General features: G+C 44.4%; 55 protein-coding genes and 1 riboswitch. Of the genes, 38 read left to right on the top strand and 17 right to left on the bottom strand.

The window, feature by feature from the left end; genetic code table 11:
* Positions 1–835: 835 nt before the first annotated feature.
* Genes L3V36_RS22220 through hemC form a run of 4 tightly spaced genes read right to left on the bottom strand, consistent with a single transcriptional unit; the run spans position 836 to position 4,932 of the window.
* Positions 836–2,017 carry a heme biosynthesis HemY N-terminal domain-containing protein gene (locus tag L3V36_RS22220; protein WP_102575112.1) on the bottom strand — a complete coding sequence of 394 codons (1,182 nt, stop codon included), beginning with the start codon at positions 2,015–2,017 and terminating at the stop codon, positions 836–838.
* A complete protein-coding gene (locus tag L3V36_RS22215; protein WP_102575113.1) occupies positions 2,017–3,243 on the bottom strand; it encodes a uroporphyrinogen-III C-methyltransferase in 1,227 nt (408 codons plus the stop codon). Before L3V36_RS22215 ends, L3V36_RS22220 begins: the two co-directional genes overlap by 1 nt.
* A 19-nt stretch (positions 3,244–3,262) precedes the next feature.
* The gene (locus L3V36_RS22210; protein WP_054548359.1) at positions 3,263–3,991 is read right to left on the bottom strand and encodes a uroporphyrinogen-III synthase; all 729 of its coding nucleotides are present in this window, start codon (positions 3,989–3,991) and stop codon (positions 3,263–3,265) included.
* A 2-nt stretch (positions 3,992–3,993) separates the two neighbouring features.
* Positions 3,994–4,932, bottom strand: a complete 939-nt coding sequence (gene hemC / locus L3V36_RS22205; protein ID WP_009848205.1) for a hydroxymethylbilane synthase — start codon at positions 4,930–4,932, stop codon at positions 3,994–3,996.
* Positions 4,933–5,276: 344 nt separating this feature from the next.
* Here hemC and L3V36_RS22200 point away from each other — a divergent pair, with 344 nt between their 5' ends.
* Positions 5,277–7,805 carry a class I adenylate cyclase gene (locus L3V36_RS22200; RefSeq protein WP_017084846.1) on the top strand — a complete coding sequence of 843 codons (2,529 nt, stop codon included), beginning with the start codon at positions 5,277–5,279 and terminating at the stop codon, positions 7,803–7,805.
* Between the two features lie 69 nt (positions 7,806–7,874).
* Here L3V36_RS22200 and cyaY read toward each other — a convergent pair whose 3' ends face one another.
* Positions 7,875–8,189 (bottom strand): iron donor protein CyaY, encoded by a 315-nt coding sequence (cyaY, locus tag L3V36_RS22195; protein WP_010438796.1) that lies wholly within the window; start codon positions 8,187–8,189, stop codon positions 7,875–7,877.
* Here cyaY and L3V36_RS22190 point away from each other — a divergent pair.
* From L3V36_RS22190 to L3V36_RS22155, 8 genes are all read left to right on the top strand, one after another.
* Positions 8,169–8,381 carry a lipoprotein gene (locus L3V36_RS22190; RefSeq protein WP_017084848.1) on the top strand — a complete coding sequence of 71 codons (213 nt, stop codon included), beginning with the start codon at positions 8,169–8,171 and terminating at the stop codon, positions 8,379–8,381. The genes cyaY and L3V36_RS22190 overlap by 21 nt on opposite strands.
* Before the next feature lie 41 nt (positions 8,382–8,422).
* On the top strand, positions 8,423–9,676 hold the full coding sequence (gene lysA / locus L3V36_RS22185; RefSeq protein ID WP_004736616.1) for a diaminopimelate decarboxylase: 1,254 nt from the start codon (positions 8,423–8,425) through the stop codon (positions 9,674–9,676).
* Positions 9,677–9,687: 11 nt separating this feature from the next.
* Positions 9,688–10,518: a diaminopimelate epimerase gene (gene dapF, locus L3V36_RS22180; RefSeq protein WP_004736615.1), complete on the top strand. Its 831-nt coding sequence runs from the start codon at positions 9,688–9,690 to the stop codon at positions 10,516–10,518.
* 44 nt (positions 10,519–10,562) lie between these two features.
* Positions 10,563–11,261 carry a DUF484 family protein gene (locus tag L3V36_RS22175; protein ID WP_108188262.1) on the top strand — a complete coding sequence of 233 codons (699 nt, stop codon included), beginning with the start codon at positions 10,563–10,565 and terminating at the stop codon, positions 11,259–11,261.
* Positions 11,230–12,162: a tyrosine recombinase XerC gene (gene xerC / locus L3V36_RS22170; RefSeq protein WP_017079841.1), complete on the top strand. Its 933-nt coding sequence runs from the start codon at positions 11,230–11,232 to the stop codon at positions 12,160–12,162. Before L3V36_RS22175 ends, xerC begins: the two co-directional genes overlap by 32 nt.
* Positions 12,163–12,177: 15 nt before the next feature.
* Positions 12,178–12,894 (top strand): 5-amino-6-(5-phospho-D-ribitylamino)uracil phosphatase YigB, encoded by a 717-nt coding sequence (gene yigB / locus L3V36_RS22165; protein WP_208775671.1) that lies wholly within the window; start codon positions 12,178–12,180, stop codon positions 12,892–12,894.
* Between the two features lie 170 nt (positions 12,895–13,064).
* Positions 13,065–15,563 carry an EAL domain-containing protein gene (locus L3V36_RS22160; RefSeq protein ID WP_017096075.1) on the top strand — a complete coding sequence of 833 codons (2,499 nt, stop codon included), beginning with the start codon at positions 13,065–13,067 and terminating at the stop codon, positions 15,561–15,563.
* Positions 15,564–15,755: 192 nt separating this feature from the next.
* The gene (locus tag L3V36_RS22155; RefSeq protein WP_102502515.1) at positions 15,756–18,236 is read left to right on the top strand and encodes an EAL domain-containing protein; all 2,481 of its coding nucleotides are present in this window, start codon (positions 15,756–15,758) and stop codon (positions 18,234–18,236) included.
* Positions 18,237–18,382: 146 nt separating this feature from the next.
* On the opposite strand, the gene L3V36_RS22150 is transcribed toward L3V36_RS22155, so the two are convergent.
* Positions 18,383–18,979, bottom strand: a complete 597-nt coding sequence (locus L3V36_RS22150; RefSeq protein WP_102502514.1) for a DTW domain-containing protein — start codon at positions 18,977–18,979, stop codon at positions 18,383–18,385.
* A 2-nt stretch (positions 18,980–18,981) separates the two neighbouring features.
* Positions 18,982–20,526: a hypothetical protein gene (locus tag L3V36_RS22145; RefSeq protein WP_102502513.1), complete on the bottom strand. Its 1,545-nt coding sequence runs from the start codon at positions 20,524–20,526 to the stop codon at positions 18,982–18,984.
* 39 nt (positions 20,527–20,565) lie between these two features.
* On the opposite strand from L3V36_RS22145, the gene L3V36_RS22140 reads away from it, so the two are divergent.
* A complete protein-coding gene (locus tag L3V36_RS22140) occupies positions 20,566–21,033 on the top strand; it encodes an EVE domain-containing protein (RefSeq protein WP_017096078.1) in 468 nt (155 codons plus the stop codon).
* An 82-nt stretch (positions 21,034–21,115) separates the two neighbouring features.
* On the opposite strand, the gene L3V36_RS22135 is transcribed toward L3V36_RS22140, so the two are convergent.
* Together L3V36_RS22135 and L3V36_RS22130 are read right to left on the bottom strand one after the other, a co-directional pair.
* On the bottom strand, positions 21,116–21,943 hold the full coding sequence (locus L3V36_RS22135; RefSeq protein ID WP_004736606.1) for a Cof-type HAD-IIB family hydrolase: 828 nt from the start codon (positions 21,941–21,943) through the stop codon (positions 21,116–21,118).
* Positions 21,944–22,182: 239 nt separating this feature from the next.
* Entirely contained in the window at positions 22,183–23,163 is a 981-nt protein-coding gene (locus tag L3V36_RS22130; protein ID WP_102502510.1) for an alpha/beta fold hydrolase, read from the bottom strand.
* 81 nt (positions 23,164–23,244) lie between these two features.
* On the opposite strand from L3V36_RS22130, the gene rhtB reads away from it, so the two are divergent.
* The 7 genes from rhtB to L3V36_RS22095 all read left to right on the top strand — a co-directional run bounded on the left by rhtB (position 23,245) and on the right by L3V36_RS22095 (position 29,776).
* Positions 23,245–23,862 carry a homoserine/homoserine lactone efflux protein gene (gene rhtB, locus L3V36_RS22125; RefSeq protein WP_004736604.1) on the top strand — a complete coding sequence of 206 codons (618 nt, stop codon included), beginning with the start codon at positions 23,245–23,247 and terminating at the stop codon, positions 23,860–23,862.
* A 43-nt stretch (positions 23,863–23,905) separates the two neighbouring features.
* Complete coding sequence (locus L3V36_RS22120) at positions 23,906–25,126, top strand: EAL and HDOD domain-containing protein (RefSeq protein ID WP_054548349.1); 1,221 nt, start codon at positions 23,906–23,908, stop codon at positions 25,124–25,126.
* A gap of 99 nt (positions 25,127–25,225) precedes the next feature.
* Positions 25,226–25,567 (top strand): metalloregulator ArsR/SmtB family transcription factor, encoded by a 342-nt coding sequence (locus tag L3V36_RS22115; protein WP_004736602.1) that lies wholly within the window; start codon positions 25,226–25,228, stop codon positions 25,565–25,567.
* Positions 25,568–25,740: 173 nt separating this feature from the next.
* On the top strand, positions 25,741–26,742 hold the full coding sequence (locus L3V36_RS22110) for an ArsJ-associated glyceraldehyde-3-phosphate dehydrogenase (protein WP_004736601.1): 1,002 nt from the start codon (positions 25,741–25,743) through the stop codon (positions 26,740–26,742).
* A 41-nt stretch (positions 26,743–26,783) separates the two neighbouring features.
* A complete protein-coding gene (locus tag L3V36_RS22105; protein ID WP_017079829.1) occupies positions 26,784–27,275 on the top strand; it encodes a cyclin-dependent kinase inhibitor 3 family protein in 492 nt (163 codons plus the stop codon).
* Positions 27,276–27,372: 97 nt separating this feature from the next.
* A complete protein-coding gene (arsJ, locus tag L3V36_RS22100; RefSeq protein ID WP_102447794.1) occupies positions 27,373–28,593 on the top strand; it encodes an organoarsenical effux MFS transporter ArsJ in 1,221 nt (406 codons plus the stop codon).
* A gap of 169 nt (positions 28,594–28,762) precedes the next feature.
* Complete coding sequence (locus L3V36_RS22095; RefSeq protein WP_017089608.1) at positions 28,763–29,776, top strand: acyltransferase; 1,014 nt, start codon at positions 28,763–28,765, stop codon at positions 29,774–29,776.
* Between the two features lie 59 nt (positions 29,777–29,835).
* Here the strand turns inward: L3V36_RS22095 and L3V36_RS22090 are convergent, their stop codons facing one another.
* Positions 29,836–30,165 carry a DUF2500 domain-containing protein gene (locus L3V36_RS22090; RefSeq protein ID WP_004736596.1) on the bottom strand — a complete coding sequence of 110 codons (330 nt, stop codon included), beginning with the start codon at positions 30,163–30,165 and terminating at the stop codon, positions 29,836–29,838.
* A gap of 244 nt (positions 30,166–30,409) precedes the next feature.
* On the opposite strand from L3V36_RS22090, the gene L3V36_RS22085 reads away from it, so the two are divergent.
* The 4 genes from L3V36_RS22085 to L3V36_RS22070 all read left to right on the top strand — a co-directional run bounded on the left by L3V36_RS22085 (position 30,410) and on the right by L3V36_RS22070 (position 33,468).
* The gene (locus L3V36_RS22085; RefSeq protein ID WP_004736595.1) at positions 30,410–30,784 is read left to right on the top strand and encodes a hypothetical protein; all 375 of its coding nucleotides are present in this window, start codon (positions 30,410–30,412) and stop codon (positions 30,782–30,784) included.
* Between the two features lie 927 nt (positions 30,785–31,711).
* Positions 31,712–32,332, top strand: coding sequence for a lysoplasmalogenase (locus L3V36_RS22080; RefSeq protein WP_029222716.1), 621 nt, complete (start codon positions 31,712–31,714; stop codon positions 32,330–32,332).
* A gap of 90 nt (positions 32,333–32,422) precedes the next feature.
* Positions 32,423–32,659 carry a YecH family metal-binding protein gene (locus tag L3V36_RS22075; RefSeq protein WP_017061034.1) on the top strand — a complete coding sequence of 79 codons (237 nt, stop codon included), beginning with the start codon at positions 32,423–32,425 and terminating at the stop codon, positions 32,657–32,659.
* Between the two features lie 224 nt (positions 32,660–32,883).
* Positions 32,884–33,468 carry a YhgN family NAAT transporter gene (locus L3V36_RS22070; protein ID WP_009848232.1) on the top strand — a complete coding sequence of 195 codons (585 nt, stop codon included), beginning with the start codon at positions 32,884–32,886 and terminating at the stop codon, positions 33,466–33,468.
* Between the two features lie 118 nt (positions 33,469–33,586).
* Here the strand turns inward: L3V36_RS22070 and L3V36_RS22065 are convergent, their stop codons facing one another.
* Entirely contained in the window at positions 33,587–33,853 is a 267-nt protein-coding gene (locus tag L3V36_RS22065) for a DUF1145 domain-containing protein (RefSeq protein ID WP_004736590.1), read from the bottom strand.
* 10 nt (positions 33,854–33,863) lie between these two features.
* On the bottom strand, positions 33,864–34,466 hold the full coding sequence (gene rsmD, locus L3V36_RS22060; RefSeq protein ID WP_102447793.1) for a 16S rRNA (guanine(966)-N(2))-methyltransferase RsmD: 603 nt from the start codon (positions 34,464–34,466) through the stop codon (positions 33,864–33,866).
* A 230-nt stretch (positions 34,467–34,696) separates the two neighbouring features.
* Between rsmD and ftsY the strand changes: the two genes are divergently transcribed.
* From ftsY to glpG, 6 genes are all read left to right on the top strand, one after another.
* Positions 34,697–35,944, top strand: coding sequence for a signal recognition particle-docking protein FtsY (gene ftsY, locus L3V36_RS22055; protein ID WP_208775672.1), 1,248 nt, complete (start codon positions 34,697–34,699; stop codon positions 35,942–35,944).
* Between the two features lie 77 nt (positions 35,945–36,021).
* Positions 36,022–36,699, top strand: coding sequence for a cell division ATP-binding protein FtsE (gene ftsE / locus L3V36_RS22050; RefSeq protein WP_004736585.1), 678 nt, complete (start codon positions 36,022–36,024; stop codon positions 36,697–36,699).
* Positions 36,686–37,654, top strand: a complete 969-nt coding sequence (gene ftsX / locus L3V36_RS22045; RefSeq protein WP_004736584.1) for a permease-like cell division protein FtsX — start codon at positions 36,686–36,688, stop codon at positions 37,652–37,654. Before ftsE ends, ftsX begins: the two co-directional genes overlap by 14 nt.
* 177 nt (positions 37,655–37,831) lie before the next feature.
* On the top strand, positions 37,832–38,689 hold the full coding sequence (rpoH, locus tag L3V36_RS22040) for an RNA polymerase sigma factor RpoH (protein WP_026012297.1): 858 nt from the start codon (positions 37,832–37,834) through the stop codon (positions 38,687–38,689).
* 443 nt (positions 38,690–39,132) lie between these two features.
* Positions 39,133–39,453: a thiosulfate sulfurtransferase GlpE gene (gene glpE, locus L3V36_RS22035; protein WP_004736711.1), complete on the top strand. Its 321-nt coding sequence runs from the start codon at positions 39,133–39,135 to the stop codon at positions 39,451–39,453.
* 58 nt (positions 39,454–39,511) lie between these two features.
* Positions 39,512–40,357, top strand: a complete 846-nt coding sequence (gene glpG, locus L3V36_RS22030; RefSeq protein WP_004736710.1) for a rhomboid family intramembrane serine protease GlpG — start codon at positions 39,512–39,514, stop codon at positions 40,355–40,357.
* Positions 40,358–40,443: 86 nt separating this feature from the next.
* Here glpG and L3V36_RS22025 read toward each other — a convergent pair whose 3' ends face one another.
* Complete coding sequence (locus tag L3V36_RS22025; protein ID WP_004736708.1) at positions 40,444–40,851, bottom strand: flagellar basal body-associated protein FliL; 408 nt, start codon at positions 40,849–40,851, stop codon at positions 40,444–40,446.
* Between the two features lie 162 nt (positions 40,852–41,013).
* Here L3V36_RS22025 and L3V36_RS22020 point away from each other — a divergent pair, with 162 nt between their 5' ends.
* Together L3V36_RS22020 and ubiA are read left to right on the top strand one after the other, a co-directional pair.
* Positions 41,014–41,556 (top strand): chorismate lyase, encoded by a 543-nt coding sequence (locus tag L3V36_RS22020; RefSeq protein WP_004736706.1) that lies wholly within the window; start codon positions 41,014–41,016, stop codon positions 41,554–41,556.
* Positions 41,557–42,411, top strand: coding sequence for a 4-hydroxybenzoate octaprenyltransferase (gene ubiA, locus L3V36_RS22015; RefSeq protein ID WP_017079819.1), 855 nt, complete (start codon positions 41,557–41,559; stop codon positions 42,409–42,411). It begins immediately after the preceding gene.
* Positions 42,412–42,514: 103 nt separating this feature from the next.
* Here the strand turns inward: ubiA and plsB are convergent, their stop codons facing one another.
* Positions 42,515–44,938 carry a glycerol-3-phosphate 1-O-acyltransferase PlsB gene (gene plsB, locus L3V36_RS22010; RefSeq protein WP_102447791.1) on the bottom strand — a complete coding sequence of 808 codons (2,424 nt, stop codon included), beginning with the start codon at positions 44,936–44,938 and terminating at the stop codon, positions 42,515–42,517.
* A 220-nt stretch (positions 44,939–45,158) separates the two neighbouring features.
* Here plsB and L3V36_RS22005 point away from each other — a divergent pair, with 220 nt between their 5' ends.
* The 4 genes from L3V36_RS22005 to dinF all read left to right on the top strand — a co-directional run bounded on the left by L3V36_RS22005 (position 45,159) and on the right by dinF (position 48,685).
* On the top strand, positions 45,159–45,521 hold the full coding sequence (locus tag L3V36_RS22005) for a diacylglycerol kinase (RefSeq protein WP_065682864.1): 363 nt from the start codon (positions 45,159–45,161) through the stop codon (positions 45,519–45,521).
* Positions 45,522–45,615: 94 nt separating this feature from the next.
* Positions 45,616–46,236, top strand: coding sequence for a transcriptional repressor LexA (gene lexA / locus L3V36_RS22000; protein WP_004736702.1), 621 nt, complete (start codon positions 45,616–45,618; stop codon positions 46,234–46,236).
* A gap of 97 nt (positions 46,237–46,333) precedes the next feature.
* Complete coding sequence (locus L3V36_RS21995) at positions 46,334–47,212, top strand: class I SAM-dependent methyltransferase (RefSeq protein ID WP_029221908.1); 879 nt, start codon at positions 46,334–46,336, stop codon at positions 47,210–47,212.
* A 117-nt stretch (positions 47,213–47,329) separates the two neighbouring features.
* Complete coding sequence (dinF, locus tag L3V36_RS21990) at positions 47,330–48,685, top strand: MATE family efflux transporter DinF (protein ID WP_208775673.1); 1,356 nt, start codon at positions 47,330–47,332, stop codon at positions 48,683–48,685.
* 194 nt (positions 48,686–48,879) lie between these two features.
* Here the strand turns inward: dinF and sthA are convergent, their stop codons facing one another.
* A complete protein-coding gene (gene sthA / locus L3V36_RS21985) occupies positions 48,880–50,280 on the bottom strand; it encodes a Si-specific NAD(P)(+) transhydrogenase (RefSeq protein ID WP_004736699.1) in 1,401 nt (466 codons plus the stop codon).
* A gap of 327 nt (positions 50,281–50,607) precedes the next feature.
* Here sthA and fabR point away from each other — a divergent pair, with 327 nt between their 5' ends.
* Positions 50,608–51,249, top strand: a complete 642-nt coding sequence (fabR, locus tag L3V36_RS21980; RefSeq protein WP_004736697.1) for an HTH-type transcriptional repressor FabR — start codon at positions 50,608–50,610, stop codon at positions 51,247–51,249.
* Positions 51,249–51,620: a YijD family membrane protein gene (locus tag L3V36_RS21975; RefSeq protein WP_004736696.1), complete on the top strand. Its 372-nt coding sequence runs from the start codon at positions 51,249–51,251 to the stop codon at positions 51,618–51,620. The genes fabR and L3V36_RS21975 overlap by 1 nt, the downstream gene beginning before the upstream one ends.
* Before the next feature lie 91 nt (positions 51,621–51,711).
* Here the strand turns inward: L3V36_RS21975 and trmA are convergent, their stop codons facing one another.
* Positions 51,712–52,821, bottom strand: coding sequence for a tRNA (uridine(54)-C5)-methyltransferase TrmA (trmA, locus tag L3V36_RS21970; RefSeq protein ID WP_017104715.1), 1,110 nt, complete (start codon positions 52,819–52,821; stop codon positions 51,712–51,714).
* Between the two features lie 155 nt (positions 52,822–52,976).
* A riboswitch (cobalamin riboswitch) is annotated at positions 52,977–53,180 on the top strand.
* Positions 53,181–53,219: 39 nt separating this feature from the next.
* Here trmA and L3V36_RS21965 point away from each other — a divergent pair.
* From L3V36_RS21965 to murI, 3 genes are read left to right on the top strand one after another with little or no spacing between them, the layout of a single operon-like run.
* Positions 53,220–55,040, top strand: a complete 1,821-nt coding sequence (locus L3V36_RS21965; RefSeq protein WP_102447790.1) for a TonB-dependent receptor — start codon at positions 53,220–53,222, stop codon at positions 55,038–55,040.
* Between the two features lie 48 nt (positions 55,041–55,088).
* Positions 55,089–55,754: an ATPase gene (locus tag L3V36_RS21960; RefSeq protein WP_102447789.1), complete on the top strand. Its 666-nt coding sequence runs from the start codon at positions 55,089–55,091 to the stop codon at positions 55,752–55,754.
* 60 nt (positions 55,755–55,814) lie between these two features.
* Positions 55,815–56,621, top strand: a complete 807-nt coding sequence (murI, locus tag L3V36_RS21955) for a glutamate racemase (protein WP_065614805.1) — start codon at positions 55,815–55,817, stop codon at positions 56,619–56,621.
* On the opposite strand, the gene L3V36_RS21950 is transcribed toward murI, so the two are convergent.
* A complete protein-coding gene (locus L3V36_RS21950; RefSeq protein WP_004736687.1) occupies positions 56,584–57,036 on the bottom strand; it encodes an RNA-binding protein in 453 nt (150 codons plus the stop codon). The two genes, murI and L3V36_RS21950, sit on opposite strands and share 38 nt — an antisense overlap.
* Positions 57,037–57,671 lie beyond the last annotated feature (635 nt).

The following is a 57,671-nucleotide window of genomic DNA, read 5'->3' as shown; positions in this document are numbered from 1 at the left end:
TACAAAGGGTTTGCCAGAAGTCCACAATCCCGTCCATTCCGCTACTTATTAGAAAGCCTAGTCTGACGACTAGGCTTTCGTCGTTTCTGGGGTATGTGTTTTAACTCTTGGCTTTGGCTTCCGTAAAAGGTTGTTTTGGCTAGTAATCGTTGAATCGACGATTGATTAGAAAGCTATGCTAAGCAATAGCAGGGCTTTGCGCTCTAACATGACAAATTGATATTAATTAATAAGTTAGCAGGAGTTCTCTAAGTGGCTGTGGCTTCTTAATTACTTCTGTTGAGTAATTAAGCCGCGCTTTAAACTTCGGAGTTTTGTTGTGTCTCAGCATTGATTTCGTCTAGAGTCTGAAACTCCGCTACTATACATTCACTTCTTCAATCTTAAACTAAGCTATCTGATCGTTATTCCTTCAAAAATCTATATAAAGGTTGTCAGTCAGCTCAAATGGATTCTAAACAACTTGTTTTATAATTGGCAAAAACTACATACGGATAGATCTAAAGTATCCCTCAGTGTTTTTTAGGAAACCTTGCGGGGGATTCCATGAAGATTTAACCTCATGACTTAAAATCAGTACTTATAAAGCATTAATAGCATTTCAAAACCCATGATCAAGATGATGACTTATGGATTGTTACGAACTAGGTAGGTCTTATTAAAAATGGACGGTGCTTCGGTCAGCAATAAGCTGGGTGTGAAGAAGGGATTTGGATGGAAGACTTTTACTATCATCTCTAGTGTTTGCTTATTAGTACTTAGCAAGTTATCTAAGGTAAACAGTAGATACAAAAAAGCCGATGCTTGGCATCGGCTTCATGATAGTTGTAACAGTTTAAGCTGGTTGAACGAGAGCGAGTGCCTTACGAGAAACTTCGTGAGCTGCCTTCGTTAAGTTTTGCTTTTCTAGTGCATCAGATAGGTATCCGTAATCTGATACGTTTGAGCGAAGTGCTAGTGCTTTCTCGAAGTGGGTTTGTGCTTCTGACCACTTCTGTTCTCTTAGGTAGAACTGAGCCAATGCGCTGTGTGCTTCGGCATTGTCACCATCTTTACTGATGGCGCGCTCTAGCATCACAACGACTGGGTGGTGATCGGCAAGGTTAAGCTCTGGAAGCAACATGTAGAGCTCATTTGAACCACTCTTCGCAATGTTCTCTTTGATCACAGTGAAGGCTTCTGAGTCAGCTTTACGAGCGATCAGTTGCTTCACAAAGCAGGAAACAAGGTGAGAGCTTTGTTTCTGCTTTCTTGAAAGCTTGTTCCAATGGCTGATTAAACCTTCGCTACCTTGCTGCTGTGCCACATCGTGAAGCAAGCCGCATTGTGCTTTTTGTTCTAACTCAACTTGCTCATCAGCCGTAAGAAGCTTGTTTTTAGCTAGCTTAGGCGTTAACTCTAGTAATGGTTGCCAGAGTTTAAGTTGCATGTAGGTGGCTTTTAATAGGCCAAGTACAGCGGTGTTATTAGGGTACGTACCTTTTAAGGTCGAAAGTGTATCGAATGCGGCTTCGTAGTTCGACTCACTGATCTGTTGTTTTGCTTTAGTTAGCTCAACGGCCAGTAGAGAGTCCTCTTGTTGGCTAGCAAGTTCGATGTACTTATCACGCTCACTCGTATTGCCTTGTTCATGAGCAGCTTGAGAAGCGACTAAATAGCAAAGTAGAGGCATGTCGTGATGATTAGCCCAACGAGTTACTTTCCTCTCTGCGCCTTTCCAATCACCTTCAAGAAGCTTGATGATGCCTTCATTGGTATAACGACGAGAGCGTTTTAGTTTACGAACACTGAACCAGTTCCAAGTCGTTGAGCTTGCGTACATAAGCTTTTTGAATAGGTACTCCAAGCCGAATAGAGCAGCTAGAAGAGCAATGACAAAAATAACCAGTGTTGTCACGCTCATCTCAATGGTCTTATTTGCTATCGAGATCAGGACATAACCTTGTTGACCTGAGAACTGGGTACCGACAACTAATCCGGCACCTAGAACGAGAAAAAGAAAAATCCAGCGAATCATTATTTCTCCTCCGTGGTCATAACGGTTACTTCACGACGTAGGCGCTCACGTATAACATCTGACAACTCATTTTGAGACTCAAGTTTTACAGGGTATTTCACAGAGATATTCTGCTCACTTAACTGTTTAATCGCCTTCTCAAATTCAATCACTGAGTTGTTATCTTGGTTTAGGTACGCTTTCGACCACTCGCTAGCGGTATTAAGTGCTGCACTGTAGACATCACCTTGCTCTTTATAGACAGCGCGAATTGCAGTCTCTAATTTGCCCTTGATATTCTCACGTAGGTAGAAGTGTTGCTCAGGAGATAGTAAAGGGATGACCTCACCATCACGGCTACGGAAGGTGATGAAGTTTTCTGAGAAGTCTTTCATCGACGTCATCAGGTTGTTCTGCCAATCATTAATATCTTTTGATACCGCTTTTTTCTCAACAACTGCAGCTTCTGGAAGAATTGCATTGGCAAGCGGTAGCGTATCGACTTGCTGTTGTAGGCTTGTGATGCGTAAAACTAAGCCATCGCGGTCGACAAGAGGGATAGTGCGAAGCTTAGTAATGTCATTGGCCATTGATTGGCGCAGTGATACTAAGCTTGGGTCATTTAGTGCGGCGATACGTTGATCGGCGCTTTCCATTAGTTTGGTTGCGCTAACGGCATCATGCTCAAGGAACAATTTACGACCTGCTAGTTTTACTAGGTAATCGGCTTCAGCAAGCAACCAGTCATTTGGTCGACGGCCTTTAACGTCAGCTACTGCTAACTGCAGGCTTTGAATACTCTTTTGTTGCTGGGATTGTACGACCTGAGTTTTCTCCACTGCGTGAGAAGCTTCTTGGATAGTCTCTTGCTTGATGGTTTGCAGGTCTTTATTTACTGCAGATTGGGTATTTTGCAGTTGTGTTTGAAGAGCAGCGATTTGAGTTGAGTACTCAGCGCTCTTTTGCTGCATTTGAAATGCGATGCCGCCACTGAAAATAATAGAAATAGCGATCGCAATAGCGCCTAGTTTGACACCGCGCTTACCTTGTTTTTCTGCTTTCTCGATTTGCTCTTTATGCTCAGCTTGAGGCTGTTCACTTTTAACCATATTTGACGCAGAGGCATCAAGTTTTTTTTCAGGCTGTTTTGTCTCTGTAGATTCAGCTTTTTCGTTTTCAACAACTACTGGCTGAGTGTCTGGTTTCTTTTCAGGTTCAATATGCTCATTATTTTTTTTGCTTGTCATGCTTATTTCCTGTTTCTAGCTAGGGCCGGAGAGCAGCCAGTAATATTTGGTTCGTAGCACTGTGAGTATTGGTCACGTTCGAGAAACCGAGTTGTTGTGCTCGTTCTACTATGCGCTGGCTTGGGACAAATAGTTGTCTCGTTGAAAGCCAAGCCAAATACTCATCAGGGGTAATTGAGCAGAGATACTCCAATTGTTCCTGACTAGTGATGACAACTTTGGACGTTTTTTTGTTTATCCATGTTTGATAGATATTGTGATCGTTAATGGGAATATATTCTCTACGGTAGGTCTCACAATAAGAGACTTGTGCACCTCGATTGAGTAAAGAATCTCTAATGAGCTCACGCCCACCATTTCCACGCAGTATCAAAATGGATTTATTATCTACGCCATTAAGTTCAGTAAGTTTGAGAAGATGTTCACTATCACTCACTTGAGGATAGTTTACTTTTTGTTTACTAACTTTGCTTAAAACGTGCGCAGTTTTTTGACCAACGCCAAGATAAAGCGGCGAAGTTGGCCAAATAGATGAAGTTTTCGAAAGGATGCTTTGGGCAGCGGTCACAGCGTGGTGACTGACTGCAATAATGATATCGCTGTTATTAAGCTGGGTGCTTAAATCCGATGAGTGTGGATTATCAACGATACGAATAAGCGGATGATGGATTGCTTGAATCCCTTCATCCGCTAGTTGTTGGCAAAGCGATTGTCCCTCTGAGCCGGGACGTGTCACCAACACTGTCATGATTATTCTTGGTCAGCGTAGAGCTTGGTTAAGATTTCTCTCGCGCCATCATCCAGCAATTGATTTGCCAGAGTAACGCCAAGCGCTTCTGCATCTTTGCGAAGGCCAGAGATCTCACCACGAACCATTTTAGAACCATCTGGTTCGCCTACTAATGCACGTAGCCAGATATTATCGCCATCTAATAATGAATAGCTGCCGATAGGAACCTGACAACCACCTTCTAAGGTAAGGTTCATTGCACGTTCGCACAGGACACGATCAGCCGTGTCTTTATGATTCAGTGGTTCAAGGAGTTTAATCAGACGCTCGTCATCAAGGCGACACTCAATACCAACAGCGCCTTGGCCAACAGCAGGGAGAGACTGCTCTGGTTCGATGAAGCTACGAATACGCTCTTCTAGCTCTAGACGTTTAAGACCTGCAGCAGCCAGTACGATCGCATCGTATTGACCATCATCGAGTTTACCTAGACGAGTACCAACATTGCCGCGCAGTTCTTTGATGATCAGATCTGGGCGGTATTCTAGCAACTGACATTGACGACGCAGGCTACACGTACCCACGACAGCACCTTGTGGTAGCTCGTCGATGTTGTTGTAAGTGTTTGAAACGAAAGCATCACGAGGGTCTTCGCGTTCACAGATAGTTACTAGACCTAGACCTTCAGGGAAGTCGACCGGTACATCTTTCATTGAGTGAACGGCTAGGTCAGCACGGCCTTCTAGCATGGCTACTTCGAGTTCTTTAACGAACAGCCCTTTACCACCCACTTTAGCCAGCGGTGTATCTAGGATGATGTCACCTTTGGTCACCATAGTTACCAACTCAACCTCTAAACCAGGGTGAGCAGCTTGCAGTGCATCCCTTACAAAGTATGCCTGCCAAAGGGCAAGAGGGCTTTTTCTGGTCGCGATACGGATTGGTGCTGAATTTGTCATGGTGTTTCCGATATAGGTTCTGTAATAGGCTAATCCTACCATTGTGAGGCGAAAATTCTTACTGTTTGATCATTCCATGCTTTGATAGCTGAGGGATTTTCATGAGTTCACCAAAATAGTGTGATTGGCATCTCATTTGAAACATGGGCTATTATTAGAAATAGGTAATAAAGAGGACACTACGGCGCCGTGAGTTTAACTTTTTGTCATCAAGGTATTGGCCAGTATGACAGGTTCCTTTGCTTTACCATTAAGGGTAAAAGTGTTAAATTGATCACGTTTTGTTGCTCCTTTCGTTCAGTAACTAAACAGAAGTGCATTTAATCTCAAACCAAGGACTTACCTTGCAGGCTTACACTCAGACTTTGATTCAACGATTAGACAATCTTAATCAGCAGCGCATTGATCGTGCGTTGGCGTTGATGAATGTCCAAGGCCAGCGAGTTTTCAATCTTATTCCTGCACTACTTCACTTCAATCATCCCATGATGCCTGGTTATTATGACCAACAAGTTCCTTTTGGAATTCGTAGCTTCACGCCTAATGAATTCCAAAAACAATTTGTCTCTGATACCGAATTAACGCTGGGTGGCAAACTCACTGAGGCTGCTGAACCGGCGATCCTGGGCTTGTACACCATGGGCAGTACTTCTTCTATTGGCCAAAGCACTTCAAGTGATCTCGATATCTGGGTGTGTGTTTCTCCAGATATGGATGGCGCATCTCGCGACAGCCTGACCAACAAATGTTTGTTGATTACCGACTGGGCTGAAACCTTAGGGGTTGAAGCTAACTTCTTCTTGATGGATGAACAGCGTTTCCGCTCAAACCATTCTGAAGAGATGACCGGTGATAACTGTGGTTCTTCACAGCACTTATTACTGCTTGATGAGTTCTATCGCTCTGCCGTTCGTTTGGCTGGCCAGCGTTTGTTGTGGCAAATAATTCCGCCAGAAATGGAAGAGTGTTACGACGAGTATGTCCAAGGCCTGTGTCAGGATGGTTATCTTGATTGCTCGCAGTGGATCGATTTCGGCAAGCTGAACCGCATCCCTGCTGAAGAGTACTTTGGTTCAAACCTATGGCAGCTCTATAAGAGTATCGACTCACCGTATAAATCGGTTTTGAAGGCGATCCTGTTAGAAGCTTATTCATGGGAATACCCAAACACCCAACTGCTTAGTATTGATACCAAGCGTCGCTTCTTCGCGGATGAACCGGATCTGTATGGCATGGATAGCTACTATCTGATGCTTGAGAAGGTAACGCGCTATCTAGAACGTATTAACGACCACACTCGATTGGACTTGGTGAGACGCTGTTTCTACCTTAAGACCCACGAGAAGTTGTCACGAGATGCGGGCATTGGTTCTGTTGCGTGGCGTCGTGAAGCCTTAACTGAGATGACTAAGTCTTGGAATTGGGGACATGAAACCATTGCTGAGCTCGATAACCGCCGTAACTGGAAGGTAGAGCAGGTTAAAGTGGTACACCATGCATTACTTGATGCCTTGATGCTGAGCTACCGCAATCTGATTCAATTTGCGCGTCGTAACGACATCACTTCGGCAATCAGCCCACAAGATATCAGTATCTTGGCTCGTAAGCTTTACGCTGCGTTTGAGGTGTTGCCGGGTAAAGTGACACTACTGAACCCACAAATCTCTCCTGATCTGCACGAACCAGACTTGAGCTTCATCGAAGTTCGTCAGGGTCAGTCGAATAAAGCCGGTTGGTACTTGTATAAGCAGCCACTGGTAGCGCATCGTATTCTTGGTCAGCCTTCTCTGGAACACCATGAGTACTTGAGTAAGTTGGTTGCTTGGTCGTTTTTTAATGGCTTGATTACCGAGTCGACGCGTTTGCACTCTGTGGTACGTGACGCTCAGATTGATATCGATAAGTTCTACCAAATGGTGAGCGACCTGCGTAATACCTTCTCTTTACGTAAGCGCCGCCCGAGTATGCAAGCTCTGGCGAGCCCGTGTGAAATAAGCCAACTGGCGATGTTCATCAACTTTGAAAGTGACCCAACTTCTGAATTAAGTGGTCGTGCGTTGAAGGTTGATCTTAAGAACGCCGATATCTTCAGTTTTGGTGAAGAGGGTAAGAGTTTAGTCGGCAGTGTTGATCTGGTTTATCGTAACTCTTGGCATGAAGTACGTACGCTTCATTTCCAAGGTGATACTGCAATGCTCGACGCGTTGAAGACGGTACTTGGTAAAATGCACCAAGATGCTTTACCACCAGAATCGGTCGATGTGTTTTGTTACAGCAAAAACCTGCGTGGTGTGATGCGTAATATGGTGTATCAACTGCTTGCTGAATGTATCGACTTACGTTTGAAACCGATTGAGCCGGAGAAGCGCCGCCGCTTCAAGGCTATTCGTCTGGCAAACAAGATGTTTGGCCTGTTCTTTGAACGTCGTGGCGTTTCGGTGCAGATGCTGGAAAACTCGGTCGATTTCTATCGTAGTATCTCGACGAATAAGCTGAAGGGCTCACCTTTACTGATGCTCGATAAAGAGCAAGAGTATCAGTTACCAGAAGTGGTTGATGGTTTTGCGAGTGAAGGTTTAATTCAGTTTTTCTTTGAGGATACCGACAAAGGTTTCAATATTTATGTATTGGACGAGTCGAATCAAGTTGAGGTGTATCACCAATACAGCGGTGAAAAAGATGAGATGATCGCGAGCGTGAATTCTTTCTACACTTCAGTAAAAGATGAGTCGAAGGTGTCATCTAAGTTGATTAATTTCAATCTACCTCAGTACTACCAAATTGTTCATCCTGAAGAAGGTAACTCTTACGTGGTGCCTTACCGTAATGATGCGACTTTAGCTTCTCGGAGCTCAAAGATAGTCAACATCTAGGCTTATTCTCGATAATTGATATTAAGAAAGGAGTGATTGATTCACTCCTTTTTGTTTTTTTACCAATAATTAGACCCAATTGATCTCTTCACCTGCGTGCTTTACGCATTCTTCTTTTACCATCTCAAACAATTCCATGCCCGTCTTTGAGCATGTCCACTTGTCATCAATTAGCTTGAAGTGAAAGCCACCAGATTTAGACGCTAGCCAGATCTCACGCATTGGTTCTTGGCGGTTGATGATAATTTGGCTGCGGTTTTCAAACTCCAGCGTCATCACGTTACCAGTCACTTCGTAATCAACATCTGCCTCTGATTCATCGATAGCTTCTTCGATGTTTTGCATCTGTATATCGACTAGCTGATGAAATTCAGTATCGTTCATCCTTTCTATCCTATTGCTTTTCTTGAGTGTGGTGCGATTATAGGGGGCATTGAGTTAATAATCACGATATGCAAAATGAAAAAATTAATTACCGCTCTGTTTATGGTGTCCGTTATTGGACTTTCTGGTTGTGGTCAAACGGGTCCGTTGTACGATCCTGATGAAGTTCAGCAGACTGAACAATCACAATAAGTGAAACACGCAGAAATCGTTATTTATAAGGGATAAGAACTTTGGATTACTTCAACTATCAGGAAGATGGCCAGCTTTGGGCTGAGGACGTCGCACTTTCACAACTAGCAGAGCAATATGGTACTCCGTTGTACGTATATTCTCGTGCAACATTAGAACGCCACTGGAATGCGTTTGATTCATCGGTTGGTGAGCATCCACACTTGGTGTGTTATGCCGTTAAAGCTAACTCGAACCTTGGCGTGTTGAATACTTTGGCTCGCATGGGCTCAGGTTTCGACATCGTTTCTGGCGGTGAGCTAGAGCGTGTGGTTGCTGCAGGTGGCGATCCGGCTAAAGTTGTGTTTTCTGGTGTCGGCAAAACAGCCGCTGAAATGAAGCGTGCGCTTGAGTTGAACATAAAATGCTTCAACGTAGAGTCTGAGCCAGAACTGGAGCGACTGAATAAAGTGGCTGGTGAGCTTGGTGTTAAAGCGCCGATTTCACTGCGTATCAACCCAGATGTTGATGCGAACACTCACCCTTACATTTCTACGGGTCTGCGTGATAACAAGTTCGGCATTGCCTTCGACCGTGCTCCTGCAGTTTATGCGTTTGCAAAAACACTCGATAACTTGTCTATCCACGGTATTGATTGCCACATCGGTTCCCAATTAACGGATATCGAACCTTTTATCGATGCCACTGATCGTCTGCTTGCACTGATCGACCAACTACGTGCCAATGATATCAACATCAAGCATCTTGATGTTGGTGGCGGTTTGGGCGTGGTTTACCGAGATGAATTACCACCACAACCTTCAGATTACGCGAAGGCTTTGTTGGCTCGTTTAGACAATCATTCTGATCTAGAGTTGATTTTCGAGCCTGGAAGAGCGATTGCTGCGAACGCTGGTGTATTATTAACGAAAGTTGAGTTCCTGAAGCCAACAGAGCATAAAAACTTTGCCATCATCGATGCGGCAATGAACGATCTGATGCGCCCGGCACTTTACCAAGCTTGGCAGGATATTGTGCCAGTGAGCCCGCGTCAGGGTGAAGCGGTGACTTACGACTTGGTTGGCCCTATCTGTGAGACGGGTGACTTCCTAGGTAAAGACCGTGACCTTGTTCTTGAAGAAGGCGATCTACTGGCTGTTCGTTCTGCAGGTGCTTATGGCTTTGCTATGTCATCTAACTACAACACTCGTTCGCGTGCGGCTGAAGTGATGGTTGATGGCGATAAAACTCATTTGGTTCGTCAGCGTGAAGAGCTTACGAGTCTGTGGGAACTTGAAAACATTCTTCCGGAGTAATTTTAAGCGTTATGCACTTCCACTTTTCTAAAATGCATGGTTTGGGCAATGATTTCATGGTCGTGGACTGCATTACTCAAAATATTTTCTTTTCTCCAGATTTGATCCGTCGTTTGGCGGATCGTCACACTGGTGTGGGCTTTGATCAGCTACTTGTGGTCGAGGCTCCCTATGATCCAGAAACCGACTTCCATTACCGCATATTCAATGCGGATGGCAGTGAGGTGGAGCAGTGTGGTAATGGTGCGCGTTGTTTTGCTCGATTCGTTCGCATGAAAGGCTTAACGAATAAGTACAGCATCAACGTGAGCACCAAGAAAGGTAAAATGGTTCTCAAGATTGAAGACAATGACCAGATCACTGTCAACATGGGCATTCCTGAGTTTGAACCTGGCAAAATCCCATTCAAGGCAAAGCAGCCTGAGAAGACGTATATCTTAAGAACGGATGTACATACCTTGTTCTGTGGTGCCGTAAGCATGGGTAACCCGCATGTGGTTACCGTTGTTGATGATGTCGATACTGCAGATGTGGAGACCTTAGGTCCGCTTCTTGAATCACATGAACGCTTCCCTGAGCGTGTTAATGCTGGCTTTATGCAAGTGATTAACCGTGAAGAAGTTCGCTTACGTGTTTATGAACGCGGTGCGGGTGAAACTCAGGCGTGTGGCAGCGGTGCATGTGGCGCGGTTGCGGTTGGTATCAATCAAGGTTTACTGGCTGAGAACGTGAAAGTTCGTCTACCTGGTGGTGATTTACAGATTAGTTGGCAAGGTCCGGGTAAACCTCTGTTTATGACTGGCCCGGCAACCCATGTGTTTGATGGTCAACTTTCTTGCTAATAAACATTCATAACCAATAGATTCATAAAAATAAAGGATAGGTTTTGTCTTACGTTCAAGCCGACGCACTCACCGCAGAAGTGGTCGCGGAATATTTACGTGATAACCCAGATTTTTTCCAAGACAGGAAAGGTTTGGTTGATCGCCTTGCTATCAATAATGTTGAGCAGGGCGCTGTTTCTCTGGTGGAGATTCAGCTCAAGCGCCAACGCCATCGAATCGAAGAGCTAGAGGAAGAAATCACTGGCTTGATGTCGTTGGCAGCGAATAACGATAAAACCTTCTATGAATTTATGGATCTGCAAGCTCACGTGCTGAAATGCAGTGACTTCATGCAGGTTATCAAGGCTGTTGAACAAAAAGCGTTAGATTTAGGGTTGAAGGCCCATGTACGAATTCTCTCGCAACCTGGCTTTTATAAGCTGAGTGAAGAGCGCTATTCGAAGTTTTCGCTCAACCATTTCAATGGTAAAGATGCTTATCTAGGACGCTTGAGAAAAGCCGACAGACACGATTTGTTTGGTGATTTCCAAGTTCCAGAGCTAGGCTCTTATGTAGTACTACCACTTGCTAAGCAGTCTCCATTGGGTTTGCTTGCCTTTTCTAGTGAAGATGGCGGACATTTCCAACCTCATATGGATACGCTATTTTTACGCCATTTAGCACTTGTTGTGTCTCATTTGGCGGACACCTTACCTTGGCAGATAAATAATGAGCCTAGAGCCCAAAGTACCTCTTCCTAACAGCCTTCAAAAGCCACTTTCTCGCTTCTATGAATATCTCAGAAGCGAGAAGGGACTCAGCCTACACACCCAACGTAATTACAAACAACAACTTGAAACTATGGCCGCTCATTTGGTCACACTTGGACTGAAAGATTGGGGCCAAGTAGACGCGGCGTGGGTAAGACAACTTGCCAGTAAAGGCATGCGTGAAGGAATGAAAGCGAGCAGTATCGCGACGCGCTTATCTTCACTACGCAGCTTCTTTGATTTCCTTGTGTTACGTGGCGAAATGACCGCAAACCCAGCCAAAGGGGTTTCTGCACCTCGCAAACAACGTCCTTTACCTAAAAATCTCGATGTCGATGAAGTCGGACAGTTGCTTGACGTGAATGAAGACGACCCATTATCGATTCGTGATCGAGCGATGATGGAGGTGATGTATGGTGCAGGTTTACGTCTCGCTGAACTGGTTGGCATCAATCTTAAAGATGTGCTGGGCCGGCAAGGCGAAATCCGAGTGATTGGTAAGGGCGACAAAGAACGCAAAGCGCCGTTTTCAGGACTGGCTAAAGAGTGGGTCGATAAATGGCTCAAAGTGCGCGGTGATCTCGCTTCTCCGGGAGAAAAGGCCCTGTTTGTGTCCAAGTTAGGGACCCGGATCTCTCATCGCAGTGTGCAAAAGCGCATGGAAGAGTGGGGTAAGAAGCAATCCGTCGCGAGTCATATTAGCCCGCATAAACTGCGTCACTCCTTTGCAACTCACGTGCTTGAATCGAGCCAGAATCTTCGTGCTGTCCAAGAGTTGTTGGGGCATGAAAACATCTCGACAACCCAAATTTATACTCACTTGGACTTCCAACACTTAGCTCAAGCGTACGATGAGGCTCACCCTCGAGCACGTAAGAAGAATAAAGATTAGATTAAAGGTTTTACTATGCGAATTTATCGAGGGTTGAAGCCCATCAAAGCCATGACCTTTGACTTGGATGACACCCTGTATGACAACTGGCCTGTGATCATGAAGGTAGAAAAAGAGATGGCGCAGTGGCTTTACCAAAAGCACCCAGTGTCGGCTTCTTTATCGCTTGAAGAGTGGCAGGGCATTAAGCAGCAAGTCGCCTCTGAAGACCCAGCTTTAAAGCATGATGTTACCGTTTGGCGTGAAACACAGATTAAGAGTGGTTTACTGCAGTTGGGCTACTCTCAGCAGCAAGCTGAACAGGCGGCTCGTGAGGGGATAGAACATGCTTTGTGGTTGCGCAATCAAGTCGATGTTCCTCAAGAAACGCATCGAGTGATGGCAGAACTTAGCCGACGCATTCCTTTGGTTGCGATTACCAATGGCAATGTCGATCCACATAAAATTGGCTTAGGGCAGTATTTTCAACGAATTCTTAAAGCTGGCCCAAACGGTAGAGCAAAACCCTACCCAGATATGTTTGATAAAGCGCAGCAATACTTAGGTGTTGATGCCATCAACATTCTTCATGTCGGCGATCATCTTAGAACGGATGTTTACGGAGCTAAGCAAAATGGCTTCCAAGCATGCTGGTTTAATGACATTGGTTCCAATTTATACCTCTCTTCGAAGGCGAGTGTGCTGCCTGATGTTGAAATAGAGCAACTTAGCGATCTTATGCGACTAATTTAAAGACTTCTGTAAGCTTATTGTGTCGCATTTATGATATTGAATTGTTACATTAGTCGCAATTAAATGCCTGTTTAGGCTAGGATAATTGGCGACTACTTTTTATCGATTCATTTCAGTCATAGCAGTGGTTGCGGGTTCTTCACTTCACTCTATTTCGATCAAGGGTTGGCATGCAAACATTTACATTTCTCGCAAATACTGAGGAGCTATTTAAATCTCAATTTGATCAGCGAGAGTGGTGTGACAGCAAACAATATCTTATTCAACTTTTCTCTGCCCAATCTTCTGATGTGGCTCGTCGAATCGCGAGTGTTGCTCTCAATCGCCTAAGCAATGCCACCCTAATTGGCCAGAGTGCTCGTCATGTTATCTGTGACAATTGTCTTGAGAGTAGTTGTACCTTAATCATTATCAGTGAGTTTAATGAAACCCGTTTAACCTCCGCGGTTCAGCCTTTTACAGGCAACCCAAACCAAGACAGCCAAGAGCTCGCTTCTCAACTAGACCTCTCGAAAGATGCTAAAACGGTCATCAGCCTATGCGATCAGGTTGAAGGTCGTGACTACCCTATCTATAGCGCCTTTGAAAACCTACCCTACACATTGCCTGTTGCTGGTGGCTTGTGTCATGAGAATGAATACGGGCGTTGGGTTATGCATAACGAACAGACCTACCAACACGCTTGCGTGGCGGTGGCTCTGACTAACCCAAGATTGAAGGTTTGGTCAGATGCCTATTCTGAGTGGAACCCGATCGGGATGAAGCTGCGAGTGACTCACGCAGTGGGTAACCGTTTATATGCGTTGAATGACAAGCCGGCTATCGACGTATTCAAACATTACCTTGCTGATGGTAAAGATCTCCCTTTCAGTCAGTTGATGAGCTTTCCGCTTTATCGAGAGCTTGGCAGAAAGAAGGGCATATCGACACCGCTGCGTATTAATGATGATGGCAGTATCGAGTTTGATAGCCCTTGGCATGTCGGCGAAGAGGCACAGTTTTGTTATAACCATCCTTCTTTGACCGCTGAAAAAGTGCGTCACGGCGCTGAGATGCTTGCCATGCATCAGCCGGAATCGGTGATCATCTATAACTGCGTCTCTCGACTTGAATTCATCGACAGTAAACTTGAGCTCAAGCCATTTGAGGGGATAGTAAACGCGTGCGGCGCATACTGCATGGGCGAGCTATATCGCAACGACGATCGCCAAGAGATACTGCATCACAGCCTCACCTATATTGCGATGAGAGAGTCGGACGAGATTAATGAGTTTCGTTGTGAAGATTTCCAGCGTGACTCAACGGTATCGCCATTGCTTAATCTCGTCAGAAATGCGGTGGCTGATCTCGACAGTATGAATACGCAGATGGAGAAAAAACTTCATCAACAGGCGCGTCGTTTAACCGAAAGTTACCGTATTGATTCTCGCACCGGGCTGCCCAACCGTATCGTGCTAAAAGAGCGCCTCAATACGATTCTCTTCAGTGAGCACTTACTGACGTTAAAGCTGACTAATTTCCATCAAGTTAACGAGAAGTATGGTTACCAAGTGGGTGACCAGCTGTTACTTGATCTGTCTAATCATTTTGTCGAGCGATTACACCTTAGTGTGGCTAAAGAATCTCAGGTGAAAGTAGAGCTGTTTAGCATTGGTGTCGGTGAATGGGCGATCATTTTTAACGCCAATGTTGGCTGCGATAAGATAGAACAACGTTTCGTTGAGTTTGCTGACGATATTGAGCACATCAATTTTGAGCCGTATGGCTTGGCTGATATTGATTATCTGTCAGTTTCTCTGTGTGGCGGCTTCGCTAGTCGTTGCGATTTCCTAACCGATAGTGGTGATGAGATCTTATTAAAAGCGATCGAAGCTCGACGTTATGGGGTCAGGAATAACACTCACATCACCAATGCTAAAGACATTCAGGTGAGTGAAGAAGATCGTAAAGAGCAACTAGGCTGGCTGAGCTGTGTAAGTCGTGCGATTTTAGATCAGAACATCATCACTTATTCCCAGCCAATTGTGGCATCCGGTACTCACGAAATGATTGGCCAAGAGTGCTTGGTCAGAATCATGGAATCAGACGGTACCATTGTGCCACCAGGTAAGTTCTTACCTATCATTGCCGACACGCACCTTTACACTCGCCTCAGCCGACACATGATTAAGAACACCATAGGTTATATGGCGGATAAGCAAAGCCCATTTTCTATCAACCTATCCCCGCAAGATTTGTTGAGCGACAAGACGCTTGAGGTGCTCGAGACCGCCATCAGTGCTATGAACGATCCCACTCGACTTGGCCTAGAGGTTCTCGAGTCTGAGCAGATTAAAGATTACGGTCGCATGATTGAGGTGTGTGATCACTTCCGTGCTCTCGGGGCGAGAATCATTGTTGATGACTTTGGGTCTGGCTATTCCAATATTGATGAGATCATTAAGCTTGAGCCGCAGATTATCAAACTCGACGGTAGTCTGATTCGCAACATCGACAAAGATCAAAAGCAAAGAAATATCGCCTCTCAGTTGGTGCGCTTATGTCAGGTGTTTAATGCGCAAACCGTCGCTGAATTTGTCCATAACCAACAGGTTTGTGAGATAGCAGAGCAAATGGGTGTCGATTATCTGCAAGGTTATTACTTTGGTGAGCCTAAGCGACTGTTTTAGTTGTTAAAGCTTTCCGTATCCTATTGTGACTTGCTTTGAAAATTGTTCTGCCGCTATTGGTGACTGTTTTGGGTGGAATCAATGATGTCTAACTAACGTCACAATATTTATAAGACGATCGTAAGTATTCCGTGCAAGCCTTATCTATAATAAGCACAATAACCAATCATTAACGTAACGATTAATGTGAATATGCAATCGACCTCTCTCCTGATACAAGACATAGAACAAACCCAGCGTGAATTGCAAAAGATAGATTTTCATCAACATGAAGACCTACTGATTCAGGTGTTTTCTTCTTTCGAGAAAGGTTCGGTTTTGGCTGCCTGCCAAGTGATTCAAGCGACTTTCCCTAATGCTAGGCTGATTGGCTGTAGTGCAAACCACTACATCAGCCAAGGCGTCATCCTGCATCAAGGCCTCTATCTTATTGTCACTCGCTTCGATGCGACCTCTTATACTTGTGGCGTTGTCGAATACAGCAAGCAACCACTATTCGATAGTCAATCGATGTGGCAGCAGCTTGAGTGCAATACCAATACTCAAAGTATCATCTGTTTCGCGGATCGCTTGCAGATAAACAACCGCGACTTATTTTCAGCGTTTGAACAATCGAGATATTCATTACCGATTTGTGGCGGAGCATCGACCATCACAGATAGTGGACGATGGGTAATGCTAGATGGCATTTGCTATGAGAATGCCTATGTGATGTTGGCGCTGCACAGCGTTGAGCTCGCAACCACCAAGGGTTATTACACCGAGTGGAACCCTATTGGCCGCACCTTCCGTGTCACTGGTGCTCAAGATAACCGGTTAGCTGAATTGGATGGTATGCCTGTTCGCGATCTTTATAATCGCTACCTTGCTGATGGCCTCGAAGTACCTTTCGAGCAACTGCATAATTTCCCCTTGATGGTCGGTGACCCGAAAGAACAAAACATTCACTTGCCACTCAAGGTGAGAGATTGTGGAGAGATAGAATTTAGTGGTCATTTTCAGATTGGTGATGAGGTCAGGTTTTGTTACGACCATCCCTCACTGACCTTGGAGCAGATCCGACTCGGTGTTCAACAGATTGCTTCCCATAAACCGGAGCAGTTTTTTATCTACAACTGCACCTCTCGTATCGATTTTATTGATGGTAACCAAGAAGTAGAGGTCTTCCAGAAACTCGCAGACACCTATGGTGTTTACTGCATGGGAGAACTCTATCAAGAGCGTGGCCAACAACGAATCCTGCATCATAGCCTCACGTATCTCGCGCTTAGAGAAGGTGAAGGCAAGGCTGTACAGCCATTAGAGACACAACCCGCGACCAATATATCGCCTCTGTTTTCATTGATTCGAAATGCACTGCTTGATGTTGATGACATGAACAACAGTATGGCGAGTAAGATTCAGCAACAAGCGACCGCATTGACGGCGAGCTACCGAATTGATCGTCGCACTGGGCTACCCAATAGAAGTGTACTGCGTGAGAAGCTGTCACAAATGAGCTCTGACAGTCATTTGTTGGCTTTGAAGGTCACCACATTTGGTCAAATCAATGAGAAGTATGGTTATCGAGTAGGTGACAAACTTCTGCATGATCTGAGTGATTACTTTCAGAAAGCGCTGTGGCAGTTTTTTGATGAGGGTTGCCAGCTCTACAGTATTGGTATTGGTGAGTGGGCGGTGGTGTTTAATAGTTGGGCCAGCCAAGAACACATTCATCAGCGTTTCTCTGAATTTTCAGACCAAACCGAGCATGTCAATTTTGAGCCGATGGGGCTACCCGATATCGATTATCTTTCGGTTTCAATTTGTGCGGGTGTCGCGAGTCGTCGAGATTTTCCTACGACCTCGATTGATGACTTGTTACTGAAAGCGATTGAAGCTCGACGCAGTGCGGTGAGCCAGAATAAACATCTGGTGAGTGCCAAGACGTTAATTCAACTCGAGAAGCATCGCCAAGAGCAACTCGGCTGGCTGTCGTGTGTGAGCCGCGCAGTGCTCAATCAAAATATTGTTGCGTGCTCTCAACCTATTGTATCGGCGCATAGCCACCAGGTAGAAAGCTATGAGTGCTTAGTTCGAATTGAAGAGGACGGTCAGTTGATTGCGCCGGGTAAGTTCTTGCCGATCATTGAGGGAACTCATCTCTATACGCGTTTAAGTCGCCAGATGATAACGCGCACCTTTGATTTTATGAGCCAGAGAACCGATTCGTTCTCAATTAACTTGGCGCCACAAGATTTCAGCAATGAGAAAACCATTCTTCACCTTGAGCAAGCCATCAAAAAAATCAGTCACCCACAGCGTATTGGTTTAGAGGTGTTAGAAACGGAACAAATTCAGGATTACGGCCGCTTGATCGAGGTGTGTAATCACTTCCGCGATCTTGGTGTGAATATTATTGTCGATGACTTTGGTTCGGGCTACTCGAACATTGATGAGATCTTGAAACTGGAACCACAAGTGATAAAGCTTGATGGCAGTTTAATTCGCAATATCGATAAGGATAAAAAGCAACGCAAGATAGCCCAACAGCTGGTGAGCTTATGTCAGATTCTGAATGCTAAGACGGTGGCGGAGTTCGTACATAATGAACAGGTGTGTCGTATTGCAGAAGACATGGGCGTCGATTACCTGCAAGGGTATTATTTTGGTCAACCTCAGCGTTTGTTTTGATGGAGCGAGAGTTTCACGTGAAACACTGGTTGGTTCAATAACGAAAGTACAATGTAAAAAGGGTGAGCTTATGGCTCACCCTTTTTGTTTTTAGTATCTGTCCCGTCCTGAAATGTGCTTATTGCCTTCTCTCGCTCCTGCTTGATCTATTTGAGAGCGTGGCCACATTTGTCGGCGTGGAATACTTTTAGATACTGTTGGTAGTAGTCATCAATGAGCTTGGCAGGTTCGCTTTCACCTAAAGATTTGAGTAACTCAATACCCACTTCGCAAGTACACAGATGGCCACTGTCTTGATTGCGGCGCAAGGTGTAAGAGGATTCAGTCGTGATATCGAGATGGACTTGAGGAATGGTGCTTAACCACGCGCTCTTGTTGAGCATTTTCTTCGCTTCCTGCCATGTGCCATCCAAGATGATGAATAACGGCTTACAATTTCCAGCTACAGATGACACGGCTTGCTGGCACTCAATACTGTTGCTACTTGGAAACAGCAAAAAAGGCTGCAATGCTTTGTCTTCGAGTAAGGCAATCAACTCTTCTGGTGGTGTTTTTCGTTGCCACACGAAGGACTGACATTGCTGAATAGATTGCTCAAGCAACTTTCCGGTGTTGGTGTCTCGTGACAGCTCATTCTCATGAGTCAGTAGGACAAGATCGGTTTGGCTTTCAACCGTCGGTATGAGATGACAAACGCACTGGTGAGTGAAGCCACAACCATGGCAAGCTTGTTGGTTACTCATCTTTACAGCTTAACTCCACTTTGTGCAGGTGATACACCATCAGCAAACAAAACCACGTCGCTGATATCAGCAGCATCTGCAACTGGAGCAACACTTGGGTTGAGTGGGTAGCTCACACCAGAGTATGACAGTGTGTGTTTTGCAGGTGTTGCACCGCCGCCACTGACATTGAAGATCAGATCCTGCCAGCCGTGGTTTTGCGATTTACCTAAGCGTATGTCGCCCTTAACCAGTGTCACTCGGCTATTGAAGCGCCAGTTATCTTGATGGTTTTCGAAAATTAGCAGTGTACAGCCACCAGAACCACACCAATCGAGCTGGGCAAACAGTTCTTCCTTACCATCGCCATTTAAGTCGTAGGTTAACCAGCGGTACTTAGTATTGTCTGGTGAGGTGCTATTGATCTTAAAGTATTCGCGGATCGCTTGGTCGACTTTTTGATCAAGTTGATCACTGGAGTTCACCTGCTTTGCGGTTAGATCAACGTTAGCGATGGTGTTTACTTGCGCTTGTGCATTCTTAGCTTCGAATAGCACCAGACCGCCATTGGCAATCGGGTAGACAACGTTGCCCACTTTCTCTTTTTCAGCGACCAGCTTGCCGTTATCGAGCGTGAAGATGCGCTCAGAGATCAAATACTGTTGCTGGTGGCGAGTCATAACCACTTGTACCTGATTTTGGTTCAGTTGCTGCCAGAAGCCTTGCTCAACAATAGAAGGGTCTCCATTGCTGTACGAGTATGTCGTAATGGCGCTGTGGTCATCGTTGAGCTCAAGGTTGATAGAGAATCCAGTGTTCTGTGTTGAGCTAGCGAAGTAGAGCCCGCTCCAGTCCAATGTTGGATCTTGGTTAGAGACCGTTGCACAGCCATTATAGTTACTGTCATTAAGGCTAAGCTTGGCATGCCATCCATAGATAGAATCGCTCATGCCGTCGCTGCAACTCTCTTTCGTAAGGTTGAGTTTGCCTTGCGCTGCTTTACCTTCTAATTGGTAATCACGACTGCTTGGTGTGGTGCGGCTTGATTCAATATCGAGGATCTGTGGCTGTTCGCCCATCTTAGTGTATTTGAGCTGGTCTTTATCGAAGCTTGCTGACCAGAAAGGTTCATTGCCGAATACACGTGTTGAACGCAGGGGTTGGTCACAACGGTCAGGGTTTTCTGCGGTGAGAATATTCACTTGATCAACCACGAAACGTGCCGTGAAATCTGCGTTATACCCTGTTTGGCTCGGTACGGTTAGATGACCAATCAGCTCGCCGTATAAGGCTTGGTAAGGTCTCGTTGAGAGCCCTTGCGCTTCTAATGCGAGTTCTGGCGTTAAATCTAACCAGTATTGTTGTTGGCTACCGCAAGGGGTGAAGGTTCGGCTTTCATGGCCAACCACTACCTGACCACGCATGATGAAGGTTTGCGGTTGAATGCTCAGTGGCTCATCCAAGGTTGCTGGAGGCAGTTCAGGTTGTTGCGGCGTATCAGGTGCCGTAACACAGCCTTGTAGAGCGAATGCGACTAGCCATGTCACTGGGTTTTTCATTACCTTCATGTTATATCTTCCTCGGAGCAACCGTTAATTGGATTTATTATGGCATATTGGTTATTTAAAACAGAACCCGACACCTTCTCTATTCAGACTCTGAGAGTACAAAAAACCTCTTGTTGGGAGGGTGTACGCAACTATCAGGCTCGAAACATGATGCGCGATGACGTTAAGCTTGGAGACCTGGTGATGATATACCATTCATCATGTAAGAAAGTTGGCGTAGCGGGGATCGCTAAAGTAACCAGAGAAGCCTACCCAGACCATTTTCAATTCGATCCAGAAAGTGATTACTACGATGCCAAGTCTTCGCCAGACAACCCGCGCTGGATAATGGTGGATGTCGAGTTTGTGCGAGTGACTGAGCGCTTAATTCCTTTGGCAACGCTTAAAGCGATGCCTGAGCTAGCAGAAATGCCGTTGGTTAAACGGGGCAATCGCTTATCCATCATGCCAGTTACAGAGCAAGAGTGGCAGGCGATCTTAAGCAAAGAAGTGCTAGGTTCTCGTTAGCGTTAGAGAGAGCTTTTTACGTAAGGTTCAAAAAAGGCAGCCATTGGCTGCCTTTTTATTTATTCAGATCTCTTCGACGAGATTAGAGCAGGTGCTTTTCTAGGTAGTGAGCAACGGCGTCGTCTGCGCTGCTGCCAATCACTTCATTGTCTGGTAAAGCTTTAAATACTTTCTCATGCGATGTACCCATCACTAAGCCTTTGCCTGCCATAGCCAGCATCTCGGCATCGTTCATTCCGTCACCAAAGGCAACACAGTTATCCAGTGTCAGGTTCAGTGATTTCGCAACAGCGTCTAAGGCATGGCCTTTAGAGACTTCAGCGGCCATCACTTCCAGACACCAAGGTGTAGAGAAGGCGATGTTCAGTTTGTCGCCAAAAGCATCTCTTAGCTTTTGTTCAAACGTGACCAGATATTCGTGGTCCTGCTCTGGGTGAGTGAAAAAGACTTTCGCAATACCTTCGCTTGGTGCATTTTCTGCTTCAAAGCGCTTGTAGCTAAAGCCAGACTCACTGTGGAATTTTGCCAGCATTTCGTCTTCACGGTCCAGTAGCCAATCTTCATTCTGGTACATGTGAATAAAGAGATTTGGGTCTTGGCGAACAATATCGATAACAGGTTGAACGAGTTCCTGAGGCACGTTCTGGCTATACATCAGTTGATCGTTCTGGTCATGCACGCGTGCACCGTTTGAAGTGATCATGTACGCCGGAATACCTGCGATCTGACGAATACCCGCCACATCGACGTGGTGACGACCCGTAGCGAAGATAAAGGTATAACCTTGGTCGTGTAATTTCTTAAGTGTTAGCTTGGTAAAGTCGCTTAGCTGATGGTTGGGAGCCAAAAGCGTACCATCTAAATCAGAAGCAACAATTTTCACGGAATCTTTTAGTGCAGGAATACTCATTTAACCCTCATTGCAAAAATGCTTAACCAATATCGACGCTAGCCAACGCTAGAATCGTTTTAACTACAATATCTCTAGGTAGAAATTGTATGCCAATTTCATGCAAGAAAAGAGGGCAAAGCTCACTTACTTCTCTTCCTCTTTAGCGCTTATGTTCTTGGTCGGTTACTCAGCTTATTCGCTTATTAGTTTATTAGTTTATTAGTTTATTAGTTTATTAGTTTATTAGTTTATTAGCTCTAGGCAAAAAACTGATTGATAGCATTCAGTGTTTGATTGCGATATTCGTCTTTCTCAAACAACACCTCATGCTTAGACCCTTCAATGGCCTTAAACTGGCAGGCTGAGTTGGTTTTCTTCAGTTTATTGATGAACTTCACTTGAGCGCTGTTGCTGACAATCTTCTCCTCCCCAGCTTGAATCAATAGCAGTGGGATCTTGATTTGACGAGTTTGTTGTATCGCCTGCTTGGCTGCCATTAACCCTTGCCATACCCAGCGAGTGCTTGGTCCACCAACCTGCAAAGAAGGGGAGCCGTCATACAAGCAACGGAACCAGTGATAGCGTACTTTGCTGTGGCTGAGTAAGTTATTTTCGAAGGGCTTAGAGTAGTACGCTTGCTGCCCCGGGGCATAAGTCGGCTTAGCATAGAAAGCGGTGAGTACTTGTCCAACAACCATCGCGATGGGCTTGAAGTACCATTCAGTCTTAATCCCAAACATCGGAGCGCACAGAGTAACTTTGTCAAACGGGTGATCGGGATGAGTTTGTAGATAGCGAGTGGCTATGGTGCTGCCCATTGAGTGTGCCAGTAGGTAGCGATTGGCGTATCGGCTTAGGTCAAAACTGGCAATGACGTCAGACATGTCTGAGGCGTAATTATCAAACTCATGAATGTGACCAATGTCAGAGTCTGTTACCATACGTTCCGACTGGCCTTGACCTTGGTGGTCAAATGAATAAACGTCATAGCCTTGCTGATAAAAATCATAAAAGAGTTCTTGGTATTTCAAGCAACATTCAATGCGGCCATTTGAAATAACAATGGCTTTGGTGTGCGTTGGTGAGGTTAGGCTACACCAGTACAGCTTCTTTTTACCTGATGATGTGACATACCCATCTTTACGTTGTTGCCAAAGGGCAGGGATCGGGTGTTTAATCGCTTGCTCGAACTCAGGTTCTTGCGTGTACGAAAATGGGGCGGCACTGTGGTTTTCCATGGGAAATTACCTGAACTGATGCATGTGAGAGCTTTATCGCTACTAATGTTGTTAGATTAAAGAACTAGTAAGGAAATGCAAATGGATACTCATGTTTGGCTTGCTTATGTCGTCACGGCGATATTGTTTAGTTTGGCTCCGGGCTCAGGTACCGTTAACTCAATCAGCAATGGGCTAAGTTATGGCACCAAGAAGTCACTTGCGTCGATCGCCGGCTTACAGCTCGGTCTTGCATTCCACATCATGCTGGTGGGTGCCGGTATTGGTGCACTGGTGGCTCAATCTGCGTTGGCGTTCACCATCATCAAATGGGTAGGCGTGGTTTACCTTGTTTGGTTGGGTATTCAAAAATGGCGTGATAATTCTAGCTTGGTGGCTTCAGAAGAAAGCTCAACGCTATCGAGTGGTAAGCTGCTTAGAAATGCCGTGCTTATCAATCTAACTAACCCAAAATCTATCGTGTTTTTGGTGGCTTTGTTTCCTCAATTTATCGATCCTACACAACCGCAAGCACCGCAGTTATTAGTGCTAGGAGTTACAACAGTATTCATTGATAGTGTTGTTATGTTGGGTTACACCTCATTAGCTTCACAAATGGGACGTTTTATTCGTTCTGATCGTATAATGAGTAAGATAAATAAAATATTTGGTGGTATGTTCATGGGTTGCGGTGCCTTGCTTGCTGCCGCTAAAGCTTAGTAAAGCAATACAGTTATAGATAAATCAATAGAGTTATAGATAAATGACCGCTACCTACGTTGCTCGACAACCTATCTTAAACCGTAACAAGAACACGCTTGGTTATGAGCTGTTGTTTCGCGACGGAGAAAGGAATGCCTACCCAGCGCATATTGAGTCTAATCGAGCAACGTATCGTCTGATTGTTGAGAACTTCTTATCGGTTGGGCATAACCCTTCGATTCCATCTTCGCGCTGTTTTATTAATTTCCCTCATCAAAGCTTGATTCGTCGGCTTCCCTTAGGCTTGCCGAAAGACAAGGTGGTGGTCGAGATTCTTGAAACCTGCCAACCGACGGATGAGCTGTTAGAAGCGGTCAAAGAGCTCTATCAAGCGGGGTACATGATTGCCCTAGATGATTTTACCTCTACGCCAGAATGGGAACGATTCCTTAAATACACGCATATTGTTAAGCTCGATATCATGCAAATGGGCTTGAATGAAGCGTGTGATTTGGTAAGAGCTCATCAAGGGAAGAAGTTTAGCTTTCTGGCTGAAAGAGTCGAAACTGAGCAAGAGTTTAAGCAAGCGAAAGAGGCGGGTTTTAAGTTCTTCCAAGGGTACTTCTTCAGCAAACCTGAAATCATCAAGACCAAGTACATTAGCCCTGAGCAAGTAATTGCTATGGAGCTGTTCCAAGAAGTGTGTAAGCCGGAAGTCAACTTTCAACGTGTCGAAAGCATCGTCGCGAAAGATGTTGCCTTGTCGTATAAGTTACTGCGTTTTGTGAATACCATGTCACCTCGTCTTGAGGTCACCATCTCTTCGTTCCGCCAGGCTTTGGTTTATCTGGGGCAAGAGAAGCTGAAAATGTTTGTCTCGTTGGCGGTGGCGTCTTATGTCTCTGATAAGAAGCCAAAAGAGCTATATGGCTTATCGCTTCAGCGAGCTCAGTTCTGCCAACGTATGTCTCGTTATCAGGCATTTGAAGGGCATGCCGAGCAAGCCTTTATGATTGGTTTGTTCTCATTGCTTGATGCGCTGCTCGACTTGTCGTTAGAGAATTTAGTTGAGCAACTGCCCTTGTGTAAAAGTATCAAGGTGGCTCTGCTACGTAGAGAAGGGCCATATGGAACCTTGCTGGCCCTTGAAGAAAGCTTTGAACATGCCGATTGGCAGCAAATGGATGAGCACTGTGCTCATTTAGGATTGAGTGTGGAACAGGTTAAAACTGAGCTCACCGAAGCTCGACGCTGGAGTCATAACGTAACCAATCAGCTCTGATTTATCTTCGTTAAACTTTTATGACAATTATAACGCACGCCTTGACGTGCGTTTTTTTATATCTAACATATATGCATATCCATATATGAGTATGTATTTATGCTTCCTCACCAATTTTTTAAATTACTGTCCGATGAAACGCGAGTGCGTTGCTTAATGTTGATAGTTCGCAATGAGTGCTTATCGGTTGGTGAGTTGACTCAGGCATTGCAAGAAAGTCAGCCAAAGGTTTCACGCCATCTTGCGCAGTTGCGTTCAAACGGCATTTTGACTGATGTTCGCCAAGGGCAGTGGGTGTTTTACCGCCTGTCACAAGATTTACCAGGTTGGATGCTAAAGTTAATTGACGACCTTATCGCATCGAACTGTTTGAAAACTGAATACCAGCAAGATATTGAGCGCTTAGAGTCGATGAACTCACGCCCAGTATGTTGCGTTTAAATACATTAAAACTTAATGCCGAAATAGTTGGAGTTGCAGCTAGGCGACAAGTGAACTTATCCCTGTGAGCATAGTGGCTCTATGTGATTAGGGAGGCCGGCGATCCGGTAAGTGAACGTAGTCAACAACGTTGCGGCTTCAAATATGAAGGCAATTAACTGAGAGAACAGAAAATGACAGTCAAAGTAGGTATTAATGGTTTTGGTCGTATCGGCCGTCTAGCACTTCGCGCAGCATTCGATTGGGATGAGCTAGAATTTGTTCAAATTAACGATGTGGCTGGCGACACAGCAACATTGGCTCACCTTCTTGAGTTCGATTCGGTTCAAGGTCGTTGGAATCACGAAGTGGCTGTTGAAGGCGACGAGATGATCATCAATGGTCAACGCATCAAAACCACAAAAGAGCGCGACATTGATGCGATCGATTGGTCTGGTTGTGATGTGGTTATCGAAGCGACAGGTGTTCACCGTAAGACATCTTTCCTAAACAAATACCTAGAGCAAGGTGTGAAGCGCGTTGTGGTATCAGCTCCTGTGAAAGAAGAAGGCATCGCAAACATCGTTGTCGGTGTGAACGACAATATCTTCGATCCTGCGGTACATAAAATCGTAACGGCAGCGTCTTGTACAACGAACTGTCTCGCGCCAGTGGTTAAGGTGATCAACGAGAAGCTTGGTATCGAGAACGCAGCTTTCACCACTATTCATGATCTAACTAACACGCAAACGATTCTTGATGCGCCCCATAAGGACTTACGCCGTGCACGAGCATGTGGTATGAGCCTTATCCCAACAACAACGGGCAGCGCTAAGGCGATTGTTGAGATCTTCCCAGAGCTTGAAAACCGTATCAACGGCCACGCGGTTCGTGTACCACTAGCGAATGCTTCTCTGACAGACATCATCTTCGAAGTGAAGCAAGACACCACAGCAGAAGAAGTCAACGCGATGCTGAAAGAAGCGTCTGAGAATGAACTGAAAGGCATTCTTGGCTTTGAAGAGCGTCCACTGGTTTCTATCGATTACAAAGGTGACCAACGCTCAACAATCGTGGATGCACTATCAACGATGTTGGTAGGTAAGCGCATGGTTAAGATCTACGCTTGGTATGACAACGAGATGGGCTACGCGACACGTACCGCTGAGCTGGTTCGCACAGTCGGGTTAGCATAAGCCTGCGTACTTAAGAAATAGTAGAATCTGGAGATTACACAATGACACATCCAACATGGCAACTAGACCTAGAGCAAGGTGCGCTAGTGCTTACTCCGTGCCCAGGCACAAAAGAAGCAACGCTTGATGCATCACTGGCTCAGCTAAAAGAGCAAGGCGTTGAAGCTATCGTGACAGCACTTGATGACCATGAGCTTGCAAGTAAAGACGTGGCGGCACTTGGCGAAAAAACACGTGCGCTAGGCATGCAATGGTTCCAGATCGAAATTGAAGACGACTGTGCACCGGGTGCTGATTTTGCTGCGAAATGGCAAGCGGCTAGCCCTGCGTTGCATCAAGTGGTTGATAACGGCGGCAAGGTAGCAATGCACTGTATGGGCGGTTCTGGCCGTACTGGCTTGCTGGCTGCACACCTGCTGTTAGAGAAGAGCTGGGACATGAGCAAGATTGTTCAAGAGGTGCAGGCACTGCGTCCGGGCGCATTCACTAAGCCCATTCAGGTTGAATACATTAATGGCGTAGCGAACAGCTAATAAGCCATTGTTGGAATACAAGGAGCTTTTGGTATCTGGAGTGTTGAACTTATCATGATCCAAAAGCTCTTTTTGTTTAGATTGCAGAGATAGCGTTATGTTTTCAAATCTAAGTAAGAGCGTTCGCCAATATATGTTGGTGACTTTCAACTACTGGAACTTCACCATTACTGATGGTGCACTTCGTATGCTGGTGGTTCTGTATTTTTACGACCTTGGCTACAGTTCACTAGAAATCGCCTCACTGTTCCTTTTCTATGAATTCTTTGGTGTGGTGACCAACCTAATCGGTGGCTGGTTAGGGGCGCGTCTTGGCCTCAACAAGACCATGAACATCGGGTTAGGGATGCAAGTCGTCGCCTTGGGTATGCTCGCGGTGCCATCAGCCATGTTGACCATTCCTTGGGTAATGGCGGCGCAGGCTTTGTCTGGTATTGCTAAAGACCTCAATAAGATGAGTGCCAAGAGCTCGATTAAGACTCTGGTACCTGATGAACAGCAGGGTGCGCTTTATAAGTGGATAGCGATTCTGACCGGCTCTAAGAATGCGCTTAAAGGCGCAGGGTTCTTTATTGGTGGTTTGCTGCTTTCAACAATTGGTTTCCAATATGCAGTGCTTGCGATGGCTGCTGTACTGACATTAGTGTTCATCGGCAGCTTGGTGAGCTTAGAAGCGGACATGGGTAAAGCTAAAACCAAACCTAAATTCAAACAGATCTTCTCTAAGTCTGAATCCATCAACATCCTATCTGCTGCGCGTATGTTCCTGTTTGGTGCTCGTGATGTGTGGTTTGTGATTGCTTTGCCGATTTACCTAGGCAGCGTGTTTGGATGGGATCACTCATGGGTGGGTGGCTTCTTAGCGGTTTGGACCATTGCATATGGCTTTGTGCAGGGCATTGCACCCAAGATTACTGGTAAAGCACAAGGCAAGGTGCCTGATGGACATGCAGCGCTATTATGGGCGGGGGCGTTGGCTATCGTGACTGCAGGTATTGCCTATGCGGTGCAAATTGGCTGGCAACCCGAGTTCGTTATTATCGGTGGCTTGATGGTGTTTGGTGCCATCTTTGCGGTGAATTCATCGCTGCACTCATACCTTATTGTGAGTTATGCGAAAGGCGATGGCGTTTCTCTTGATGTCGGTTTCTATTACATGGCAAACGCGATGGGCCGTTTGATTGGCACTATCTTGTCAGGATTGGTATTCCAAATGGCCGGTTTGTCTGCGTGTTTGTGGGTATCTTTTGCGTTCTTAGCGATAACGACGGTGATCTCTCTGCGTTTACCTAAAGTGCCGCAAGTCTCAGCAGCATAAGCTTCAGCCGCATGAGCCTCATTTGTAAGAGTGAAAGTCGCACGAACTAAATTCACACGAGCTAAATTCGCGATAAGCCTCTCCTTTAACACTAAGCTGACTTGGTATTTATTCCGGTCAGCTTTTTTATTGCTATAGTAGAATGATTGAATATTAATCAGGCATTTACATGAAGCAGCGAATTCTCTTTTTTGATTTAGCACGATGTGTCGCGGCCATAGCAGTTATCGCGATTCATGTTTTGGCGCCTTATCGGAATGAATTAGGCACCATTCCTTTCGGTGAGTGGCTGACCGCCATTACGGTGAACGGTTTCAGTCGTTGGGCGGTGCCGGTGTTCATCTTGATTACTGGTGCTCTGATGCTGAGTGATCAGCGCCCGTTTGACGCCAAGTACTACCTCAAGCGTCGTCTGGGTAAGGTGCTGATCCCTTTCATTGTCTGGTCGCTTTTCTATACTTACCTCTCGGGTTGGTCTGCGATGGGCTTTGATGCTGACGTCAGTTGGGATGTGCTACTCAATAGCTATCATCACTATACCTACTATCACCTTGGCTTCTTTTATTACTTTATCCCGCTCTACTTTGTGATTCCTTTTTTACAGATAATGGTCAGAAAGTACGGTGATAGATCTGTCTATGCCTTTACGGCGGTCTGGTTGTTCACTACGTTATTGTTCTTATTGAAAATCGATGGCCCTTGGAGTCATGAGTTGTGGTTGTACACCGGATACTTACCATTGGGTTACTTGCTGTATAAGATTGTGCCACTTAACAAGATGACAGTTGGCATGAGTGTGTTACTGGGTGGGTTAGCGTTACTGACCACGGTTTACATGGTGGTTGATGCAAGCTTGGTAGCAGAAGAGTACACAGTAGGGCGTTGGTTATCTTACAAGACGCTGAATACCGTACTAGCGGCGAGCATGGTGTTCATGGTGTGCCGTTACTATGGTGAAGGGTTGTCTGAGAAGAGTAACCAAGTAGTTGGCTTTATCAGTAAGCACAGCTTAGGTATTTACCTGCTGCACCCGATTTTCTTGTGGCCAATGAAAGAGTTCGGTTGGTACCAAGGACATCCAGCTTGGGTTATTCCCCTATGGATCGTGATCAGCGGAGCTGGTGCGTTATGGATGAGCTGGTTGGTCTCTAAGTCAGAGAGAACGCGTTGGTTATTGCCTTAGCGGTGGGAGCTAAGGCTTTCTGATGGGCTGCTTAGAAGAGACAGTTGAGGCGGCTAGGGTTAGCGCTTCAACGCAAAGTGTAAGAACTTATCGCCTTGGTAGGTTAAGGTTCCTTTGTCGCCAGGGTTAAGGGCGTGGAAGTAGTGGATGCCGACTTGGAATTCTCGTTTTGGACCAACGACACCACGTTGAACGTAAATCCAGTACTCTTGATCTTCTTGGCCTGGTTCTGCGTCAGGAAGGTCGATGGATTGTTTGTCTAACACCGTGACATTCACTTTCTTTTCTGGCGCATTTTCACCTTGCGAGTGTTTTCGATAGAAACCAATAAATACCCAAGCCGCTAGACCAGCAAGTGCAAAGATGGCAAAAAAGAGTGAATTAGGCATATAACCTCCATGTAGTCGTGATGGTTATTCTAGTCTTTCAAGCAATAGGGATATGTGTTTAAAGCTGTTATTCGTGAACTGTTGTAAGCCAAGCTGATTATTTTTCGGCAGACATCACATTTAGTGGCTTGTTTGGGATAAAGCATTGTTATTTATTGTCTCTTTCTCACGTAAATATCAGTAAATTTGTATAAAAATAAGGGAATGCTCGACTAGAATTATAGTGTGGAGTGGGAGGGCCAAGATGACCGATATTGAAAAAGTGGTGACAAGAACTCGCAATATAGAGAAGTTATTGAGGCTTCAATATCATGCCGAAGGCGAAGGATTGCATGAGCTTGTAACAAGCTGTGAAGAAAGGCTACCGCACGATATGGTGAGCAAGCTGCGTTATATCGCAACGTGTCGTAATAAGGTAGTCAATGAACATGAGGCTAAGTTGGAAGACCAACATAAGTTCATCATGATGTGTAACGACTGTGAGAAGGAGCTGACTCCACGTAGTGGTCGTTTTATCTGGCGAGTTGCGATCTTACTGATGATGGCAATGACTTTAGCAGCCGCGGGTTTCTATTATGCGAACTGGGATGTGCTAACACTGCATCTGTTTTCGAAGTGAAAAAATTGAACAAAAAAAGGGACGCTCATGGCGTCCCTTTTTTTATTTGTAACTTGCTTAGTACATCATCGGTAGTGTCATTAGACCTACAACTACCGCGATCATTACAAGTCCTTGTCTTTGCGAAGATGAAATCATAACACTACTCCTAAATTTGGTTGTCTCTCGCTATGTTTTAAAGAATAGCACTACTTATAGGTTTAGATCAAGAATTACTTTCGAAAGCTTTAAAAGTAGTAGAAAACTATTGGTTTTTGGCTTGTTTGGGTGTGTTTAACTGTGTCTTTTGGTGTGTTCTTATTTTATACGTTGTGCTTCATGTTTATCCATTTTTGATTTAAGTTGTTGTTTTGTAATGGTCATTTTGTGTAATTTATATTGTTAAAGGTTGTTAAATTGTATTAATAGGGGTTGGTGGTTTCTGGCTTTGATTTTGTTCTGTTTTAAATTTTTCGGATTGGTTTTTGTAGGAATTTTTACAGAGGACTTGAAAAAACCTGACAAAGTTGGGTTTTAAGAAAGCAAGCCACTTACTTTATAAGTCTAGAGTGATGTGGTGTTTTCGTTTCCCTATTAACTCTGGATTTGTTTGTTTAAGTTGTTGTTATAATTAATCTTAAATACGATATTTTTTAAATTTCAAGTGCGGTATTTGATGATATATGGGGGTTTTATAAGGAGTCTATAGGTTAGAAGTGACTAAAATTCAAGTCTGGACGCTCTAATGCCAATTTAAATAAGTTTGTCGATGAATCGCTCTAGTTTTAAAAGAATAGCCATAGTCATCATAGTAATTGTTACGACTTCAATCTAAAGAGGCTCTTTTTAGTGGAAGCGTAATCAAGATCCAATTTTGAGGGGCTGAGGCTTTACATCAACACTCGTGTGCCTAGACTGGCGACGATTTAAAGCAATGGGGCAAATGGTATGTGGAGTTGGTTGGCGGTTTCCTTATCTGGTATCGGAGCAATAGCAGGAACGAAACATGGACATATCGGTCAGGCCTTGTCGTATAAGGTATTTACCTTTGTATTATTGGCGACCATTGCTTTAACTCAATCTGTCGTTTCTGACTTTACCTATTGGATAGTCGCGGGGTTGGCGATCTCTGCAATCGCAGATGTCCTTCATACGGTTACTCAAAAGCGTCCTTTGCATTTTGTGTGCTTCTTATTGGCTCAGCTCTGTTACAGCAAAGCATTTTGGTTACAGCTATCAGGAGAAATGGTCTGGTGGTTGTTCGCGCTCCTATTAGCGGCTTGTATCGTTGCTTTCTTCTTACTTCTGCCTCGCTTAGACAAACTCGTCTTTCCTGTGGTCATCATGGGTATCGTGCTTATTCAGCTTGCATGGGCTTCTGGTGAGCTCTGGTTGCTTGATCCTCAATTGTCACATGCGGTTGGTTTTGCTGGCTGTAGCGTGTTACTACTTTCGGCCCTGGCGTATGCGCTAAATTTCTATCGTAGCCCAATTAAGGGTGCCTACTTTTGGGTGACGGGCAGTTACTTTCTCGCGCACGCTCTCATTGTTGCTTCCCTTACCATTTAGGGTAGAGCTCGCTTAATTCTGAGCTACATCAAGGCAGCTAAGATGAAAGTAGGTACTCTACGTCTACTTCATTAAACATGAGATAGAGTTATGACTACCGAAATTCATGCACACAACGTTTTAAACCTACTGAGTGAAAAGCCCCTGACTCGTGAAGAGTTGACGCAAGAGCTCGCTCAAACTTACGGCGCAGAAGCTCGCTTCCATACGTGTAAGCTAAATGGTCTGGATTTGGATGGTTTGCTGAAATTTTTCCTGAAGATGGAAAAGGTCGTGGTTATTGATGACAAACTTTGCACCAATCGCGAACGTGTGTGTAACCACTAATCTCGAGTAACAACTGGTTTTTTGAGCCTTTTGGCTTTTATAGATAAGAAGAGTGGATGCGACGTTTCGGCTTCACTCTTAAATTATCTTTTTACTTTTCTCCTTTCTATTTGCTCTCGAAAAATTCCCTTCTAATTACATAAGTTAATCCTTTTATTACTGCGTTCGAAAATCAATGTTGAGGCTGCTATACTCCGCGCACTTACGCTTTTCGAGACAAACTTATGGAAATTTTATCTGCAGCAACCATGCTGTTTCTTATTATGGACCCGCTTGGCAATCTACCAATCGTGCTCTCTATCCTTAAGCATATTGATCCGAAGCGTCGCCGTATTGTTCTTGTTCGTGAACTGATGTTTGCACTGATTATCCTGCTGTTGTTCTTGTTTGCTGGTCAAAGCATTATGAACTTCCTGCATGTGCAGCCTGAAACCTTGAGTATCTCTGGCGGTATTATTTTGTTCATCATCGCGATTAAGATGATTTTCCCAAGTGCGGGCAGTATTACCGGCCTAGCGGCGGGTGAAGAACCGTTTATCGTGCCGATGGCGATCCCTATGATTGCAGGCCCGTCGGTGATTGCTGCATTGATTCTGTTGTCGACACAGCACCCTGACAACATGTTAGAGCTTTCAGGCGCAGTGATGCTGGCTTGGGGCGCGACCTTCTTTATTCTGATGTTTAATGGTTTCTTCCTGCGAGTGCTGGGTGAGCGAGGCCTTAAAGCCATCGAACGCTTGATGGGCTTGTTGTTGGTTATGTTGTCGACGCAAATGTTCCTAGATGGTGTAAAAGGCTACATGGGCTAACATCAGTATCATTGCTGAATAAAAAAAACGCCGCTCAAATGAGCGGCGTTCTTGTATTTAATGTTTCTGTCATGATGTTTTCTGTAGCTAAGCGTTTTATATCTGAGCTTAAGCTTGATTACATCATGTGTTTGCGTCGGATATCGAGGAGGGCAAAGACTCCGAAAATCAATATTGACCACTTCTCCCAACGTGACATTTCGATCTTATCGCCGAATGCACCGATAAAAATCAGCATCTGCAGGCCGTGCATGAAGAACAAGAACGCTGTCATGATATAAAGCGCAATCGCAGCATTACCCGGGAATGGGTAGAAAATATTTACGATTAAGATAAACCAAACAAAGGCGATGGCTACTTTTGCTAGTGGAAGTAAGAACTTCATTTAATAACTCCTATTCTTCAGTGGTTCGATTAAACAGTCGGTAGCTAGACTGGCCAGTGGTCTTATCGCGATGCAATTCCCAGTTCTCTGGCATAGCCTCAAGCTGCAGCTCTTTTTCTGTCTCGACGTAAATGATGGCGTTGGCTGCCAACCAGCCATTGCTCTCAAGCAGTTGTACTGTTTCTGCAAGTAAGCCTTTACGAAATGGTGGATCAAGGAAAACCATATCGTAAGGAGTACCTGGCTTCTTAAGGAAAGAGATAGCATCAGTATTCACGACATTGATGTTGTCTGCCTTAAGCTCTTTCGCGTTATCAGAAAGCTGTTTGGCCGCCTTTTGATTCATTTCGAGCAGTGTCACCATTTTTGCTTGGCGAGAAGCTGCTTCAAAACCTAGACCGCCAGAACCGGCAAATACATCCAAGCAAGTTGAATGTGGGATATCTTGAGCCACCCAGTTAAAGAGTGTCTCTTTTACTCGGTCAATGGTTGGGCGTAATCCTTCTAAATCATGAACAGGCAGCTTTCTACCTCTCCATGAGCCACTAATAATTCGAACAAAGCCTCCGGATGGCTTTTTTTGTGATGTGTTTTGCTGGCGACGTCTTACCATAGATTTTTTGACCGCTAATAAAGTGATACTATACCGAGCCCAATTTAAGTGGGTTCGAGTATTAAATAAATTTGCAATGACAAAGTGTATCAAGCTAAAAGCAAACTTATCACTGCTTTGTCATTTTTCTTTACTATTCGTTTGTACAAGCTTGTATTGTATAACAATAGCAAAGAGTCGACGTGTATTAAGTCAATACAGCTAATTAGTAGATCTAGGAAACTCCTCTGATGACGGAAAAAAAGAAGCGCGGATTATTATCGTGGCTTGGTTTTGGTGACGAAGAACAAAGCCCAAAAACTCAGAATGAAGCGAACGTAGAAAACGTTGAAGATCAAACTGAAGTTGAATCACAAGTCGAGGCTGAAGCTGAAGTAGCTAAGCCAACTGAACCTCAGTCAGTTGAATCTGAGCTTGCTGAATCAGATCAAGCGCTTGAAGAGACTCAAGAAGAGCAGCAACCTGTCCTAGCAGAAGCAGAAGCAGAAGCAGAAGCAGAACAGGAAGATGTTGCTGTTCCTCAAGCTCAGGTTGAAGAAGTTCAAGATAAGCCGACAGAAAGCTTCTTTGCGCGCCTTAAGCGTAGTCTTAGCCGCACTAAAGCAAACATCGGTGCTGGCTTCTTTGGCTTGTTCAAGGGTAAACAAATCGATGAAGATCTGTTTGAAGAACTAGAAGAGCAACTTCTGATTGCAGACGTGGGTATGAATACCACGGTTAAGATCATTGAAAATCTGACAGAAAAAGCATCTCGTAATGACCTAAAAGACGGTGAAGCTCTATATGGTCTGCTCAAAGAAGAGATGGCGGATATCTTAAGCCAAGTGGAACAGCCATTAGTTGTTGATACGACTAAAACACCTTACGTTATTTTAATGGTTGGTGTGAATGGTGTCGGTAAGACAACCACCATCGGTAAGCTGGCTAAACAATTCCAAAGTGAAGGCAAGAAAGTGATGTTGGCGGCGGGTGATACCTTCCGTGCGGCAGCGGTTGAACAACTTCAGGTTTGGGGCCAACGTAATAATGTTCCTGTGATCGCTCAGCACACAGGTGCCGATAGCGCGTCTGTTATCTACGATGCCATTGAAGCGGCGAAAGCGCGTGGTGTTGATGTTGTGATTGCCGATACTGCAGGTCGTTTGCAGAACAAGAGCAACTTGATGGAAGAGCTGCGTAAGATTGTTCGTGTAATGAAGAAGATTGATGACTCTGCACCGCACGAAATCATGTTAACGCTAGATGCTGGTACCGGTCAGAATGCTATCAGCCAAGCGAAGCTGTTCAGTGACGTGGCACCAGTAACGGGTATTACGCTCACTAAGCTAGATGGTACGGCGAAAGGCGGCGTGATTTTCTCAATTGCTGACCAGTTCCAGATTCCAATCCGCTACATTGGTGTGGGTGAAGGCATTGATGACCTGCGTCCATTTGAGTCTAAAGACTTTATTGAAGCACTATTTAGCCGCGAAGAGTAACGCGAGTAGCAAAGTGGTTTATCCTTAACCTGCTACCGTTTTAAATTTGATATGAGTGATCGTAAGAGGAATTTTCGGTGATCAAATTTCAGCAAGTGAGCAAAGCCTACCGAGGCGGACGACAAGCGCTCCAAAAAGTGGACTTTCACCTTAAACGTGGAGAGATGGCTTTTTTGGGTGGGCACTCTGGCGCTGGTAAAAGTACCTTGCTGAAGTTGATCTGCGCCATCGAGCGTCCAACTGACGGACGTGTTTGGTTTAACGATCACGATATCACTCGTATTCCAGCTAAAGACATTCCCTTCTTACGTCGTAACATCGGGATTGTCTTTCAAGACCATCGCCTACTGATGGATCGCTCGATTTTTGATAACGTCGCACTGCCTATGCGTATTGAATCTATTTCTGAAAATGAAATAAAACGCCGAGTCAGTGCTGCGTTGGATAAAACCGGCTTACTAGACAAAGCCCGTTGTTTGCCAAGCCAGCTTTCTGGTGGTGAGCAGCAACGCGTGGGTATCGCTCGCGCTGTGGTTAACCGTCCAACTCTGCTTTTAGCGGATGAGCCGACCGGCAACCTCGATCCTGAATTATCTAACCGTGTATTACGTTTGTTTGAAGAGTTCAACCGCGCAGGTGTCACGATCATCCTAGCGACGCACGATATCGGGTTAGTGAACACTCGCCCTCAGTACCGTCATCTTGAGTTAAACCAAGGCTTTTTGAGTGAGGTTGAAGACTATGGCCGCGAATAAGCGCATTAAGAAACCTCAATCCAATCGAGCAGCAAACCGGGCTTCAAGCGACGGTTTCTTTGTTGTTCATTGGAAACAAGCTAAGTCATCGTTCTCGCAAATGTGGCAACGTCCGTTGGGCAACTTGTTGACCCTTGCGGTGATCTCAATGGCTTTGGCGATGCCAGCTTGTTTGTACCTACTGGGTAAGAACGTTGGTGAAGTGGCTCAAGATGTCACCAGCCCGTCACAAATAAGTGCTTATGTAGAGGATGGTATTCCTGAGCCGAGAGTAATGGTGCTTAAGGATGAAATTGAAAGTTGGGATCAAGTCGAGCTGGTGGAATACATTTCACCGCAACAAGGGCTTGCGGATCTAAGCCAGTATTCTGGTTTTGAAGATGCCCTGACTATCCTAGATGATTATTCATTGCCAGGTGTGTTGGTGATTACGCCAAGCGTGCACAGTGATGTCTTAATCAAAGAATTAGCAAGCAACGTTAAAAAACAAGAGCTAGTGACCGATGTTCGTTTAGACGAAGATTGGTTAGCTCGATTAGATGCGATCAAAGCACTAGCAGCGGTCATCGTTATTACCCTAACGGTATTGATGTTGGGCGCGGTATTTTTGATTATTGGCAATACATTACGCTTTAATGTGTTGGCGCATAAAGACGAGATTCAAACCATGAAGCTGATTGGTGCCACCGACAGCTACATTCTTCGACCATACCTTTATGCTGGGATGTGGTTTGGCGTTTTAGGTTCGATTAGTGCTTGGGTTATGACGGCATTGATTACCGTATTGCTCAACAGTGCAGTGGATGATTTGGCTCAGCTTTATGATAGCCATTTCCGCTTAATTGGCCTGAGTTGGGATGAATCTTTATTACTTTTGATCGTCGGAACCCTGCTTGGTAGTGTGGCTGCGAAGCTTTCTGCACAGCGTCACCTAAAAGAAATTGAACCAGTTTAGGTGAATAGAGTCATATTTATACGAAAAATAGGCAGTTCTTAACCAGTTTTTGCCTTGTATAGACGAATTGATTATGCATAATTACTTCCCCCTCCTTGAAACCTGTTCATTTTAGGTTCAAGATTGTCGGGTTTTAATAGATGTATTACTCCAGATCAGAGATTGATGAGGAACCGAATGGCAAACCAAGCGTATCAAATGGCTTTAGTCACACAAGATAGTTTAGATAGCTATATCCGCTCAGCGAACAGCTACCCTATGCTGACTCCTGAAGAGGAACGTGGACTTGCAGAGCGATTACATTACAAAGGTGAGATCGACGCTGCGAAAGGCTTGATCCTTTCCCACCTAAGATTCGTGGTGCACGTTGCAAGAGGCTACTCTGGCTACGGGCTACCAATGGCTGATCTCGTCCAAGAAGGTAACATCGGCTTGATGAAGGCTGTTAAGCGCTTCAATCCAGAAGTTGGTGTTCGTCTAGTCTCTTTTGCTGTTCACTGGATCAAAGCTGAGATTCATGAGTACGTTTTGCGTAACTGGCGTATCGTTAAGATCGCAACAACGAAAGCACAACGTAAATTGTTCTTTAACCTTCGTAAGTCTAAAAAGCGTTTAGGTTGGTTCAATAACGGCGAAGTTGAGACGGTTGCACGTGAGTTGGGTGTTGAGCCTTCAGAAGTTCGTGAGATGGAATCACGCTTAGCGGCACAAGACGCTACGTTTGAAGCCCCGATGGATGACGATGATGGTGGTTCTGCTTACACGGCTCCAGTTTACTACCTAGAAGACAAAGCATCAGACGTTGCTGAAACGGTTGAAGCGGCGAATTGGGAATCACACACCAACAATCGCCTAGGACTCGCATTGAAGAGCTTAGACGAACGCAGCCAGCACATTGTGCGCTCACGTTGGTTAGATGATAATAAGTCGACACTGCAAGACTTAGCGGATACCTACAGCATTTCTGCAGAGCGTGTTCGCCAGTTAGAAAAGAATGCGATGAAGAAGTTGAAACAAGCCGTTGGCGATTTCTAATAGCATCTAGCATCTAGCATCTAGCTTCTACTTTCTAGTAGAGCTAACAAATAGCTGAATTTTGAAAAGGCCGAGATCGAGAGATCTCGGCCTTTTTGTTTTGGATCGATTTCTCAATTTTTGCGATCGAAATTTGCAAAGTGATTTTGTGGATAACTCTGTGAGAAGTTTATTCGTCAGCTGTCTAAAAGCAGGGTGTAGTAAGGCTTTGAAGGGGTTTTTCGAGTGGGGATATGTTTCAGTTAACCCACAGCTAGATCAGGATCATTACTACATGTTGTGGATCTATTTTTAAAAAAGCACTTTATTCACGCAATTCACAGGTTTATCCACAAATGGTGTAAAAGTGATCGCTGGTGGATAACCTTATTAAGTGGATGTGATTGTTAGCCTTGGGATAGGTTACAATGGCAGCAAAGTAAATCAGTATAAAAGAGAAAGTCATGGACCAGTTTAAACATATCGATGTTAAAGGTGCTCAAGCCCTTATTGAACAAGGCGAAGCTCGACTTGTCGATATACGTGACCCGCAGTCTTTTGCGGTAGCTCACTCAAAAACCGCTTACCATCTTACTAACGATACCATGGTGTCGTTCATGGATGAGGTTGAGTTCGAACAGCCAATCTTAGTGATGTGTTATCACGGTATTAGTAGCCAAGGTGCGGCACAATATTTAGTGAACCAAGGCTTTGAAGAGGTATATAGTGTTGATGGTGGATTTGAAGCTTGGCATCGTGCTGAACTTCCAGTGATCGCGGGTTAATAGCCTTTATCACTTGAACCGCTTCAAGCATCTCTCATAGCATGAATAGGAAGTAACAATGATTAGATTGATGGTGTTAGACAATCCACGTCTTGCTCAAGCGTTTATTGATTATATGGCCTCTCGTCAGATCCCTATTCAGATGTCACCTGAGGGAGAAGGGCGTTTTGCTCTTTGGCTTCTTGATGGTCAATATCAGGTTGAAACCGAGGCCGAGCTCAATCGTTTCCTGTCGGAACCCAATCATAAGCGCTATCAAGCAGCATCTTGGGACATGGCAGAGACCAGAAAGAGCAACTTTCATTATCACACGCCAAGTTTTATGGGCATGATAAAAGCCAAAGCGGGCCCCGTGACACTCAGCCTGATGTTGGTGTGTGTGGTGATTTTTGCACTGCAGCAAGTCGGTTTTGGTCAAGCTATTTTCAACGCCCTACATTTCCCTGCGGTGGATGGACAACAATGGCAATTGTGGCGTTGGTTAAGCCATGCTGTTCTGCACTTCTCTGTTATGCATATCGCATTTAATATTTTGTGGTGGTGGCAGTTAGGTGGGGACATTGAGAAAAAACTAGGTAGCCTCAAGCTACTTCAGATCTTTGCTGTCTCTTCTGCGCTTTCAGGTGCTGGGCAGTACTGGGTTGAAGGGGCGAATTTCGGTGGTTTGTCTGGTGTTGTGTATGCCTTGGTTGGCTATCTATGGGTGGTGGGCGCAAAAGCCCCTCAGCTTGGCTTAGGCATTCCAAGACAGATCGTCGGCTTTATGTTGGTGTGGCTAGTGCTTGGGTACATGCAACCGTTCATGGCCATTGCAAACACCGCGCATTTGGCTGGCCTAGCCGCTGGTGTCATTATTGGTTGGATTGATGCTATGAAAGCACCGAGTTCAGCACGAAGCGAGTAGATGCTTTTTGGCAGTAGTTAAATAATAGAGACAAAAAAGCGGCCAGATGAGCCGCTTTTTTATTTGGATTCGTTTTTACATCATTATTACTGATAAAGGTATTTGGTAAACAGTAGGTCAGCAATGAGGGTTTTGCCTGTTTCAGGAAGCAATACCTTGTTGAGATGTTCAACTAAGGTTTTTCTTAAATCTTCACGACCAGATAGAGACTTAATGGTTTCTTCGTTTTGTTTACCTAGCAATTCAATCACAGCATCACGAATCAGTGGTTGGTGGTGCTCAATGGCTGCCAAGTCGTTACTATTCGCAACCATAATATCGAGGCGAACCTGAATGTAGCCCAGTTTTTTACCTTTAGTGTAAAAATTGGTGGTCAGGTCAGGCTCTAGCGTGAAGTAGGCTAGTTTGGGTGCCGATTCCTCTTCAGCGAAACTTGATGCTGAAAAGAGTAGGGTAATCGCAAGAAATATTTGGGCTACATAACGTTTGTGCATATTTGTGACTTTTCTTTAGTTTATTCGCGATATTCGAAACGCATTAGTCTTGTTACAATGAGCGGTCTAAATCTAAATACGTTTACAATTCGAAGAACGCTTTAATTTTGTTCGAAAGTTGAAGCTTTATTGTACGTGTAAAGTCACCTATTGAATACTAGTATGAATCAGCCAATATCGCTGTATCTTAATTCGTTAATGAATGTAGATTGGCAAAGCACAGAAACATTTGATTTTCCTAATAAAATCACCAGAGAGTGGCTTTTGGAGCAAGGTTCTCTTTCCCGCAAGTTGGGCAAGAGCTGTCAGCACCTGTCTGTTGAGTTGCTTCATAATCAAGTTGTAGAACGCTCAATGCTACAACAGGACGAGGAACTTCTTTTATCATCGTTTGATTGCTTACTGCGTAAAGTAATTTTGAAGGGTGATGATGAGCCGTGGGTGTTAGGGCGAACCTTGATTCCTCGAGTCACATTAGAAGATCATCAGCACTCTGACCTTTCTCAACAAGGTAATGTCCCACTTGGTTTAACCGTGTTCAGCGCTGAGAACGTGGAGCGAGATGCTCTGCAAGTTGGTTGGGTTATCGCAGGCGATGAGCGACTGCTCGCGCGTCGTTCTCGATTATGGATGAACCATAAACCGATGCTTGTGGCAGAACTGTTTTTGCCAACATCACCCATTTACTCTAAGGAGAGTGTGTAAATGCTTGCCACCAAAGCGAAGGCGTATTGGCAATTAACGCGAATGAATCGCCCGATTGGTACCCTGTTACTCCTTTGGCCGACCTTGTGGTCGCTGATTATCGCCGCGCAAGGTATGCCTGATTTTGATGTCTTGGTTGTTTTCGTACTCGGCGTGGTATTGATGCGTTCAGCTGGCTGTGTGATCAATGATTTTGCTGACCGTAAAGTGGATGGTCATGTAAAACGCACCAAGCAGCGTCCATTACCTTCCGGTTTGGTTTCCAGTAAGGAAGCTATTCTGCTCTTTTTAGTGCTAGCCATGGTTTCATTCTTACTGGTGCTAACCATGAATCCGCTGACGATTAAGCTTTCTGTTATCGGTGTTGGCTTAGCCTTCATTTATCCTTTTATGAAGCGTTTTACGCACCTTCCACAGTTGTTCCTCGGCTTAGCGTTTAGTTGGGCAATCCCAATGGCTTGGGCGGCGCAAACTAATGAGCTACCTAGTGTGGTCTGGTTTATTTTCATTATCAATGCGTTGTGGACGATTGCCTACGACACACAATATGCAATGGTTGACCGAGATGACGATTTAAAAATTGGCATCAAATCGACGGCTATTCTATTTGGTCGTTTCGACAAGCTTATCGTTGGCTTCTTACAGCTAGTGACACTGGCGATGTTAATAGCGTTAGGCATGCATTACCAATTAGGAGATACCTTTTATTGGGCACTGCTGGTTGCGGGGGGCTTGTTTGTGTATCAACAACATCTGATGCGCCACCGTGATCGAGACTTATGTTTCCAAGCTTTCCTAAACAACAATTATGTTGGAATGGCAGTGACAGCAGGCTTATTCATTACCTTCTGGTAAGCATGAGTTTTTTGCTAAACGAACGCTCAATAAAAAGGCACCCAATGGGTGCCTTTTTTGATCGTGTTCAGTCTAGTGATTAAAGCAATTGCTAACCAAGCGATTACTCTGCTTGGTGGATACTCTCTTGAATCGTCAGACGGACCTCTGGGTAAAGCATTGAGTAAAGAAGCTTAGCGAATTGCTGAGTCTTTTCTAAATCGCAGTTACCTTCGTTATCCAGATATTGCTGTTGTTTCAAAGTTGCGAACATCGACGCAAACACACCTTTATCGAAGAACTCTGGTGCATTAATGCCTTGTAGACGTCCCAGTCGTTGTGCGATGTCTTGGCTCTTCTGCTCAAGATCAGATTTATCCAGATCAGGGTTTTCTGCCAATAGGTTCAAAGCAATAGAGTAGCGCTGTAGCGTTTCTGAAATCGTACGGCCTAACAGCATCAGTGCTTGGCTGTTTGACTGGTTGATGGTTACTTGGTTGTCCGACACCACAAGCATACCTTGGCCAACAAGCTCTTCAATGATGTTCGCCACCACGCTTTCAAGCTGATCTTCGTCGTAGCTTAAGAACAACTCTTTCTTCAAGAACGGGTAGATAGCAGCAACGTTCTCTTGAATTGCGTCAATGGTTAGGCCGTGCTGACGAATGGTCATCTGAGCAATTAACGATGGTAGAGCAAACAAATGAATGATGTTATTACGGTAGTAGGTCATCAGAATTGACTGGTGACGGTCTAGCGAAATGATGTCGCCCATTGAGTCTGATTCAATTAGGAACTTGTTCAGCGATTCAGCGTGTTTTACCAGATCTTCAGCGCTGTCTTTTGGTACCGTAAATGTATCAGAGTAAGGCACGTTCTTAAGCAGAGACAGGTAACAGTTGATCTGAGAAACCAAAGAATCACGAGACAATGCACGCTGTCTTGAAGCCAGTAACGCCGTTGCACAAAGTGTTAGTGCGTTGGTCGCTGCCGCATCGTTAATGTGTGTCATCATTTTGGTTGCCAGGTCATTGACCACTGGATTCATCCATTGTGGCTTGCTGGTTCCCATTGGATCGATATCTTTAGTCCACTCTGGAGCGTGCTCGTTCAGATATTGGTTAAGCTGAATCGGCTCACCAAAGTTCACGTAGCCTTTACCAAAATTGCGCAGTTTACGGAGCGTACGAATCACTAGGCTCGCATTTTCTTTTTCTTTGCGCTTACCACGAAGCTCTTTTGCGTAGGTCGCCACTTCCATTACGTGCTCGTAGCCGATGTACACAGGTACTAACGTTACTGGACGGTTCATGCCGCGCAGCATAGCCTGAATAGTCATCGCCAACATGCCGGTTTTAGCTTGTAGCAGGCGACCTGTGCGAGAGCGACCACCTTCACTGAAATACTCGACTGAGTAACCTTTGGCGAACAATTCCGCCAGATATTCACGGAAAATAGTCGAGTACAGCTTGTTGCCTTTGAAGCTACGACGAATAAAGAACGCACCACCATGACGGAAAATAGGACCGGCAGGGAAGAAGTTCAGATTGATACCCGCAGCGATATGCGGCGGCACCATGCCCTCGTGGTAAAGCACGTAAGAAAGCAGTAAGTAATCCATGTGACTACGATGACAAGGCACATAAACAATCTCGTGACCATCTTGAGCCAGCTTACGAACTGTTGAAGCGTTGCTGATATGCAGGCCTTGATACAACTTATTCCACAACCAACCAAGAATCTTCTCACCGCGTTTGATTAGCGAGTAAGAGAAGTTCGCAGCAATCTCGTCCATGATGTCTTGAGCTTCTTTGCTCGCTTTCTCGATCGAGATGTTCTTTGCTTGTGCTTCATCTTCAATCGCTTTCTTGATCGCTTCAGATTTTAGTAGGCGGTCAAACAGAGCTTGGCGACTTGGCAGGTTAGGACCTGATGCTGCAAGTTTTTGGCGAGAAAAGTGAATACGTGCCACGCGCGCCAGTTTGTGTGCGATGGTGTTGTCGGTGCCGTGTGAGTTAGCCATGTAACGCAGAGAAACCACAGGACTAAAGCGAACCAAGCAGTCACGACCTGCCAGTAATACCGCTTTTGATTTCTCTAAGCCGTTCATTGCTTGTAGGTAAGGTTTCTGGTTATTCTCTTTACCAGGTTTACGACCCCACAATACAGTGGCTGGGATAACTTGAACGTCGAGATCAGAGTCTTCAGCATGCAGTGAAAGCAGCTCAGAGAAGACTTCAATTGATGAGCTTGGTACATAATCATCGTCTTGCAGTAGAGTTTTGCGAGAAGAGATAAAAACGTAGCGTTGCAGTGATTTGCCATTGATTTCAAGCTTGCTCAACGGATCAGGTAACCCTAATTCAAGTGCATGTTTTTGCAATGTAAGAATGTCTACACTTGAGCGAAACGGTAAGGCGTATACAATCGGTTTGCTCAAATCAATGTTCAAATCCTCAACAGGGTTTGAAGGAATTGATGTGCCCTTTACCAATACGGATAAAGGTAGCTTCATTAATGAACGTGAAAAAGATTGTCCAGAAGACATATAGGTTCACTGCCTCAATAGTTATTTCAATGTGCTCAAGCGTATCTCTATTTCTATGATGAAAAGGATAAATCCTGTGAGTGAAATAGGGATAAGCCTAGGCGTAAATTTAATCGATGCAAGAATACCAGAAACTGGTCTAACCTTTTAATGGAAATAGTCATATTGCCGTTAAGTTTGTGGAAAATCATTCATCGACTGATTGAGTATAGGGTTAAAAATGACCAAAAAATCAAACACCGGATTCAAACGTATCGTGAAAGCGGCGGGCTTTTCATGGCAAGGCATCACGAGCTCGTTTAAAAACGAGGCGGCATTTCGACAAGAAGTATTCATGGCCGCAGTGCTTATTCCGTTGGCGTTTTACTTAGATGTAAGCCAAGTTGAGAGAATCTTGATGATTTCAGCCATCGTGTTGGTGATGGTTGTCGAGTTGATCAATACCGCGATTGAAGCGGTCGTTGACCGAATCGGAAGTGAACATCATGAGCTTTCTGGGATGGCGAAAGATGTTGGCTCAGCTGCAGTTTTTATCTGTTTAGTATTAGCGGGTTACGTGTGGCTAGAGATCTTGTTTTTGTAATTCGCTAAAAATGAACTAAAAACAACCAATTGCTTTGCTTTTGTTCAGTTACTGGATATACTCACAGTCAACTGTATAAAAAGACAGGTGAATCATGAAGCCGTTAACGCCCCGCCAGCAACAAGTTTTTGACCTTATCAAAAGTAAGATCGAAGATTTCGGTATGCCACCGACACGTGCAGAAATCGCGCGCGAACTTGGCTTCCGTTCTGCTAATGCTGCAGAAGAACATTTAAAAGCTCTTGCTCGTAAAGAAGCGATTGAGATTATCCCGGGTGCGTCTCGTGGTATTCGTATTTTGCTTGAAGATGCAGCGAATGAAGAGCAAGGTTTACCACTAATCGGTCAGGTTGCCGCTGGTGAGCCTATTTTGGCTCAAGAGCATGTAGAAATGCATTATCAAGTTGATCCAGGCATGTTTAAACCACAAGCTGACTTCTTACTTCGTGTAAATGGCGAAAGTATGAAAGACATCGGTATTATGGACGGTGATCTATTAGCTGTTCATAAAACACAAGATGTCCGCGATGGTCAGGTTGTCGTGGCTCGTGTCGATGATGATGTAACGGTAAAACGCCTAGAACGTAAAGGTTCAACGGTGCTGTTACACGCTGAAAATGAAGAGTTTTCTCCAATCCATGTCGATCTGGAATCTCAACACCTGTCTATTGAAGGGCTGGCTGTTGGTATTATCCGCAACACTGACTGGATGTAATCAGTACAAACAGCTTATTGATATTTATTCTCAATAACTTGTTATTGTAATTGATATTCATTATCATCTTCTTTGTCGAGATACAAGGAAGATGATGATGCCAAATCCAACCAAACCTCAAATGAAGCCGCTTATTCCTAAGCCGCGCTCTTCTGTTCAAAAGGCTCCTTTTGATCAAGGGTCTGCACATCAGGAATTCCAAGTTCCGACGGATCTCGTTCAACATCTTTGGTTTCGCAGCCGCGAAAGCCTTGCCGATGACGGCCTAGTCTATGACCCTATCGCAGCTCAAGCCTGCAAGCGCTGCCAATTAGCACCAGAATGTCTTACAGGTGAACTCGACCAACAACAACTTCTCTACGCAACATTGACTCAGCTTTGTGACTCTCAAGTTCAACAATTTCTATCTCATAACCCAGATGCTTGGATTATCAATGTTGGGGCAGGCCTCGATACTCGTTTCTACCGTTTAGATAATGGCCGCTGTCATTGGGTTGAATTGGATGTAACTGAAAATCTAGTTTGGCGCCAACGCCTGTTCCACAAGAATGAACGCTACCGTTTGGAGTGTGGCTCGGTTGACGATCTGACTTGGTTGGATGAGCTCAACATCCCAGAACAAGCCTCAGTGATGGTGGTGTGCGAACATGCTTTGCTTGATTGCAATGAACAACAAACCGCATATTTTATTCAGTCATTGAGTCGTTACTTTACTCATGCACACGCGTGTTTAGTGTTAGCTGGAGACAAAAGCTCTAGTGCTCTTGGGCAAAAGCTTGGTTCAGGAAAATATGCACATGGCTTATCTTCTCCAGTAGACAGTGTTCTTAATTGGCTGCCATGGGCGCAATGGGTAAAAGCGTTTTCTCCACTTGATCAACAATGCAATCGTTGGAAATTGTGGCAGCGATTACTGTGTAAGATCTCTCAGGTCAAAAAGCGCTTAACGCCACAGTTGGTGCTTGTTAAGTGGTAGTGCTAGCGACTTTGTTTGCAGGTAGCTGAATAGAAGTATCAAGATAAGTAAAACCCCACAACATAGTGAAAGCCCACCCACTAGGTTAAACTATCGCCTCTAATCAAAGAGGTGATCGTGAAGCTATTTAATCCCCAAACTATTTTTCAAACGCTATCCAATCAGGCGATGCACAAAAAAGTGCTATTGCTCGCGATCCCGATGGTTCTCTCTAATATTACGGTTCCACTGCTGGGCTTAGTTGATGCTGCAGTTATCGGTCACCTAGAGCATTCTTGGTATTTAGGTGGTGTGGCCTTAGGCGGCACCATGATCAGTGTGACCTTCTGGTTGCTTGGTTTCCTGCGTATGTCGACGACTGGATTGGCCGCGCAATCTTATGGTGCGAATGATGGTAAGCAGCTTGGTTTAGTCTTTGTGCAAGGCGTGACTATGGCCTTAGGGTTTGCTGGTGTCTTTTTGCTTTTACACAGCTTTGTTGCGGATGCGGTTTTCTCATTGAGCAGTGCCAGCGAGCAAGTCAAACATTATGGCCTGCAGTACTTCTCTATCCGTACCTGGAGTGCACCTGCTGCGCTAACTAACTTTGTGCTGTTAGGTTGGTTGCTCGGAACCCAAAATGCCAAAGCGCCAATGTGGATGGTGGTTATCACTAATATCACCAACATTGTTTTAGATATCGTATTTGTGATTGGCCTCGGCTGGCAAGTTGAAGGTGCAGCATTGGCATCGGTGATAGCAGATTATGCCGGGCTAACGTTTGGCTTAATTTGTGTTTATCGAATCTGGATGAAGAGGCAACTGCCATCTCCATGGGAGTTGCTTAAGAAAACCAGCCAAGGTTTGAGTCGTTTCGTAAAACTGAATCGCGATATCTTTCTGCGCTCGCTATGTCTGCAAGCGACTTTCACTTTTATGACCTTCCAAAGCGCAAGCTTTGGTGATGATGTGGTGGCGGCTAATGCGGTATTGATGAGCTTCTTGATGATCATTTCTTATGGGATGGATGGTTTTGCTTATGCAATGGAAGCTATGGTCGGAAAGGCGATTGGCGCGAAAGATAAAGAAGAGTTAAATCAGTCTTTGATTGGCACTTTCTTCTGGAGCTTCAATATTTGTTTGGTACTGACCATAGCGTTCGCGATTGCTGGGTCTAGTTTGATTAATATGATTACTACAATTCCAGAGGTTAAGAGTCAGGCTGAGGTGTATCTGCCATGGCTGATTGCGATGCCGCTCGTTTCTATGTGGTGCTTCTTGCTAGACGGTATTTTCGTGGGCGCTACCAAAGGCAAAGATATGCGTAACAGTATGTTTGTGGCTACCTGCAGTTTCTTTGCGATTTTCTACTTAGCATCAGGTTTAGAGAACCATGCGCTGTGGCTAGCAATGTTGAGCTTTATGGCCATGCGCGGCATTGGTCTTGGTGTTCTATTTATCTCTCAGTGGAAGAAAGGGGAGTTTCTCGCTTAGCTTAGATAGATTAGATAGATTAGTTCAGGGAGCGAAAAAGAGAAGCTGTGCAGGTAAAGTAGCATTTAGAACATCATGATCTAATTACCCTCATAACTATATAATTCAGTAGTTTAAATAAAAACAGCAAGCTCATGGCTTGCTGTTTATGTATTTGGCCTACAGGTGGTCAAATAGTCCTATTGGTTCTTTGTTTAGAACAAACGGTTAAGTCCGTTCAGCGCTGCGACGCGATACGCTTCGGCCATTGTTGGATAGTTGAAGGTCGTATTCACAAAGTACTCGATGGTATTGGCTTCGCCTTTCTGTTCCATGATCGCCTGACCGATGTGGATGATCTCAGCAGCACGCTCACCAAAAACGTGGATACCTAAAATCTCTTTAGTTTCACGATGGAAAAGTATCTTCAAGCTACCAATATCTTTACCTGCGATTTGAGCACGAGCTAAGTGCTTGAATGAAGATCGTCCCACTTCATAAGGTACTTTAGCAGCGGTAAGCTCTTGTTCTGTTTTACCGACAGAGCTGATCTCAGGAATGGTATAGATACCTGTTGGGATATCTTCGATAAGGTGTCGTTCTGCTTCACCTTTCACCACGGCTTGGGCTACGAATCGACCTTGGTCATAAGCAGCACTTGCTAGGCTAGGATAACCAATCACATCACCAACAGCGTAAACATGTTCAACACTGGTTTGGTAGTTGCTGTTGACTGAGACTTGTCCTCGAGAGTCCGCTTCTAAGCCAACGGCACCAAGATTCAGCTTGTCAGTATTACCCGTTCGGCCATTGGCATACAGTAGACAGTCGGCACGCATTTTCTTACCAGACTCTAAGTGAATGATTACACCGTCGTCAGTACCTTCAATTTTCTCAAAGGTTTCATCGTTACGAATAACAACGCCGCTGTTCCAGAAGTGATAAGACAGAGCATCCGAGGTTTCATTGTCTAAGAATGACAACAGGCGATCGCGAGTATTAATAAGATCGGTTTTAACGCCTAAACCACGGAAGATTGAAGCGTATTCACAACCAATAACGCCAGCCCCATAGATGATGATGTGTTGAGGGTCGTGTTTAAGAGAAAGAATCGAGTCGCTGTCGTAGATACGTTCATGCAGAAAGTCGACGTTGTCTGGTTGATAAGGACGAGAACCTGTAGCTATAACAAATTTGTCTGCGCTGTAATGTTCTTCAGTACCATCGCTCTGCATGACAGAGATAGTGTTAGTATCGATAAAACGCGCAGTACCAAACACCAATGTGCACTGGTTACGGTCGTAGAAGCCTTGACGCAATCGAGTCTGTTTGTCGATGACTGATTTAGCATGACCCAGAATGTTGGAGAAGGTTGAGTGAATGCTTTTATTGTTCTGACAAAACAGCGGGTTGCTATTGAATTCAATGATGCGGCTTACTGCATGACGCAGTGCTTTTGAAGGAATCGTTCCCCAGTGGGTGCAACCACCACCAACGCTGCTCTCTTTTTCAATGATTGCAACGTTCAACCCGGCTTTGGTTAATCCCATCGCTGCCCCTTCTCCTCCGGGGCCACTACCAATTACGATTACATCAAAGTGGTTGGAGTGCGGCATAGATATCTTCCTTGTTATATTTGATTAACATTGCTTTAGCGAGATTTTAACTGATTCTGTTCTTGGGTACATGAAAAGGGCATCAGAGAGTCGGTGGGATCACGCAGTGTTATCGAAAAAATAATATTTGGTATGTCGTATGTCTCCAAATGACAGTGTGGATATTGAAATTTTTTCTTCGAACGTATTTACTTCGGTACGTGAACAAAGAGGTGTGTTTAGTGTCTTATATAACCAGAGTGCCTTATATAAATATGTGATTCGCGTTATATTGAACAGAGTATTAGGCATGCCTGTTTAGGCTGTAAAAGAAGAGTTTGATAAAGTATGAAACCAATGGGCATTCGCGCGCAGCAAAAAGAAAAAACTCGTCGCAGCTTAATCGACGCAGCATTTAGCCAGCTCAGTGCCGATCGTAGCTTTTCCAACCTAAGCTTGAGAGAAGTTGCTCGTGAGGCTGGAATAGCGCCGACTTCCTTTTATCGTCATTTCAAAGACATGGATGAGCTTGGCTTAACCATGGTTGATGAAGGTGGCTTACTGTTGCGTCAGCTAATGCGTCAAGCTAGGCAACGCATAGTAAAAGAAGGCAGTGTGATTCGTACCTCGGTTGAAACCTTTATGGAGTTCATTGAAAGCAGCCCAAACGTATTCAGACTGTTATTGCGAGAGCGCTCAGGAACCTCTTTTGAGTTTCGTGCTGCGGTAGCTCGTGAGATACAGCACTTCTCTGCTGAGTTAACCGAATATTTGATAACGACTGGCATGACACGAGATGAAGCTTTTACTCAAGCTGAAGCCTCCGTCATTTTGGTCTTCAACTCAGGGGCAGAAGCATTAGATTTAGATCGACGTCAGCGAGATGAATTGGCTGATCGCTTGATCATGCAATTGCGAATGATGGCCAAAGGTGCTTTTTGGTATCGTAAAGAACGTGAACGTAACCGATTAAAAGGCGGGATTGAATAATGTCGAATGAAAATAATACTGTAAACCGTGGTTCTGAAAGAAAGACACTCGTACTTGCTGTTGTTGCAGGTGTGTGTGGTGATGCACTGTTATCTTGGGTAACAATGAGCGAAGTGGGCTTCTCTATTTTCCCATTGATTGCTTTAGTTTTGGCTGTACAAGCGCTTTACCAAGAATACCTAACGAATCCAGTATCTGAAGATATTCCATTAGTGGGTTTAGCTTGTTTCTTTGTAGGTGCATTTGGCCATTCGGCTTTTGTGAAAGCACAACACCCTGATGCAGGATCAAACTTCTTTGCGATTATTGTCGCGATGCTGTTACTCGCTTGGGTAGGTAAGAAGCTAGGCTTTATCGGTAAAACCGCTTAAACCAACGTCAACGTATAAATAAAAAAACGAGCCAATTGGCTCGTTTTTTGTATCTGCTGTTTAGCTTCGACTTCGACCTAGATAGCGAGACTTACGCTTTACGCTCTAGGAATACACCGGCTTCCATGTGGTGCGTATAAGGGAACTGATCAAATAGAGCAAAACGAGTGATGTCGTGTGTTTCGCTTAGAATGTCTAGGTTCTCTTTCAATGTCTCAGGGTTACAAGAGATGTACATGATGCGCTCGTAGCCTTGAACCATCTTACAAGTATCAACGTCCATACCTGAACGCGGTGGATCAACAAAGATAGTGTTGCAGTTGTAGCTCTTCAGATCGATGTTTGCTTGTTGTAGGCGGCGGAATTCACGCTTACCTTCCATTGCTACGGTAAAATCTTCCGCAGACATACGGATAATCTGAACATTATCAATCTTGTTCGCCGCAATGTTGTATTGAGCAGACTCAACAGATGGCTTCGCTAGCTCAGTTGCAAGTACACGCTCAAAGTTTTGTGCCAGAGCTAATGAGAAGTTACCGTTGCCACAGTAAAGCTCTAATAAGTCACCTTTGCTGTCTTGAGTGCAGTCGACAGCCCATTCCAGCATTTTCTCTGCTACTTTGCCGTTTGGTTGAGTAAAGCTGTTTTCTACTTGCTGGTATATATAGCTATCACCATTCACATCTAGCTTTTCAATTACGTAGTCGCGATCAAGGACGATTTTCATCTTACGCGCACGGCCAATCAGGTTTAGGTTAAAACCTTCATCATTCAATTGCTGCTTCAGTGCTTTAGCATCTTGAATCCATTGCTCACCCAATTGACGGTGGTAAAGCAGTGATACCAAAATCTCACCACTCAACGTAGAAAGAAAATCTACTTGGAATAGCTTATGGCGTAGAGAGTGGTTGTCTTTCATTGCATCTGTTAGTAGAGGCATTAAATCGTTGATAAGACGGCTAGCTGCTGGGAACTGGTCTACACGGTATTTTTCTTTGGTCTCTTGATTGAACATGACGTAATACATATCGTCACCTTCATGCCACACGCGAAATTCAGCACGCATGCGGTAGTGTTGTTCTGGAGATTTATACACTTCCAACTCAGGCACATCGTATTGTGAGAACATTTCAGTAAGACGTTCAGTCTTTTCTGCTAGTTGTTCTTGGTAGCGTTGCGGGTTTACATCTAAATTCGCCATTGTTATGCCTTTTTGCTGTCGTGCTTTTAAATCAAGAGCGCAGATTTTATTCAATCACAGGCGCTTGTCCAGTGTTGAGAGCTATTCAATGTAAATCGAGCATGAAAACTATAGCTTATAACTATCTTAGACTAGACAAATGATTCATAGGTTAATACTATCTCCCGCAAGCTGGTGCCATTTGGATGTATAGATGGCTGAAGAGGGAATCTGGTGTAAATCCAGAACTGACGCGCAGCGGTAAGAGAGAACGAGTATTCAAAGACACTGCAAATAGCTTTTTGTGGGAAGTCGAATATCAGGTAACCATAAGGTTGTGCTCTTGAGTCCGAATACCTGCCAGCGGCTAAGCCATACAATGTGGCTTGGTAGGACTTTACGCGATTTAGGATCACAACATGAACAAATCCCTTTTAGCGGTTGCTGTAGCATCGCTACTTTCACCTATCTCCAATTTACACGCACAAGAAGTATCTACTGACGAAACCATGGTGGTTACGGCTAACCGTTTTGAGCAGCCTTTAAGTGATGTTATTGCATCAACAACGGTTGTTTCTAAACAAGAAATCGAAGAAACCCAAGCTAAATCTCTAGTGGATGTATTGAAACGAGTACCTGGCGTTGAAGTTTCTCAAAGTGGCGGACGTGGACATAGCGCATCTGTTTTTATGCGCGGCTATAATAGTGATCAAGTATTGTTTCTAGTTGATGGTGTCCGTATTGACTCTGCTGCTGGCGGTATTAATTTTAATCATATCCCAGTAGGCATTATTGAGAGAGTTGAAGTGATTCGTGGTTCTGGCGGAGCTCTTTATGGTTCTGATGCTGTAGCGGGTGTAATTAATGTTATTACAACCTCTGGTAGTTCAACTGAATCGACAATGATTTCCGTTGGAGCTGGTAGCGACGCTCAAAAGGAAGCTAACTTTTCAACGACCCGTAATTTGTCTAATGGCGGAACATTAAAGCTCGCTGGTGGTTTTGATGAGACTGAAGGTTACGATATCAAAGATCCTGCTACTGGACTTAATTATGGGTATGAAAGCCAAAATCTTTTTGCATCGTATTCTCAACCTATTAATGAGGTCTTTTCAGGTAGTGCTTCAGTTCGCTGGTTCGATAGTTTAACTGAGTACGATTCTGGTGGTAAGAACTATGGCTACTCTGAGAATCTGAGTGTTACAGCTGCTCTTGATTATAAAGGTGATAACTTAAGCTCGACTCTTAGGGCTAATCAACAAGCGATCGAGAACCTAGACTATTCACAAGCTCAGGGTAAAGATAATGCTGGTACTAAAAAGAAAATAGACCTAACGAACTTACAGTTCTTAAATCAGTATTACATCAACGAGAACGTTTCTGTTGGTGCTGGCGCAGATTGGCGTAGAGAAAAGCTTGATGATGATGCTTTGTCATATGGATCTCCTGATGCTCTAGCTGGTGAGTCTCGCGATACGACGGGTGTTTACGCTTCTTCTGAACTTAGATTCGGTGATGTTCAAATCGTAGGTAGTGTGCGTAACGATAAACACGATACATACGATAATCATACGACTTGGTCTTTAGGGACTCGCTATTACCTAACGGAGAAACACTCGTTAAGAGCTGCCGCAGGTACATCATTTAAAGCTCCGAGCTATTCTGATCTAACAACAAACTCAGACCTAAAGCCTGAAGAGGCCGAAAATCGCGAAATTGGATACACCGGTGAATTCGATTTATTCAAGCTGGATGTGACTGCATACGATAATGAAGTCGATAACTTAATTATTTGGTATGAAGGTAGCCCATTTTGGTATCCTCAAAACGTAGATGCAAAACTTAAAGGTTTAGAAATCACAGGTAATTTTGACACGTGGTTTATCCATCACACGGTTGTTGCTGAGTTTAAAGATCATAAAGACTCTGCGGGCAACAAATTAGCGAAGCGTGCTGATGAAAACTACAAGTGGTTGATGGATGCTTCATATGAAGATTTTGATGTGAACCTTACTTATACATACACGGGTGATAGAGCGGGTAATCCAAAAGAAACAACCGATCCAGATAATATTTTGCCATCAGTGAGCTTGTGGGATGTTTCTGTGGGGTATTGGATTTCCCCTGAGCTAGTTGTTCGTGGTCGAGTTGATAACTTAACTAACGAGAAATACCAAACAACGCTAGGATATAACGCTCCTGAACGCAGGTACTTTGCTAATCTAGCTTACCAATTCTAATTTACACCTAAACCGCCTTCGGGCGGTTTTTTCTTATTGGGTATATCAATGAAAAAGAAAGTCATCATAAGTTGGTCATCAGGGAAAGACTCGACATTAACGCTGGAGCGTCTAATTGAAAGCTCCGAATATGAAGTTGTTGCTCTTTATACGACATATGTTGGAGATGAAGTTCCTTTCCAAGTAACTCCGATTGATGTGGTTGCCATGCAGGCGCAATTAGTCGGTTTGCCATTAATCATGATTGAACTTCCGGAAGTATTTCCTAGTAATGAGATCTATCAAAGTACCATTGTTACAGCGCTTAAAGGCTCTGGTTTATCTATCGATGCCGTGGCATTCGGCGATATGTTTTGTAATGGCATTGCCGATTATCGAAGAAGCTATATAGAACCAGCCGGTTGGGAGTGTGTGTTCCCTCTAATGGGAGAGAGCAGTCAGGCACTTGCGAGTGAAATAATAGACAGAGGAATCGAAACCTTTCTCGTCACGGTCGATAGCGATGCATTAGATATGAGCTATTGCGGGAAAAAATACACGCTTGAACTAATAGACAGTTTACCGAGTCATGTCGATCCATGTGGCGAAGATGGTGAGTTCCATACCTTAGTGACGTCAGCGCCATGCTTTAAAGGTAAGCTCAAGATAGATCTAAAAAATGTAGAGCAAGGTGAGCGCTTTGTTCATCAACGTTATCAAGCTTGCATTATATAGAGTGAGGATTGGCGAAAACTAAGCGAAGGGGTATCATTGCAGCGAAACTTATTACAGGTAATCGTTGTGTCGGATAGTCTACAAAAAAACATATTGGTCTTTGATTCTGGGGTGGGTGGTCTATCCGTATATAAAGAGATAAGCCAGTTACTACCGAATCATAACTATACTTATGTATTCGATAACGAGGCCTACCCATACGGTGAGCTCGACCAGCAAGTCCTTATCCACAGAGTTCAAAGCATCGTCACCAGTTTTGTGGCTAGCCACGCTATTGATATTGTGGTGATAGCTTGTAATACGGCCAGTACGATAGTCTTGCCTACACTTCGTGCTAATAATCTAGTCCCAATTGTTGGGGTTGTTCCGGCAATCAAGCCTGCATCCCTACTTGCCAATAAAGCCGTTGGTCTTATTGCAACACCTGCAACGATTACTCGTGAATACACACACGAGCTCATCAAAAACTTCTCGAGTAATAAAAGAGTCGAGCTTTTAGGTTCTACTCGGCTGGTGGATATGGCTGAAGATAAACTCAGAGGTGAGGCGATTAACCTTGAAGAGTTACAGCAAATCCTTCAACCGATGATCAATACAATTGATGTGGCCGTTTTAGGATGCACACATTTCCCGCTGATAAAATCTGAGATTCAACAAGTCTTAGGTAAGAGTGTTTTATTGGTTGATTCCGGTAAAGCGATTGCGAAGCGAGTTCAAGATTTATTGGATTTGGAAAGTGGTAATAAAGAAGGGGGAGTGCGCGAGGTTTTTTGTAGTGCACTTCCTAAGAAAGAAAGTGCACTAAATAGCATGTTAAAGCAGTTAGGATTTAGCTCAGTTCAGCTTCGTCCGTTTCTGGATGTTTAGGATCATTTGCAACTCGCACTTTTAAAGTTCGTTGCATGTAATCTTTATCGTTAAGTTCTGAAATAGCATGATTTACATCATTGCTAGCCATTACGACAAATCCAAAGCCTCTTCTTTTACCAGTACGTTTGTCTTTCATTAAGCGTACTGCAAATACTTCACCATACTCTGAGAATAATTCACGTACGTGTGATTCATTCGCTTTGTATGGAAGGTTACCTACATAAAGTGTTTTTGTTGATGCCTTAGGTTCTGAATCTGATTTTGAGTCGGTGCTTGAAAAGTTAACAACAAAAGCGGAAGCCAAGACACCAAGGATAAAGGTAATTGCAGGCGATATATCTACCTGAGAGAAAACAATGCCACCTAGAACAGCTAGTGCGACAATTAACAACATCGATTTTTTTGAGTTCATATCGGAATACTACATATTAATAAACGAAATAGACGCATCTACTCTTAACAAAATAGATACATGAATCTTACGTTCATGGTTTCCATTTTGCCAATGTATTGCTGTGATACGTCTCAAATGTTTAGTTTTTATTCGAAAAATGCGGATCTGGTGGCTTTTTAGGCGAACAAAACTTTTATTCAAAAAAGCCCTTGTGCTCTATGTCGATCTCTCTATAATGCCGCCTCACCGACACGGAGTGAGACGAAAGTCACACGGCGAAATCGGTAGAGAAAAAGGAGTTGAAAATAACCCTTGACTCTCTAAGTGGTGCAGGTATAGTACGCACCCCTAGCGACTGAGATGTGAATCACAAAACGCTAGCGCTCTTTAACAATTTAAACCTATCAATCTGTGTGGGCACTCGTTGATGAATATCAAAACGTCATTCTTAGGAATGGCAGTTACTTCGGTAACAAACTTGATTTCAATGAACTGAGTGACCAATACAAAGTTAAGTTTACTTAATTTTGGCACAGTCAATTCATTACCATTCTGTTGGAATGGTAATAGCTTTAAAATTACACTCTTTATTTATAAAGAATAGTTTTGAAGTCAGTATTCGTTGAGTCACAAAATCTTAAATTGAAGAGTTT

The sequence above is a fragment of the Vibrio sp. G-C-1 genome, from assembly GCF_021728015.1.
In the GTDB taxonomy this organism is placed as follows: domain Bacteria; phylum Pseudomonadota; class Gammaproteobacteria; order Enterobacterales; family Vibrionaceae; genus Vibrio; species Vibrio splendidus.
The sequence above is the reverse complement of the archived record's forward strand: the minus strand, read 5'-3'. Positions and strand labels throughout refer to the sequence as shown.

Coding starts and splice junctions, on each gene's coding strand:
- L3V36_RS22220 (WP_102575112.1), bottom strand. CDS start 2,017: ATGATTCGCTGGATTTTTCTTTTTCTCGTTCTAGGTGCCGGATTAGTT.
- L3V36_RS22215 (WP_102575113.1), bottom strand. CDS start 3,243: ATGACAAGCAAAAAAAATAATGAGCATATTGAACCTGAAAAGAAACCA.
- L3V36_RS22210 (WP_054548359.1), bottom strand. CDS start 3,991: ATGACAGTGTTGGTGACACGTCCCGGCTCAGAGGGACAATCGCTTTGC.
- hemC (WP_009848205.1), bottom strand. CDS start 4,932: ATGACAAATTCAGCACCAATCCGTATCGCGACCAGAAAAAGCCCTCTT.
- L3V36_RS22190 (WP_017084848.1), top strand. CDS start 8,169: ATGAAATTCAGTATCGTTCATCCTTTCTATCCTATTGCTTTTCTTGAG.
- cyaY (WP_010438796.1), bottom strand. CDS start 8,189: ATGAACGATACTGAATTTCATCAGCTAGTCGATATACAGATGCAAAAC.
- dapF (WP_004736615.1), top strand. CDS start 9,688: ATGCACTTCCACTTTTCTAAAATGCATGGTTTGGGCAATGATTTCATG.
- xerC (WP_017079841.1), top strand. CDS start 11,230: ATGAGCCTAGAGCCCAAAGTACCTCTTCCTAACAGCCTTCAAAAGCCA.
- yigB (WP_208775671.1), top strand. CDS start 12,178: ATGCGAATTTATCGAGGGTTGAAGCCCATCAAAGCCATGACCTTTGAC.
- L3V36_RS22160 (WP_017096075.1), top strand. CDS start 13,065: ATGCAAACATTTACATTTCTCGCAAATACTGAGGAGCTATTTAAATCT.
- L3V36_RS22155 (WP_102502515.1), top strand. CDS start 15,756: ATGCAATCGACCTCTCTCCTGATACAAGACATAGAACAAACCCAGCGT.
- L3V36_RS22150 (WP_102502514.1), bottom strand. CDS start 18,979: ATGAGTAACCAACAAGCTTGCCATGGTTGTGGCTTCACTCACCAGTGC.
- L3V36_RS22145 (WP_102502513.1), bottom strand. CDS start 20,526: ATGAAGGTAATGAAAAACCCAGTGACATGGCTAGTCGCATTCGCTCTA.
- L3V36_RS22140 (WP_017096078.1), top strand. CDS start 20,566: ATGGCATATTGGTTATTTAAAACAGAACCCGACACCTTCTCTATTCAG.
- L3V36_RS22135 (WP_004736606.1), bottom strand. CDS start 21,943: ATGAGTATTCCTGCACTAAAAGATTCCGTGAAAATTGTTGCTTCTGAT.
- L3V36_RS22130 (WP_102502510.1), bottom strand. CDS start 23,163: ATGGAAAACCACAGTGCCGCCCCATTTTCGTACACGCAAGAACCTGAG.
- rhtB (WP_004736604.1), top strand. CDS start 23,245: ATGGATACTCATGTTTGGCTTGCTTATGTCGTCACGGCGATATTGTTT.
- L3V36_RS22120 (WP_054548349.1), top strand. CDS start 23,906: ATGACCGCTACCTACGTTGCTCGACAACCTATCTTAAACCGTAACAAG.
- L3V36_RS22115 (WP_004736602.1), top strand. CDS start 25,226: ATGCTTCCTCACCAATTTTTTAAATTACTGTCCGATGAAACGCGAGTG.
- L3V36_RS22110 (WP_004736601.1), top strand. CDS start 25,741: ATGACAGTCAAAGTAGGTATTAATGGTTTTGGTCGTATCGGCCGTCTA.
- L3V36_RS22105 (WP_017079829.1), top strand. CDS start 26,784: ATGACACATCCAACATGGCAACTAGACCTAGAGCAAGGTGCGCTAGTG.
- arsJ (WP_102447794.1), top strand. CDS start 27,373: ATGTTTTCAAATCTAAGTAAGAGCGTTCGCCAATATATGTTGGTGACT.
- L3V36_RS22095 (WP_017089608.1), top strand. CDS start 28,763: ATGAAGCAGCGAATTCTCTTTTTTGATTTAGCACGATGTGTCGCGGCC.
- L3V36_RS22090 (WP_004736596.1), bottom strand. CDS start 30,165: ATGCCTAATTCACTCTTTTTTGCCATCTTTGCACTTGCTGGTCTAGCG.
- L3V36_RS22085 (WP_004736595.1), top strand. CDS start 30,410: ATGACCGATATTGAAAAAGTGGTGACAAGAACTCGCAATATAGAGAAG.
- L3V36_RS22080 (WP_029222716.1), top strand. CDS start 31,712: ATGTGGAGTTGGTTGGCGGTTTCCTTATCTGGTATCGGAGCAATAGCA.
- L3V36_RS22075 (WP_017061034.1), top strand. CDS start 32,423: ATGACTACCGAAATTCATGCACACAACGTTTTAAACCTACTGAGTGAA.
- L3V36_RS22070 (WP_009848232.1), top strand. CDS start 32,884: ATGGAAATTTTATCTGCAGCAACCATGCTGTTTCTTATTATGGACCCG.
- L3V36_RS22065 (WP_004736590.1), bottom strand. CDS start 33,853: ATGAAGTTCTTACTTCCACTAGCAAAAGTAGCCATCGCCTTTGTTTGG.
- rsmD (WP_102447793.1), bottom strand. CDS start 34,466: ATGGTAAGACGTCGCCAGCAAAACACATCACAAAAAAAGCCATCCGGA.
- ftsY (WP_208775672.1), top strand. CDS start 34,697: ATGACGGAAAAAAAGAAGCGCGGATTATTATCGTGGCTTGGTTTTGGT.
- ftsX (WP_004736584.1), top strand. CDS start 36,686: ATGGCCGCGAATAAGCGCATTAAGAAACCTCAATCCAATCGAGCAGCA.
- rpoH (WP_026012297.1), top strand. CDS start 37,832: ATGGCAAACCAAGCGTATCAAATGGCTTTAGTCACACAAGATAGTTTA.
- glpE (WP_004736711.1), top strand. CDS start 39,133: ATGGACCAGTTTAAACATATCGATGTTAAAGGTGCTCAAGCCCTTATT.
- glpG (WP_004736710.1), top strand. CDS start 39,512: ATGATTAGATTGATGGTGTTAGACAATCCACGTCTTGCTCAAGCGTTT.
- L3V36_RS22025 (WP_004736708.1), bottom strand. CDS start 40,851: ATGCACAAACGTTATGTAGCCCAAATATTTCTTGCGATTACCCTACTC.
- L3V36_RS22020 (WP_004736706.1), top strand. CDS start 41,014: ATGAATCAGCCAATATCGCTGTATCTTAATTCGTTAATGAATGTAGAT.
- ubiA (WP_017079819.1), top strand. CDS start 41,557: ATGCTTGCCACCAAAGCGAAGGCGTATTGGCAATTAACGCGAATGAAT.
- plsB (WP_102447791.1), bottom strand. CDS start 44,938: ATGTCTTCTGGACAATCTTTTTCACGTTCATTAATGAAGCTACCTTTA.
- L3V36_RS22005 (WP_065682864.1), top strand. CDS start 45,159: ATGACCAAAAAATCAAACACCGGATTCAAACGTATCGTGAAAGCGGCG.
- lexA (WP_004736702.1), top strand. CDS start 45,616: ATGAAGCCGTTAACGCCCCGCCAGCAACAAGTTTTTGACCTTATCAAA.
- L3V36_RS21995 (WP_029221908.1), top strand. CDS start 46,334: ATGCCAAATCCAACCAAACCTCAAATGAAGCCGCTTATTCCTAAGCCG.
- sthA (WP_004736699.1), bottom strand. CDS start 50,280: ATGCCGCACTCCAACCACTTTGATGTAATCGTAATTGGTAGTGGCCCC.
- fabR (WP_004736697.1), top strand. CDS start 50,608: ATGAAACCAATGGGCATTCGCGCGCAGCAAAAAGAAAAAACTCGTCGC.
- L3V36_RS21975 (WP_004736696.1), top strand. CDS start 51,249: ATGTCGAATGAAAATAATACTGTAAACCGTGGTTCTGAAAGAAAGACA.
- trmA (WP_017104715.1), bottom strand. CDS start 52,821: ATGGCGAATTTAGATGTAAACCCGCAACGCTACCAAGAACAACTAGCA.
- L3V36_RS21965 (WP_102447790.1), top strand. CDS start 53,220: ATGAACAAATCCCTTTTAGCGGTTGCTGTAGCATCGCTACTTTCACCT.
- L3V36_RS21960 (WP_102447789.1), top strand. CDS start 55,089: ATGAAAAAGAAAGTCATCATAAGTTGGTCATCAGGGAAAGACTCGACA.
- L3V36_RS21950 (WP_004736687.1), bottom strand. CDS start 57,036: ATGAACTCAAAAAAATCGATGTTGTTAATTGTCGCACTAGCTGTTCTA.